47 protein-coding genes, 1 tRNA gene and 2 pseudogenes (1 of these 50 running past the window's edge) are annotated in these 57,671 nt (G+C 57.2%); 28 read left to right on the forward strand and 22 right to left on the reverse strand.

What is annotated here, in order from left to right; genetic code table 11:
* The 3 genes from NAC44_RS17690 to NAC44_RS17700 all read left to right on the forward strand — a co-directional run.
* On the forward strand, positions 1-460 hold a 460-nt coding region (locus tag NAC44_RS17690), incomplete at its 5' end, for a hypothetical protein (protein WP_250942887.1).
* Entirely contained in the window at positions 457-696 is a 240-nt protein-coding gene (locus NAC44_RS17695; RefSeq protein WP_250942888.1) for a hypothetical protein, read from the forward strand. The genes NAC44_RS17690 and NAC44_RS17695, both read left to right, overlap by 4 nt.
* Before the next feature lie 146 nt (positions 697-842).
* Positions 843-1,655, forward strand: a complete 813-nt coding sequence (locus NAC44_RS17700; protein WP_250942889.1) for a DNA adenine methylase — start codon at positions 843-845, stop codon at positions 1,653-1,655.
* A gap of 199 nt (positions 1,656-1,854) precedes the next feature.
* Here the strand turns inward: NAC44_RS17700 and NAC44_RS17705 are convergent, their stop codons facing one another.
* Together NAC44_RS17705 and NAC44_RS21270 are read right to left on the reverse strand one after the other, a co-directional pair.
* Positions 1,855-3,444: a hypothetical protein gene (locus NAC44_RS17705; protein WP_250943057.1), complete on the reverse strand. Its 1,590-nt coding sequence runs from the start codon at positions 3,442-3,444 to the stop codon at positions 1,855-1,857.
* Between the two features lie 33 nt (positions 3,445-3,477).
* Positions 3,478-3,543, reverse strand: a pseudogene (locus tag NAC44_RS21270) (SEC-C metal-binding domain-containing protein); the annotation flags it as partial.
* A gap of 497 nt (positions 3,544-4,040) precedes the next feature.
* Between NAC44_RS21270 and NAC44_RS17710 the strand changes: the two are divergent.
* The 3 genes from NAC44_RS17710 (at position 4,041) to NAC44_RS17720 (ending at position 5,950) form a co-directional block, all read left to right on the forward strand.
* On the forward strand, positions 4,041-4,262 hold the full coding sequence (locus NAC44_RS17710) for a hypothetical protein (RefSeq protein ID WP_250942890.1): 222 nt from the start codon (positions 4,041-4,043) through the stop codon (positions 4,260-4,262).
* Positions 4,263-4,519: 257 nt separating this feature from the next.
* The gene (locus tag NAC44_RS17715) at positions 4,520-5,479 is read left to right on the forward strand and encodes a hypothetical protein (RefSeq protein WP_250942891.1); all 960 of its coding nucleotides are present in this window, start codon (positions 4,520-4,522) and stop codon (positions 5,477-5,479) included.
* A gap of 204 nt (positions 5,480-5,683) precedes the next feature.
* Complete coding sequence (locus NAC44_RS17720) at positions 5,684-5,950, forward strand: hypothetical protein (protein ID WP_250942892.1); 267 nt, start codon at positions 5,684-5,686, stop codon at positions 5,948-5,950.
* A 241-nt stretch (positions 5,951-6,191) separates the two neighbouring features.
* Here the strand turns inward: NAC44_RS17720 and NAC44_RS17725 are convergent.
* Positions 6,192-6,267 (reverse strand) — tRNA-Ile (locus NAC44_RS17725).
* A gap of 167 nt (positions 6,268-6,434) precedes the next feature.
* On the opposite strand from NAC44_RS17725, the gene NAC44_RS17730 reads away from it, so the two are divergent.
* The gene (locus NAC44_RS17730; RefSeq protein WP_250942893.1) at positions 6,435-7,184 is read left to right on the forward strand and encodes an SIMPL domain-containing protein; all 750 of its coding nucleotides are present in this window, start codon (positions 6,435-6,437) and stop codon (positions 7,182-7,184) included.
* Between the two features lie 506 nt (positions 7,185-7,690).
* A complete protein-coding gene (locus NAC44_RS17735) occupies positions 7,691-8,449 on the forward strand; it encodes a thermonuclease family protein (RefSeq protein ID WP_250942894.1) in 759 nt (252 codons plus the stop codon).
* Positions 8,450-8,676: 227 nt separating this feature from the next.
* Here the strand turns inward: NAC44_RS17735 and NAC44_RS17740 are convergent, their stop codons facing one another.
* Positions 8,677-9,102: a hypothetical protein gene (locus NAC44_RS17740; protein WP_250942895.1), complete on the reverse strand. Its 426-nt coding sequence runs from the start codon at positions 9,100-9,102 to the stop codon at positions 8,677-8,679.
* Positions 9,103-9,817: 715 nt separating this feature from the next.
* Between NAC44_RS17740 and NAC44_RS17745 the strand changes: the two genes are divergently transcribed.
* Positions 9,818-10,300 (forward strand): hypothetical protein, encoded by a 483-nt coding sequence (locus NAC44_RS17745; protein WP_250942896.1) that lies wholly within the window; start codon positions 9,818-9,820, stop codon positions 10,298-10,300.
* Between the two features lie 58 nt (positions 10,301-10,358).
* Here the strand turns inward: NAC44_RS17745 and NAC44_RS17750 are convergent, their stop codons facing one another.
* Entirely contained in the window at positions 10,359-11,603 is a 1,245-nt protein-coding gene (locus NAC44_RS17750; protein ID WP_250942897.1) for an AGE family epimerase/isomerase, read from the reverse strand.
* Between the two features lie 156 nt (positions 11,604-11,759).
* On the opposite strand from NAC44_RS17750, the gene metH reads away from it, so the two are divergent.
* Positions 11,760-15,524: a methionine synthase gene (gene metH, locus NAC44_RS17755; RefSeq protein ID WP_250942898.1), complete on the forward strand. Its 3,765-nt coding sequence runs from the start codon at positions 11,760-11,762 to the stop codon at positions 15,522-15,524.
* Between the two features lie 177 nt (positions 15,525-15,701).
* Here metH and NAC44_RS17760 read toward each other — a convergent pair whose 3' ends face one another.
* The 5 genes from NAC44_RS17760 to NAC44_RS17780 all read right to left on the reverse strand — a co-directional run bounded on the left by NAC44_RS17760 (position 15,702) and on the right by NAC44_RS17780 (position 20,554).
* A complete protein-coding gene (locus NAC44_RS17760) occupies positions 15,702-16,568 on the reverse strand; it encodes a hypothetical protein (protein ID WP_250942899.1) in 867 nt (288 codons plus the stop codon).
* The gene (locus tag NAC44_RS17765) at positions 16,568-17,626 is read right to left on the reverse strand and encodes an ABC transporter ATP-binding protein (protein WP_250942900.1); all 1,059 of its coding nucleotides are present in this window, start codon (positions 17,624-17,626) and stop codon (positions 16,568-16,570) included. Before NAC44_RS17765 ends, NAC44_RS17760 begins: the two co-directional genes overlap by 1 nt.
* Complete coding sequence (locus tag NAC44_RS17770; RefSeq protein WP_250942901.1) at positions 17,623-18,450, reverse strand: ABC transporter permease; 828 nt, start codon at positions 18,448-18,450, stop codon at positions 17,623-17,625. Before NAC44_RS17770 ends, NAC44_RS17765 begins: the two co-directional genes overlap by 4 nt.
* Positions 18,447-19,316 (reverse strand): ABC transporter permease, encoded by an 870-nt coding sequence (locus NAC44_RS17775; protein ID WP_250943051.1) that lies wholly within the window; start codon positions 19,314-19,316, stop codon positions 18,447-18,449. The genes NAC44_RS17770 and NAC44_RS17775 overlap by 4 nt, the downstream gene beginning before the upstream one ends.
* A 176-nt stretch (positions 19,317-19,492) precedes the next feature.
* Positions 19,493-20,554, reverse strand: a complete 1,062-nt coding sequence (locus NAC44_RS17780; protein WP_274706951.1) for an ABC transporter substrate-binding protein — start codon at positions 20,552-20,554, stop codon at positions 19,493-19,495.
* An 817-nt stretch (positions 20,555-21,371) separates the two neighbouring features.
* Here NAC44_RS17780 and NAC44_RS17785 point away from each other — a divergent pair.
* The 4 genes from NAC44_RS17785 to NAC44_RS17800 all read left to right on the forward strand — a co-directional run bounded on the left by NAC44_RS17785 (position 21,372) and on the right by NAC44_RS17800 (position 27,115).
* Positions 21,372-22,943 (forward strand): amino acid permease, encoded by a 1,572-nt coding sequence (locus tag NAC44_RS17785; RefSeq protein WP_250942903.1) that lies wholly within the window; start codon positions 21,372-21,374, stop codon positions 22,941-22,943.
* Between the two features lie 274 nt (positions 22,944-23,217).
* On the forward strand, positions 23,218-24,363 hold the full coding sequence (locus NAC44_RS17790) for an iron-containing alcohol dehydrogenase (RefSeq protein WP_250942904.1): 1,146 nt from the start codon (positions 23,218-23,220) through the stop codon (positions 24,361-24,363).
* 162 nt (positions 24,364-24,525) lie between these two features.
* On the forward strand, positions 24,526-25,239 hold the full coding sequence (locus tag NAC44_RS17795) for a ParA family protein (RefSeq protein WP_250942905.1): 714 nt from the start codon (positions 24,526-24,528) through the stop codon (positions 25,237-25,239).
* Between the two features lie 595 nt (positions 25,240-25,834).
* Positions 25,835-27,115, forward strand: coding sequence for a glycosyltransferase (locus tag NAC44_RS17800; protein ID WP_250942906.1), 1,281 nt, complete (start codon positions 25,835-25,837; stop codon positions 27,113-27,115).
* 33 nt (positions 27,116-27,148) lie between these two features.
* Here NAC44_RS17800 and NAC44_RS17805 read toward each other — a convergent pair whose 3' ends face one another.
* Positions 27,149-28,468: a L,D-transpeptidase family protein gene (locus NAC44_RS17805; protein WP_250943052.1), complete on the reverse strand. Its 1,320-nt coding sequence runs from the start codon at positions 28,466-28,468 to the stop codon at positions 27,149-27,151.
* A gap of 230 nt (positions 28,469-28,698) precedes the next feature.
* On the opposite strand from NAC44_RS17805, the gene NAC44_RS17810 reads away from it, so the two are divergent.
* From NAC44_RS17810 to NAC44_RS17820, 3 genes are all read left to right on the forward strand, one after another.
* Positions 28,699-29,517, forward strand: coding sequence for a DUF4432 family protein (locus tag NAC44_RS17810; protein ID WP_250942907.1), 819 nt, complete (start codon positions 28,699-28,701; stop codon positions 29,515-29,517).
* A gap of 104 nt (positions 29,518-29,621) precedes the next feature.
* The gene (locus NAC44_RS17815) at positions 29,622-29,957 is read left to right on the forward strand and encodes a protein tyrosine phosphatase family protein (RefSeq protein ID WP_250942908.1); all 336 of its coding nucleotides are present in this window, start codon (positions 29,622-29,624) and stop codon (positions 29,955-29,957) included.
* 57 nt (positions 29,958-30,014) lie between these two features.
* Complete coding sequence (locus tag NAC44_RS17820; RefSeq protein ID WP_250942909.1) at positions 30,015-30,356, forward strand: RidA family protein; 342 nt, start codon at positions 30,015-30,017, stop codon at positions 30,354-30,356.
* Positions 30,357-30,424: 68 nt separating this feature from the next.
* Here the strand turns inward: NAC44_RS17820 and NAC44_RS17825 are convergent, their stop codons facing one another.
* Positions 30,425-30,889, reverse strand: a complete 465-nt coding sequence (locus tag NAC44_RS17825) for a MarR family winged helix-turn-helix transcriptional regulator (RefSeq protein ID WP_250942910.1) — start codon at positions 30,887-30,889, stop codon at positions 30,425-30,427.
* Between the two features lie 310 nt (positions 30,890-31,199).
* Here NAC44_RS17825 and NAC44_RS17830 point away from each other — a divergent pair, with 310 nt between their 5' ends.
* Positions 31,200-31,622, forward strand: a complete 423-nt coding sequence (locus tag NAC44_RS17830; protein WP_250942911.1) for an organic hydroperoxide resistance protein — start codon at positions 31,200-31,202, stop codon at positions 31,620-31,622.
* 71 nt (positions 31,623-31,693) lie between these two features.
* Here NAC44_RS17830 and NAC44_RS17835 read toward each other — a convergent pair whose 3' ends face one another.
* On the reverse strand, positions 31,694-32,566 hold the full coding sequence (locus NAC44_RS17835; protein WP_250942912.1) for an undecaprenyl-diphosphate phosphatase: 873 nt from the start codon (positions 32,564-32,566) through the stop codon (positions 31,694-31,696).
* Between the two features lie 122 nt (positions 32,567-32,688).
* Here NAC44_RS17835 and NAC44_RS17840 point away from each other — a divergent pair, with 122 nt between their 5' ends.
* The 5 genes from NAC44_RS17840 to NAC44_RS17860 all read left to right on the forward strand — a co-directional run bounded on the left by NAC44_RS17840 (position 32,689) and on the right by NAC44_RS17860 (position 39,074).
* Positions 32,689-32,880: a hypothetical protein gene (locus tag NAC44_RS17840; protein ID WP_250942913.1), complete on the forward strand. Its 192-nt coding sequence runs from the start codon at positions 32,689-32,691 to the stop codon at positions 32,878-32,880.
* A 280-nt stretch (positions 32,881-33,160) separates the two neighbouring features.
* On the forward strand, positions 33,161-34,981 hold the full coding sequence (locus tag NAC44_RS17845) for a HAMP domain-containing methyl-accepting chemotaxis protein (protein WP_250942914.1): 1,821 nt from the start codon (positions 33,161-33,163) through the stop codon (positions 34,979-34,981).
* 159 nt (positions 34,982-35,140) lie between these two features.
* Positions 35,141-35,527 (forward strand): hypothetical protein, encoded by a 387-nt coding sequence (locus NAC44_RS17850; protein ID WP_250942915.1) that lies wholly within the window; start codon positions 35,141-35,143, stop codon positions 35,525-35,527.
* A gap of 512 nt (positions 35,528-36,039) precedes the next feature.
* On the forward strand, positions 36,040-38,160 hold the full coding sequence (locus NAC44_RS17855) for a methyl-accepting chemotaxis protein (protein WP_250942916.1): 2,121 nt from the start codon (positions 36,040-36,042) through the stop codon (positions 38,158-38,160).
* A 176-nt stretch (positions 38,161-38,336) separates the two neighbouring features.
* A complete protein-coding gene (locus NAC44_RS17860) occupies positions 38,337-39,074 on the forward strand; it encodes a metallophosphoesterase (RefSeq protein WP_250942917.1) in 738 nt (245 codons plus the stop codon).
* 15 nt (positions 39,075-39,089) lie between these two features.
* On the opposite strand, the gene NAC44_RS17865 is transcribed toward NAC44_RS17860, so the two are convergent.
* The 3 genes from NAC44_RS17865 to NAC44_RS17875 all read right to left on the reverse strand — a co-directional run bounded on the left by NAC44_RS17865 (position 39,090) and on the right by NAC44_RS17875 (position 42,806).
* Positions 39,090-40,742 (reverse strand): thiamine pyrophosphate-binding protein, encoded by a 1,653-nt coding sequence (locus NAC44_RS17865; protein ID WP_250942918.1) that lies wholly within the window; start codon positions 40,740-40,742, stop codon positions 39,090-39,092.
* Between the two features lie 30 nt (positions 40,743-40,772).
* Entirely contained in the window at positions 40,773-41,738 is a 966-nt protein-coding gene (locus NAC44_RS17870) for a DMT family transporter (RefSeq protein ID WP_250942919.1), read from the reverse strand.
* Positions 41,739-41,852: 114 nt separating this feature from the next.
* Positions 41,853-42,806, reverse strand: a complete 954-nt coding sequence (locus tag NAC44_RS17875) for an alpha/beta hydrolase (RefSeq protein WP_250942920.1) — start codon at positions 42,804-42,806, stop codon at positions 41,853-41,855.
* 83 nt (positions 42,807-42,889) lie between these two features.
* On the opposite strand from NAC44_RS17875, the gene NAC44_RS17880 reads away from it, so the two are divergent.
* Together NAC44_RS17880 and ettA are read left to right on the forward strand one after the other, a co-directional pair.
* On the forward strand, positions 42,890-43,618 hold the full coding sequence (locus tag NAC44_RS17880; protein WP_250942921.1) for a ribonuclease T2 family protein: 729 nt from the start codon (positions 42,890-42,892) through the stop codon (positions 43,616-43,618).
* Positions 43,619-43,836: 218 nt separating this feature from the next.
* Positions 43,837-45,486 (forward strand): energy-dependent translational throttle protein EttA, encoded by a 1,650-nt coding sequence (gene ettA, locus NAC44_RS17885; RefSeq protein WP_250942922.1) that lies wholly within the window; start codon positions 43,837-43,839, stop codon positions 45,484-45,486.
* A 71-nt stretch (positions 45,487-45,557) separates the two neighbouring features.
* On the opposite strand, the gene NAC44_RS17890 is transcribed toward ettA, so the two are convergent.
* Positions 45,558-47,816 carry a methyl-accepting chemotaxis protein gene (locus NAC44_RS17890; RefSeq protein WP_250942923.1) on the reverse strand — a complete coding sequence of 753 codons (2,259 nt, stop codon included), beginning with the start codon at positions 47,814-47,816 and terminating at the stop codon, positions 45,558-45,560.
* A 568-nt stretch (positions 47,817-48,384) separates the two neighbouring features.
* On the opposite strand from NAC44_RS17890, the gene NAC44_RS17895 reads away from it, so the two are divergent.
* Together NAC44_RS17895 and metF are read left to right on the forward strand one after the other, a co-directional pair.
* Positions 48,385-49,386 carry an ArsR/SmtB family transcription factor gene (locus NAC44_RS17895; protein ID WP_250942924.1) on the forward strand — a complete coding sequence of 334 codons (1,002 nt, stop codon included), beginning with the start codon at positions 48,385-48,387 and terminating at the stop codon, positions 49,384-49,386.
* Positions 49,383-50,309, forward strand: coding sequence for a methylenetetrahydrofolate reductase [NAD(P)H] (metF, locus tag NAC44_RS17900; RefSeq protein WP_420839974.1), 927 nt, complete (start codon positions 49,383-49,385; stop codon positions 50,307-50,309). Before NAC44_RS17895 ends, metF begins: the two co-directional genes overlap by 4 nt.
* A gap of 672 nt (positions 50,310-50,981) precedes the next feature.
* Here the strand turns inward: metF and NAC44_RS17905 are convergent.
* The 4 genes and pseudogenes from NAC44_RS17905 to NAC44_RS17920 form a co-directional block, all read right to left on the reverse strand.
* Positions 50,982-52,175 carry a lytic murein transglycosylase gene (locus tag NAC44_RS17905; protein WP_250942926.1) on the reverse strand — a complete coding sequence of 398 codons (1,194 nt, stop codon included), beginning with the start codon at positions 52,173-52,175 and terminating at the stop codon, positions 50,982-50,984.
* 339 nt (positions 52,176-52,514) lie between these two features.
* Positions 52,515-53,297, reverse strand: a pseudogene (locus NAC44_RS17910) (glycoside hydrolase family 25 protein); the annotation flags it as partial.
* Between the two features lie 148 nt (positions 53,298-53,445).
* Positions 53,446-54,111 carry a class I SAM-dependent methyltransferase gene (locus NAC44_RS17915; protein WP_250942928.1) on the reverse strand — a complete coding sequence of 222 codons (666 nt, stop codon included), beginning with the start codon at positions 54,109-54,111 and terminating at the stop codon, positions 53,446-53,448.
* Positions 54,108-55,355: a BtaA family protein gene (locus NAC44_RS17920; protein ID WP_250942929.1), complete on the reverse strand. Its 1,248-nt coding sequence runs from the start codon at positions 55,353-55,355 to the stop codon at positions 54,108-54,110. The genes NAC44_RS17915 and NAC44_RS17920 overlap by 4 nt, the downstream gene beginning before the upstream one ends.
* Before the next feature lie 411 nt (positions 55,356-55,766).
* Between NAC44_RS17920 and NAC44_RS17925 the strand changes: the two genes are divergently transcribed.
* A complete protein-coding gene (locus NAC44_RS17925) occupies positions 55,767-57,143 on the forward strand; it encodes a serine hydrolase domain-containing protein (protein WP_250942930.1) in 1,377 nt (458 codons plus the stop codon).
* Positions 57,144-57,323: 180 nt separating this feature from the next.
* Here NAC44_RS17925 and NAC44_RS17930 read toward each other — a convergent pair whose 3' ends face one another.
* On the reverse strand, positions 57,324-57,671 hold the 3' portion of the coding sequence (locus NAC44_RS17930; RefSeq protein ID WP_250942931.1) for a transglycosylase SLT domain-containing protein. The gene runs 651 nt beyond the window's last position; only the last 348 of its 999 coding nucleotides appear in the window; the start codon falls outside the window, past its right edge — the gene reads right to left on this strand; it ends in the stop codon at positions 57,324-57,326.

Raw genomic sequence — 57,671 nt, forward strand, 5'->3', positions numbered from 1 at the left:
CGACACCCAGCTCTACAAGGCCGAGCTGGCGCTTCTTTCCACCGTTAGCGAATATCCGGCCCTGCCGGAGGCGCTGGCGGCGACCCTTGCCGGATACGCACCAGCCACGGAAACTGCCGACACCACCAGGCAGCGTTATGTCTCTGCCATCATGGCCGCCCTCAATGCCAAGGCGCGCGAACGCAATTATGACAGCATCGCCACGGCGGTGACCTATCTCAACGATGCCAATGCCACCTTTGCCGCCGAGGCCAAAGCGCTCTTCGACTGGCGCTCTGCCGTTTGGACCTATGCCACCGATGAGCTGGCCAAGGTCGAGGCCGGGGGCACTATCCCGACGCTCGATTCCTTTATCGCGGCAATGCCGGTGTTTGAGTGGCCGCAGGTGGCTTCGACGACGGAGGCAGCCGGGACCACGACGGAAACGACAACCACCGCCACAGAAGGAGCCTCGGCATGAGCACCACCGAGCGCATGCTGCGGGACCGGCTCTCGCTCGCAGAAAATCAGGCCGAGCAATATGCCGCCGCTATCGATCGCCTCGCTGCCCAACTGGCAGACGCGATGAACCGGCTGAAGGTCTACGAGCCGGAAGAAGGAGCGGAAACCGATGAGGCCGCCGACGGCCAAAGGCAGATCACGGCGGACAAGATTGAGGTTGGAGAGATAACGGTGACCACCCACAAAAAGGCCTGAAGCCGACGGGTGGCCGGGGTGCTGAAACACCCCTGACGACGGGCCTGAGATTGGCGTCCTGACCCGTCCGACAGCAACATACGATAACTGTCACACCCGTACCCTGCAGGGCGGGTCTTAAGTGACTGAGTCGTGAGATCTTGGAAATGGTAAATCTTCAAACATGGCGTGACGTCCCCAGCACGCAGCCACCGGCCGCATGGATGGGCGGCAAACGCACACTCGCACCGCGCCTGGTCAAGATGATCGAGGCCGTGCCCCATGACATGTATGCCGAGCCCTTTGTCGGCATGGGCGGCGTCTTCTTCCGCCGCAGACGGGTGCCGCGCGCCGAAGTCATCAACGACCGCTCCGGCGATGTCATCAACCTCTTCCGTATCCTTCAGCGGCATTATCCGCAGTTCATGGATACCCTCAAATTCCAGATCACCAGCCGCAAGGAGTTCGAGCGGCTGAAAGCCTGCGACCCGGCAACGCTCACCGATCTGGAACGCGCCGCCCGCTTCCTCTATCTCCAGAAGCTTGCCTTCGGCGGCAAGGTCGAGGGGCAAAACTTCGGCGTCAACCGCTCAGGCGGGGCAAGGTTCAATCTCACCCGGCTTGCGCCCCTGCTGGAAGACGTGCACGAGCGCCTCTCCGGCGTCGTCATCGAAAATCTCGACTGGCTGGCCTTCATCACCCGCTACGACCGGCCGGGCGTGCTCTTCTATCTCGACCCGCCCTATTACGGCAACGAGACCGACTACGGCAAAACCCTCTTCGGCCGCGACCAGTTCGAGGTTCTTGCAGACCGTTTGAAGGTCCTTCAAGGCCGCTTCATCCTGTCGATAAACGACCGGCCGCAGGTGCGTGAGATATTCGCGGGCTTTGATGTCGAGGGGGCCGAACTGACGTATTCTGTGGCTGGGGGCAAAGGGACTGACGCGCGAGAGTTGATTTATTATGGTAGGGGTGGGTGATGTTCGGAGGGCATGTTTGGGGGTGGCTTTGCGCCTCCAAGTCGGTCGTCCGCCGCCTTCATATCGCTGCTGAAAGCTGACATTCATCGAAGACGCAGTGAACTCAAAGGTTGGGCCGGAAGCGGAAATTTGCTGCCGTTTGAACGAATGGCTGATGTGTGTCTGCTGATCGCTATGCCGGTCTTGCCTGTCCCTTGAACTACGCCGTTTCATTTGCGGCTGCAGCCTGTGCCTTAGCGGCCTTATCCTGCTGGCTGCGTATCCATGTCCATTTCGTGTATTCGCGGGCGACGCGAACGCGTGCTTCTTTCAGCGGCAGTCCCTTGTAGTGGGCGAGCGTGGGATTTCGCGCGAAGAACTTGTCAACCTGTTCTTGGGTCATCTTGGCGTGCGATTTCAGCATCCATTCGTAGAGATCGAAGGGATCGTCATCGCGCAGCCTGCGCGAGGCGTTGTCTTTTCCGAATACCGCATCTGTGTACCGACTTGCTGCCTGGGCTTCGCCTGCTGTCAGTGGCATTGCTACGAACCAGTGGCGACCGTTCGCGCCGACAGCGAGCATAGCCTTGTCATCACCCCATGAACTGATTTCTTCTACTGTCGCGCGGACGGTTTGGCCGTCCATGTCTGGTACTTCGATCATGTCGCCGATCTTGACCGTGCGCTGCGGATTGCCGTCGCTGTCGAGCAACTCAGGCGGCGAACCGTCGAAGGTGATCGGCACGGTGCTGGCGGTTTTCCACGCTTCCATGAGCCAGAAAATGTCGCGGTGCTTATCGTAGCCTTCAAGCGCCGCTTCGATTTCCATCGGCCGCCCGAAGGGATAGTCGTCGATCTTGATGGTTTGCAGGAAACCGAAGCATGGCCGACCCGTGACGTCCTCGTCGGCGAGGAACGTATGGTTTGTGATGACGATATAGGCCGGCGCAATCGGCTGGCCATGCACCGTCATGCTGTTCTCCGAGTCGCGGATCACTGCTTCGGCTTTTTCGGCAACGGCGTGCCAGTCGGCCTCAGCCATCATGGTGGGGATGCTCAGCTCAAACCAATAGATTGGATTCGTGAGTTTTTTTTTCGACGCTTTGTGGATCTGGTTGCGTATGTAGACTTCCAACTCGCGCTGAAACTCCGCGTTTGTCACATCGCCCGTGAACGCTTTCCAGTCGTTCTTGCGCTTGGCTTCAACTTCATAGGTCTTTCCTGACAGCTTGGATTTCGCCCTGAACTCCGGAGTCGGCATCGATCCGGACTTCGTCTCTGCGCAAGAAATCTTCATGCCCGCGACGGCCAATGCCGCGCCTACGATTGCCTCGTGATAGGCGGGCATAAAGCTGGCGGGATTACGCAGCCGCTTGAGCAACGGCTCCGGTATTTCGTCGTGGTGGGCTATCAGATAGAGCGCATAGGCTAGGTGCAGCCAGCATGCCATAAAGCCCATCATCACAACAGTTTTCACCTTCGGCTCACCGACCTTGTGACCGCTGTACGCTTGCGTTTTCTGCTGCCAACGGAAGAGCGGATGCTGTCCCTTTTCGCGTTCGCACTCACCCCATTCATGGCCGAGCGTCTTCTTCATGAAATAGTCGAGAAAGTTGGGGAAGAGTACCCAGTTCTTTCCCCAGTGGACCGTCTGTTTCACCGCGACGAACCGAAAACCGTTCGTCTCGTCCATCCACGAGACGATGGGATTGCCGTGACCTTGCTGCTGCTGGCGCACGTTCTCCGCAGCGTGATGTTGTCTCAGCATAGCTTGCGCTTGCGCCAAGAAGGTGGGGGCACGTTCAGTCATTGGTGCGCGCCGCACGCCCGGTTTGGCAGCATTCAAACAGCATTTCTTGAACTTCTTGCCGCTCCCACAGGGGCAGGACTCATTCCTTCCAGTCTTCATTCTTTAAGTTATCGCAGAATCATGCCGCTGAGTCACGTCATTGTCAGACAGGCTATGATTTGCACAGATCTGCATTGGGATATTTGCGATTCCGTCAACAACGACGTTCCGCGGCACACCAAGTCAAAGCCTGTCCAGGACAAAGGAGTTGTCGTTCGACACATTGAACTCAAATGGCAAAATTGTGCGGAAAGTGTTCGCGGGTTTTGCCGTGGGCAATGCCCGCTTTCGTGGTCTCACATCTACGATCGGCCAGCCCCCTCCCGGCCCCCAACCGGCCCTCAAAGAGGCTTCAAAGCCCCTTCAAACCGGCTTCAAAAGATCGAAAAACCCTTCAAAACTGAACGATTTTGAAGCCAGCAATGATTTTGCTGCGATGATTCGATATGGCCGACATGCAGCCAAAGCAGTTCTGAACGGGCCAATCAAAGAAAACCGATTGCTGGGCTTCAGTCGATCTTGGAGCGATGGTGCTGTCATCAACACAGGAGATGACAATGAACGACGAAAACAAGAGAATGGCCTTCACCTCAATGATCAAGGTCATGCAGCACGAAGCACAAGAGTTGATAGACCGGATCAACATCGCCGCCGCCGATATGGAAGAACAGCGCTGCAACAGCGCGGTCGGTGCTTTGTGCACGGTGGATGAAAGCCTTGAGCGTATCGCGACCCTGCTTTCGAGCGTCAGGGCCATTCACCGCATGCCCGCATTCTGAGACGACCGTAACCGACAACAAAAAGCCCCGGCATGACCGGGGCTATTTTTATGAACAAATGTATTTTGATACTGCCGGTCAACGATCGTCGTCAGGGGCGTTCAATATTCGTCGGATTAGCCGACAAAAGGGCGGAGCTAATCTATTCCGTGTCGAGCGTCTAGGGCACCAAGACGCGGGAGTTGATTTATCTCAGTGAGATGAAAGTATTGAGTTCAGATCGATATCTGCTGCAATTGAGGTTGGGAAGGCGCGTGATGTTTAAGTTGAAATTTCGAAGGAGGTTTCGCCGTGGTTGGAAATTGCTGCTTATTTTCCTGATTACGAAAAGCATTCCTATGGGTGGTCTAATCCCTTACAAACAACGCAAGCGAATGGGTTGGGAGCTTGTGATTCTAATTATAATTGTCTTCTTTGTGATCGCAGCCGCCTTCGGCCTAGAGTTTACGCAATGGAGTAATACTTCTACAGGGCAGCAAACTTTGTCTCTATGGTTTGGAGACAAAAGCCTATTCGACCTCGTTTCGAGCGCGGTGACGATGATAGCTACGATCGTGGCTGGGTTTCTAGCTTTCCGAAGCTATGAGACAAACCGACGTGCTGCCATCGCTAATCGTTACCAGAAAGGCGTCGAACTTTTGGCTGCGCCCGCAGATAGTTCCAAGCTCGGTGGTGTCGAATTGTTATCCGTCGTCGCAACAGAGGCTCCTAAAGAGTATCAGGTGCCTGTTATCCGAACGCTTCGCCAGTTCCTACAAGAACGCTGCTCGTCTAGAATACAGGCTATTCTTGCGGGAGGAGAAGTTTCTGCAGCAGAAATTGCCGCTGATACGGACTTCGTGGTTATGACATCTCTGTCAGCTATAGCCCGTACTGACTTTAGAAAGCGATGGATAGCACGGGAAGATGATGAGGCCGGCTTGCCTCTATTCGGCATCTACCTGCAGAAGATGCACTTCTTCCACGTCAATTTTTCGAGGCTGTGGATTCTAGAATCGATTTTCGGAGATGTCACTTTTGAGTTTTGTACCTTCCGAGAAACGACATTGAATATCAAGTGTAGTGGTAGGATTATCTTTAAGGACTGCACCCTCGATAACTTCGAAATAGTCGCAGCGGATATAGCCGGGAAGCGGTTGGAAGACACGAAATCATTCATTAAAGTGTCCGGCTCCCAAAGGCCGATTTTTTGTAGGGTTAACGGCCAAAGGATTTAATCAGGAATAATGATTGGTAACGCGCCTAACTCAAATGCTACGGCCCAACATTATTCTCACCCTTCATACTCTTAGGCGGCAAGCCCGAAACCAGCTCAGAGGCCACGGAGTTTCAAGGGAATGGGAGCCACAACGATGATGCCGGCTGAGCAAAACGACTGAATCCTACAACCAAATAGCCCAGGCAAGACCGGGGCTATTTTTATGGAAATCATCGACTTTGACAGTCTGTCTGGAATTTCATTTTTCCGGTTTTGGGTGTCAAAATTCCGAAAGTCCGCGGCGAGCTACAGCCGGGCGATCAAAGCAACGGGCGTTCTGACGATCACTGCGGGTGCAACCGCAGTCACAAGCACAGCAGCGAACGGCGCTGGACTGCTCGAAGGTGGTGACTTGCCGGAGTTCATTTTTGCCGATGCACTCGAAGACGGCGCTTCGGGCAGCTTTGTCGAAGTTCTGCTTCGTCGGTAATGTTGTTTGCAAAAGCCCCTCAGTTGAGGGGCTTTGTCGCTGGCGATTGCGCCATGCCCTCTGATTCGCTTTGCAACTCAAAATTACGTCGCCAAACGTGGGTTTTTGCCCAAAAACCAAAAAATCATTTTTCCAGTTTCTCGTGTCAAAATTCCGAAAGTCCGCGGCGAGCTACAGCGAGCTACAAGCGAGCTACAGCGAGCTACAATAATGAAAGAAAAACAACACCCGAAATTAGGGATGGTGGGCCCGGAGGGACTCGAACCCCCAACCAAGCGGTTATGAGCCGCCGGCTCTAACCATTGAGCTACAGGCCCTTTTGACACAGAAGTGTCAATGTGCGGGTTGGCAATGGCTCCAACATCCTTGTGCCCCCTGTAACCGAAAAGCGTTTGCCGGACAAGTCTTTGCCGCACTGGTTTCACAATAGGTTGCGCATAATCGTTTACTTGACCTTTAGAAGTGAGCAAGGAGCGCACGCAGCATGAATTGGATGATAACGAGAACGATCCGCACGAGCGTACTGGCCGTTTTTCTGGCCAGCATGGGGCACACGATATCCTGGGCATCTGAGCCGTCTGCCCCTCGCGAGGCCATCATGAATGTTAGTGGCGAAGGTGAGGTCGCTATCGTACCGGATATGGCCATTCTACGGCTTGGTGTTGTGCGTGAAGCTAAACTGGCCGCCGATGCCCTTCGCAGCAACAGTGATGCCATGGCGAAAATCATGTCTGCTCTTGAAAAAGCCGGCATAGAGGCAAAGGACATGCAAACGGCGGATTTTTATATTTCCCCCCGTTACCGCCAGGCTTCCTCTGGTGAGCAGCAGCCATCTCCTCCTGTCATCGAGGGATATAGCGTCAACAACAGCCTTGTCGTGAAAATAAAGGATATCAGCAAGCTGGGGACAATCATGGATGCCGCGGTCAATCTAGGCGTCAACCAGGGCGGAAACATCACCTTCACCAATGCTGCGCCAGAGCAGGCCATCACCAAAGCCCGCAAAGCGGCGATGGCAGACGCCATCAGCAAAGCGAAAACATTGGCTGATGCCGCCGGGGTCAAGCTGGGACGAATCATCTCCATCTCGGAAGCCTCGCCGCGTCCCATGGAGCAGACGATGATGATGAAAACCGAAATGGTGCGTCATCTGCCTTCTGCGCCTGTGCCGATCTCTGCGGGGGAAAACACCTATAGCGTTACTGTAAATGTCAGTTTCGACCTGAAGCAGTAAGGTGGGTAATAAAGCCGATGGTATTGGTCCCCCTGCGCGGCCACTGCGCTGTGCGCACGCACTTCGCCATCGGTTCAACGCGCCTCTACGTGCGGTTCACCGCAGATGCAAACGAAAGAACAAAGCGGAGCATGGCAGATGTCAGGTGCTCTAAAGCATTATCCGTTTTATGAGAGCGTTATCCCAAGAAAAATGCGTATCGGTTTTTCCTCAGGAAATCTGTAAGAACAACGAGTTGGAGTTTTCAGTGCTGCCGTAAAATACTGAAAACCTCTCAATGGACGACGCTGCAGCCGGCTGCACTATCAAGCCAACCATTTAGCAACCATAATTGCCCATACTGTGCGGCATAAGAAAGCGTGGCTGGCAGCGTCAGAATAGCCCTGTTCCATTCTGCACTGCTGCATGTATCTGGTTCATGCGATGCTGCATGCGCTTTTTAGAGTTTGTCGGGGATAAGTGGAAACCGGTTTTCCGGAAATGACAGGCATGACAAGGAGTTCGTAATGGCGGCACGATCGACACGAGGAGCAAGAGGTCGCGGAAAAGGGCGCAGTTCCTCCCGCAAGGGTGCCGCTTCCAGCTCCAACTGGCCCTGGTTTGCTGCTTTGATCGTGGTTGCCGCAGGCATTTCCGCTTATGATCACCGCGGGCAGCTTCCGGCTTATGTCGCAGATCTGGTGGGGGGTGGTCATGGCATCAATCGTCACACCTCAGAGGTCGATACACTTCACGCCGCCTCTGTTGGCGAGGTTCCAAGGCCGTTGCCGCGTGCCGAGGGGCGCGCACCGCTGCCACCTGCGACAACAATGACAGCCTCGGCCGCCGATCCTGGCAGAACCGTGACCTACGCTCCCTTGCCGCCTGCCACAACCATGAATAATGTCAGCATGCCCACCACGGCACAGACGACCTATACAAGGCGCTTTTACTATTGCGGCCGCGGCGGCTTGCGCAATTGCGTGGTCGATGGCGATACGTTCTGGTTGGATAAGGTCAAGATCCGTGTTGCTGATATTGATGCCCCTGAAACGGAACAGGCCAAGTGCAAGTCGGAACGGGATAGGGGTTATGCAGCAAAAGTTCGCCTGCGCGAATTGCTGAATGCAGGCGCCTTCTCCCTTGCCGCCTATGGTCATGAGAACAAGGACATATATGGGCGAAGCGTACGTCTGGTGATGCGCAACGGCCAGTCCCTTGGCGCCATTCTGGTCAAGGAAGGGCTGGCGCGCCCCTGGACCGGGCATCGCAAGCCCTGGTGCTAGAGCATTTCCCGGAAAAGTGTATAGCGGTTTTCCGTCCAGAAATGTGTAAAAACAAAAAGTTATATTATTTTAGTGTTTCCGTGAAACAGTGAAATACTATAATGACCGCTGTTCTTTTCAGGAAAATAACGTCCTTCAAAAAATCATGCCGCGCAAAACAGCATATGTTTGCGCGGCAAGCGGGAGGCATAAAAACGATCAAGCGTCATTGTCAATGACACATGATGCTATCCGATATAGGGGCAACCCGGACGGTTGGCCAGAATGATCCGGTCATAGCCACCACGACGCCAACCACCGACAATGATACGACGCGGCGTTACCCTTTCAATGCGTGGATGGTGCAGGCCAGCCTCGAAGGCCCGGTCCATAGCACCCGGCGGGGGGCAAAAGCCCGGGCCGCGCGGCGGGGGCGGGCCGGGAGGTCCCCAATGATCCCGCGGCGGCGGACCCCATCCTCGCGGCGGAGGTGGCGGGGGCGGAGCATAACGGTCACCGCCATCTCCCCAATATTGAACCGGCAGAACCTCGGCACCGCCGATGGTGACACCAAACTGAACCTGTGGCTGGGCGTATGCCTGTGCGGAAACAAAACTTGCCGCCATTAGGGCCGCAACACCTGCCAGAACGGTTTTTGATAACAGACGATGCATTTTTTTCTCCTCGACCACAACAGGAACGACGTGACAGTCTTGCTCATGTTTTGGCACCGAATTGCACGAACGCAGATGAAGATATGGCACCCAGCCTGAACAATGCCAGACATGATCATTCATATTTCATTCAGTTTATATCATTGTCGCAGCAGAACATTTCTAATGTTGTTCTATTATATTGAATAATAATTTATTGCGACGACGGCGAGCTTCAAGACATGTTTCTCCGTGCCATCAACCCAAAGCAAGTCGCAAGGCAAAAGCTGGACATTGGCCTTCTCTTTCCACATACAGCACGATCTGGCGACGAAGCGGTGCGATCTTCAGAAAGGTCAATGCATTTTTCGGTCGATGCTCTCGCTGGATTAAACCCTGTGTCAGCCTTGTCTCAAGCATGTTGCGGCTTCGCAGCTTCAGTCAAGGTGCTTTAAGCCTTTGTTTTTTGTATCTACGCTATCGCTTCATTGTGGACAATGAAACGCGACATGCCTGAGGCCGTGTCCGCTTCTTGCGGAAACACTGATAAATTCCAAGGGCGCGTCAGCGGCGATCATCTCTCGTGCACCCATTCTGTCTTTCTGTTATTTCTGAGCGGGAAGCCAAATGGCAACGTATGCCGCGTTTGGAAAACCGATGGAACGAGAGTGTTGAGGTTGGGCCAGTTATGTCGTCTACCAATGTTTTTTTAAAAAGTTTTCAGACACTGCCATGTTTGGCGATAAAATGGCTTGTGTCTGCCGGGCTTGCCCTTGCCTGCGCTACCGGCTCTTTAACGATGGCCCATGCCGATGATGCGCCGCAATTTGCCAAGGTTAAGGGTCGCTGTCTGCGGTTGACGATTGGTGAGCAGGATATGACGGAAATCTGTAATCCCGATTTGGGCCGCAGCCTGCATGGCGATGGCCGTAGCGGTCTCTATTTCTTTCTCGGCAAGGATCACATCGTGACCTTCAGTGGCCGACCGGTCGCAAACGACGCCAATGATGCCTCTGAGATTGAAAAGCTCAAGTTGGACGAAATCATTCTCAATCCGGGGGCGAGCAATGGAAAAACCCAGCTGCAAACCATTGGCGCATCCGGCTATTGCAAAACCCACCAGACGGGCGACGAAACCTATCTGGTGATCTGCTCCGGCAAATTGCAGAAGGGTACGCCCTTCAAGGCCAATTTCGAGATCGACAAGACGATGCAGTAACTCTGATTGCGGCTGTCTCCCAAAACCGGTGCCGCTTTTGGGAGACATTCTCGACTCGTCAAAAAGCTTCGGGATTGTCCTGTATCATCCTGGTCAGACTGCCTTCTGCCGGATAAAGCGGGATGAGGCAGGCCTGAAGCGCGTGGTAGATATCGCCCTTGCCGGGGAAGAGGCTGTTTGACGGCGTCAGATCCTCGGTCATTTCTTCATGCCAGCCGCCATGGTCACGGTCGATGGTGGTGTTGGCGATGAAATTCCAGATCTTGCGATATTGCTCTTCGTTCAGTGCCGTTCCCTGATGGTAATTGAGGAAATGGCCGGCGGCTGCCCCTTCGCAGAGTGGCCACCATAATTTGCTGGTCTTGTCCGGCACATTGTTCCAGTCCAGCGTATAGAAGAAGCCGCCATGCTTGCGATCCCAGCCGAGCAGCATGGACTGGTAAAAGAGGCCACGCGCGGCTTCCGGCATCCAGTCATGTTTTTTCCCGCCCAGCACCCATAATTGCAGCACCAGCCGGGTCCATTCCAGCCAGTGACCGGGGGTGGTGCCGGCGGGACGGAACATTTCATTCGGGTGGTAATAGCTGCGATCGACGGCCCATTGCTCATCGAAATGTTCGGACACGCGGAAGGCTTCCTCGCGGGCGCGGCGGTTGATGATCAGGTCGGCAATCCGCTCGGCTTTGTCGAGATAATGACGCTCGCCGGTAACTTCGAAGGCGGCCATCAGCGCTTCGGTCAGATGCATGTTGGAATTCTGGCCGCGATAGCCGGGCGCTGGCTGCCAGTATTCGGAGAATTCCTCGGCAATCGCGCCATGGTCGGCGTCCCAGAATTTCGTGTCGATGATTTCGGTAATGTCTTCCAGCATCCGGTCGGCCAGAGGATGGTTGACCGTTTTTGCCGAGGCGGCGGCCAGCATGACAAAGGCATGGCCATAGCCCTGTTTGGAGCCGTCGGCGATGCCTTCGTCGTCGATCTGCCAGGCATAACCGCCATTCTTCTCATCACGATGCTTGCGCCACAGGGCGCGCATGCCATGATCGATCATGTCGGCTGAACCGGGGCGACCGAGCAACTCGCCCATGGCGTAGCAATGCACCATGCGGGCGCTGGCATGGATGCCACGGGGTACATTCTCAGTGGTTAGCGGCCTGCCTTCGCGGGAAAGATCGTAAAACCCGCCCTTGGGATTGATCGCGACCGGCTGGAAAAAATCGAACAGGGCATTGGCCTGATCCTTCAGCCATTGCCGATGGTAGGGTCGCTTCACCCATGCCTCGGGCCGCAATTTATTGGACATCCGTTCCTCCACTCGTTACTCGGAATCGATCTCTTATATAAAGCCTTGACTGCCACTTGTCATGGCCGGCGAGCAGCCAATTCACGAGACTGCATGTTGACATAAAGATATCTTTATGTGATTTGGTTACGCTGGTTGTGAAGGAAGGATAGCCTCATGCTCGATCAATTGTTCGGCGCCTCGGGCGCAACGCGGGATGGCGCGGAAATCCTCAAAGCCCTGCAAAAGGCGGCAAGCGAGCGCATTCTCATTCTCGACGGTGCCATGGGCACCGAAATCCAGCAGCTTGGATTGGACGAGGATGATTTTCGCGGACAGCGTTTCATCGGCTGCGCCTGCCATCAGAAGGGCAATAACGACCTTCTCATCCTCACCCAGCCGGAGGCGATCGAGGATATCCATTTCCGCTACGCCATGGCGGGTGCGGACATTATCGAGACCAACACCTTCTCCTCCACCCGCATCGCCCAGGCCGATTATGCGATGGAAGGCGCGGTTTATGACATGAACCGCCACGGAGCCGAGGTGGTGCGCCGCGCCATTCTGCGCGCTGAGCGGGAAGACGGCAAGCGCCGCTTTGTTGCGGGTGCGATCGGCCCGACCAACCGCACCGCCTCCATCTCGCCGGATGTCAACAATCCCGGTTTCCGCGCGGTCTCCTTCGACGATCTGCGTCTTGCCTATGGCGAACAGATCGACGGCTTGATCGATGGTGGCGCCGACATCATTCTCATCGAAACCATTTTCGACACGCTGAACGCCAAGGCGGCGATTTTTGCCTGCGAAGAGCGCTTTGCCGCCAAGGGCATTCATCTGCCGGTGATGATTTCCGGCACGATCACCGATCTGTCCGGTCGCACGCTCTCGGGCCAGACGCCGTCTGCCTTCTGGAATTCGGTGCGCCATGCGCGGCCCTTCACCATCGGCCTCAACTGTGCGCTCGGGGCTGATGCCATGCGTCCGCATTTGCAGGAACTGGCGGGCCTTGCCGATACGTTCATTTCCGCTTACCCCAATGCCGGTCTTCCGAACGAATTTGGTAAATACGACCAGACGCCGGAGATCATGGCGGACCTGGTGTCGAGCTTTGCCGATGAGGGGCTGGTCAATGTGGTCGGCGGCTGCTGCGGTTCGACGCCCGCCCATATTCAGGCCATAGCCGAGGCCGTGAAGGGCAAGACGCCGCGCAAGCCGCAGGAGCATCGCCCCTTCATGTCGCTGTCGGGGCTTGAGCCCTTCGTGCTGACCAAGGACATTCCCTTCGTCAATGTCGGCGAACGCACCAATGTCACCGGCTCGGCCAAATTCCGCAAGCTGATCACGGCGGGCGACTATACCTCCGCGCTTGTCGTGGCTCGCGATCAGGTGGAAAACGGCGCGCAGATCATCGACATCAACATGGATGAAGGCCTGATCGATTCAGAAAAGGCCATGGTCGAGTTTTTGAACCTCATTGCCGCCGAGCCGGATATTGCCCGCGTGCCGGTGATGATCGATTCATCGAAATTCCCGATCATCGAGGCCGGGTTGAAATGCGTGCAGGGCAAGGCGGTGGTCAACTCGATCTCGCTGAAGGAAGGCGAGGAGAATTTCATCGCCCAGGCCCGCCTCATCCGCAATTACGGTGCCGCCGTCGTCGTCATGGCCTTTGACGAAACGGGGCAGGCCGACACCTATGAGCGCAAGGTGGCCATCTGTGCGCGCGCCTATAAGCTTCTGACGGAAGAAGCGGGCTTTGCGCCGGAAGACATCATCTTCGACCCGAACATCTTCGCCGTGGCGACGGGCATCGAGGAGCACAACAATTACGGCGTGGATTTCATCGAGGCCACCCGTACCATCCGCCAGACAATGCCGCTGGTGCATATTTCCGGCGGCGTGTCCAATCTGTCCTTCTCCTTCCGCGGCAATGAGCCGGTGCGCGAGGCGATGCATGCCGTGTTCCTTTACCACGCCATTCAGGCGGGCATGGACATGGGCATTGTCAATGCCGGTCAGCTGGCGGTCTATGAAAGCATCGATCCGGAGCTGCGCGAAGCCTGCGAAGACGTGGTGCTGAACCGCCGCGCCGATGCCACCGAGCGGCTGCTGGAGATTGCCGAACGGTTCCGGGGCACGGGCGCGAAGGAAGCCAAGGGGCAGGATCTCGCCTGGCGCGAATGGCTGGTGGAAAAGCGGCTGGAACACGCGCTGGTCAACGGCATCACCGAATTCATCGAGGCCGATACGGAAGAGGCACGGCAAAAGGCCGAGCGTCCGCTGCATGTCATCGAAGGGCCGCTGATGGCGGGCATGAATGTGGTCGGTGATCTGTTCGGCGCGGGCAAGATGTTCCTGCCGCAGGTGGTGAAATCCGCCCGCGTGATGAAACAGGCCGTGGCCGTGCTGCTGCCCTATATGGAAGAGGAAAAGCGCCAGAATGGCGGCGACCAGCGCCAGAGTGCCGGCAAGGTGCTGATGGCGACGGTGAAGGGCGACGTCCACGATATCGGCAAGAACATTGTCGGCGTGGTTCTGGCCTGCAACAATTACGAGATCATCGATCTCGGCGTTATGGTGCCCGCCACGAAGATTCTCGAGGTGGCGAAGGAAGAGAAGGTCGATGTCATCGGCCTGTCCGGCCTGATCACGCCTTCGCTCGATGAAATGGTGCATGTCGCCGCCGAAATGCAGCGGCAAGGCTTTAACGTGCCGCTGCTGATCGGCGGGGCAACCACCAGCCGCGTGCATACGGCGGTGAAAATCCATCCGCAATATCAGGCGGGGCAAGCGGTTTACGTCACCGATGCCAGCCGCGCGGTAGGGGTCGTTTCCGCGCTGCTTTCGGAAGAGGGCAGGGACGGCTATGTCGATGGCATTCGCGCCGAATATGCCAGGGTGGCCGATGCTCATGCCCGTGCCGAAGCCGAAAAGCAGCGCCTGCCGCTGGCGCGTGCCCGCGACAATGCCGTGAAGATCGACTGGAGCGGCTATAAGCCGACGAAGCCAAGCTTTACCGGCATCAAGGTGTTCGAGGATTACGATCTCAAGGAACTGGCCGAATATATCGACTGGACGCCCTTCTTCCAGACCTGGGAGCTGAAGGGCCGCTATCCGGCCATTCTGGAGGATGAAAAACAGGGCGAAGCGGCGCGGCAGCTCTATGCGGATGCGCAGGCCATGCTGGAAAAGATCATTGCGGAAAACTGGTTCCGCCCGCGCGCCGTGATCGGCTTCTGGCCGGCCAATGCCGTGGGGGACGATATTCGCCTGTTTCAGGATGACAGCCGCACGGAAGACCTTGCGACCTTCTTCACGCTCCGCCAGCAGCTTTCCAAGCGCGATGGCCGGCCCAACGTGGCGCTGTCGGATTTCGTCGCGCCCAAGGAAAGCGGTGTGCAGGACTATGTCGGCGGTTTTGTCGTGACGGCAGGCATCGAGGAAGTGGCGATTGCCGAACGCTTCGAGCGTGCCAATGACGATTACTCCTCTATCATGGTCAAGGCGCTGGCAGACCGCTTTGCCGAAGCTTTCGCCGAGCGCATGCATCAGCGGGTGCGCAAGGAATTCTGGGGCTATGCCAAGGACGAAATGCTCTCCAATGACGAGCTGATCGGTGAGGGCTATGCGGGTATCCGCCCCGCGCCCGGCTACCCGGCCCAGCCCGACCATACGGAAAAGGTGACGCTGTTTAACCTGCTCAACGCCACCGAAACCACCGGCGTAACGCTGACGGAAAGCTACGCCATGTGGCCCGGCTCCTCCGTTTCCGGCCTCTATGTCGGCCATCCGGACAGCTATTATTTTGGCGTTGCCAAGGTGGAGCGTGACCAGGTGGAAGATTATGCCGCCCGCAAGGGCATGGATATCCGCGAGATCGAACGCTGGCTGGGGCCGGTGCTGAATTATGTACCGAAGGCGGCGGGGGATGAGGCGGCGTGAGCCGCTTTATTGAGAGCATTTCAATGTTTCCGTGAAACAGTGAAATGCTCTAACTCTTTGTTTTTCCGCATTTTCGGACGGAAAACCGTTTCACACTTTTCCTGAAAATGCTCTAGAGTGTTATCCTCATAAGTCATTGTATCTTTTTTGTTTTAATGACTTATACGGCAAGGTCTGTCACTGCTCCACCCGCAGCAAAAGCGCCGTCGTATCGTCCGACTGTTTGTAGCGGGGAAAGCGCAGACCGTCCGGGTCGATTTCGCGTTCAAAACGGCGCAGTTCCGAGACGAGGGCGCCAAGGCCTGCGGTTGCGGCACGGCGGATGAGCTCTGCCTCGCCATAGGCGTGATAGAGGCTGACGAGATCGGCCAGTCCGTCCGAGCAGATTATGGCGGTTGCGCCGCCGGTGATGGCGATCTCTTTGATGCAAAGGTGGTCGGCCACTTCGGGCACAAGGCCAAGCGTCCAGACGGAGCCGTCTTCCGTGTTCTGCCGTTCCCGGCTCCGGCGCAGATCGGTCAGCGTTTGCGCGTCGCTCGCGGCAATGCCGCTTTGGCCGATGCCGCCGACGCGCGTGATATGTTCACGGGCCGCAGCCTGTTCGCGTTCAAAAGCCCAGGGCAGGGCGATATGCGTCTCGGCGCGTCCATCGTCATGCAGCAGATAGGCGACGCTGTCGCCAAGCCCGATGAAGTCGAGGTTTTTGCCACGCATTCGCAGGCCTGCCAGCGCCGCCACCGGCCATGTATAACGCGGCTGTTCCCCGGCGATGGCGGTGAAAGCCGTTCTGGCATCTTCTGAAATCCGCCGGATGACGGTAGCGGCATCCGCCTCGGCGGTCATGTCTGCCGCCAGACGCTCGGCGGCAAAGGCGGCGATCCATTCGGCATCCGAACCATGGCCTGGCATGAACTGCCGCTCACCAAGCCCGGTTGCGCCATCCAGCACGAAGGCGCAACTGTCGTTCCAGACGGCCCGGTCCTCATTCGGGCGATTGTCCTTGCCGGGATCGGTGATGCTGCCGATAATCGTCAGACGCGGCATCAATCCGCCAGCACCAGCAATTCGTCGGAGGCGATTTTCACCGTCACCGTTTCACCGATTGTCGGCGGTGCATGGGACGAATCATTGAACATGTCGAAGCTGAGTGGTGTGCCGCCGACATCGAGCCGTGTTCGGATCACCGAGCCGAGGAACTGGCTGGACGAGACCGTGCCGGAGAGCTTCAGATCGCCCTTGGCCCCTTCGGCCAGCGAGCCTGCTTCCGGGCGCAGCGCCAGCGTGATCGGCTCACCTGCCTTTTTGTGGATCGGCTTGTTCAGGCTAAAGGTGGTGTCGCCGATCCGGACCGAATTGGAGGAGGGATCGACCACTTGCGCCTGCAACAGGCTGAGCGTACCGACAAAGGAGGCGACGAAGCGCGTCTGCGGACGGTTATAAATTTCGAAGGGTGTGCCGATCTGGTCGGCGCGGCCGCCATGCATGACGACGATGCGGTCGGAAATCGACAGTGCCTCTTCCTGGTCATGGGTGACGAAAACCGTGGTGATGCCAAGCTGGCGCTGGATCTCGCGGATTTCCTCGCGCAGCGATACGCGGATTTTGGCGTCCAGTGCCGACAGCGGCTCGTCGAGCAGCAAAACCTGCGGCTTGGGGGCGAGCGCACGCGCCAGCGCCACGCGCTGCTGCTGACCGCCGGACATCTGATAGGGATAGCGGTCGGCCAGATGGTCGAGATGGATCAGCTTCAGCATCTCCATCACCCGCTTTTCAATCTCGGCTTTTGAGAGCTTGGCGATTTTCAGGCCGAAGGCAACATTGTCGAACACATTCATGTTCGGAAACAGCGCATAGGCCTGAAACACCATGCCGATGCGGCGACGATTGGGGCGAAGCCCCGTCACATCATTGCCATCGATGATGATCGATCCGGCAGAGGGTGTCTCGAAGCCTGCCACCATGCGCAGCACCGTGGTCTTGCCGCAGCCCGACGGCCCGAGAAAGGAGACGAACTCGCCCTTGCCGATGGACAGGTTGAAGTCCTTGACCACCGTATTCGTGCCAAAGCTCTTGCTGACGGCGTCGATACGCAGGAAACTCATGGGGTGGCACTCCTTGAAGACGGTTGGGTAAAGCGCGGCAGCCAGCGCTGCCCCGGCTTTCTGCTGCCGAAGAGCTGCATCAGCGCCATGCAGACCCAGGTGAGGCCGAAGGACAGAATGGCAATGGCGGCTGGCTCATAGGCGCGGTCCTGGCCGAGCTGAACCATGAAGGGGCCGAAGGCCGGACGGTTCAACAGGCTGGCCAGCACGAATTCACCCAGCGAGATGGAAAAGGTCAGGAACGCGCCGGACATGATGGCCGAGCGCACATTGGGAAAGATCACCTGCGCCACGGTGCGCAGTCTTGACGCGCCAAGGCTTTCGGCGGCCTCGGTGAGTGTGGCGATATCGATCACGGCCATGCCGTTATCGACGGCGCGATACATATAGGGCAGCGACAGAACCACGTAACCGATCACCAGCAGTGTGTTGGTGCCCTGTTCGGAAATCGTCATCGGCAGCCAGGAATCGGAACCGAACAGCCGGATATAACCGAACACCAGCACCACGGGCGGAATGATCAGCGGCATCAGGCTGATGAATTCAACGATGGGGCGGATTTTCGGCAGTCTCAGCCGCACCCAATAGGCGGTCGGCACCACGACCAGCGCGCCGACGATGATCGCCATCAGTGACACGACAGCCGAATAGCTCAAGGTGGCGAGGAACTGGTCGTTGGAAAACACCGATTGATAGGCGGCAAAGCTCCACTTTCCACGGATCATCTGTAGCGAGAACTGGAAGGTGGCGTAAAGCGGCACCAGAAAATAGCTGGCGGCAATCAATGCAATCAGCGCGGAAACGAAGGGGAACTGTTTTTTCATTTCTGCCACCGTTCCGCCCGGCTGCGCAGGATGAGATAGAGCGTGTTGCTGGCACCCATGATCACCACCATGCCGACGGCCAGCGCATAGCCGAGATTGGGATTATAGAGCACATTGCCCTGGATCTGCTGGTAAAGCACGATCGGTACCACGCCATAGCTGGAGCCGGTCAGTGCATAAACCGTGACCAGCGTGCCGAAAGCATTGGCAAAGAGCAGCAGAAAACAGCCGAGAATGGAGGGTGTGAGCACAGGCAGCGCCACCTTGGTCCAGTATTGCAACCGGCTTGCGCCGAGAATTTCAGCGGCTTCACGCCATTCATGCTTCATCCCGTCCAGCGCCGGGGTGATGATCAGCACCATCAGCGGCAGCTGGAAATAAAGATAGGTGATCGCCAGACCCCAGAAGGAATAGAGGCTGAAGCCCGTCGCATAAAGATTGATGCCGAAGACATCGCGCAACAAGACCGTGACAAGACCGAGGCGCCCAATGGTGGCAATGAAGGCGAAGGCGAGTGGCACACCGGCAAAATTCGAGGCAACGCCGGAAAAGGTGGTAAAGGCATTGCGGACCCAGCGCGGCAGGCCGCCCAGCACCACGGCATAGCCGACCAGCAATCCGCTCACGGCCCCAAGGGCGGCAGCAACAAAGCTCAGCCGCAGCGACAACGAATAGGCCGCGAGAATGGTGGGTGAGGTTAGCGCGATGAAATTGGCAAAGGTGAAGGCGCCTTCACGGTTCTGAAAGGCCCCTTCGACAAGGTAGAGAACCGGCGCGATCAGGAAGAGGATGGCAAAGAGGAAAAAGGGCACGACGCCCAGCCAGTCCCAATTGATCCTGCTGCCCTGCCTTGAAACAGGTTTCATCGATGCGGATTGCGGCGGATCGGCGGACATGGTTTCGGTTGCGGTCATGCAAACATCCTGAATTTTGAGGCTCTGCGATCTGGCTATCGACACAGTGTCATGTGCGGCAGACCATTCGCATCACCAAAAAGCAAAAAGGATGCCGGTTTTCACCGGCATCCTGATTGTCAAAAGGCTTACTGGCCCATTTCCTTGGCCCAGTCGGCAGCCACGACGGCCTTGGCCTCAGACTGTTCGGCAAGGGTCGGGAACACGGCCTTTGCATAGCTTTCCGGCGACGGCATCTTGGCGAGCAGCGCCTGCGGCACGGCCTTGTGTGCAGCCAGATCGTTGAAGCGGATCGGGTGGCAATAGCCAGCCAGCCAGCCGAGCTGACCTTCGTCGGAATAGAGATATTCCATCCACAGCTTGGCGGCATTCGGATGCGGTGCGTAAGCGGAAATGGCCTGAACGTAAACACCGGCGATGACGGCGTCCGACGGTACCACGACATCCATCGGCGGGTTGCCATTCAGCTTGTCGCGCATGGCCAGAACATTATAGTCCCAGTCGAACAGGATCGGCGTGGTGCCCTGAGCCATGTTCTGAGCGTTGCCGTTGACCGGCACGAGATTGCCGCTGGCCTTCAATGCCTTCATATAGGCGATACCGGCCTTGGCGGCGTCTGCACCCTTCTTGCCGTCGGTCTTGGCGGCGCCTGCGGCGTAAACCGTCATCATCGAGCTGTTGCCCGTGCGCGGATCGCCCGGCATGGCGACGGAATTGGCATATTCCTTCTTGGTCAGGTCGGCGAAGCTCTTCGGCACATCCTTGATGATGTCCTTGTTCACGCCAATGGCGAGAACGCCGTAATAGTCGCCATACCAGTAACCGTCAGCGTCCTTGGCCGTTGCGGGAATGCTGTCCCAGGTGGAGACCTTGTAAGGCTGGATCAGGCCGTCTTTCTTGGCTGACGGGCCGAAGGAAAGACCAACATCGATCACGTCGGGAGCCTGCGGGCCCTTGTTGCCCTTGTTGGCCTTGATCGCTTCGATTTCATCGCCCGAACCGGCATTGGGGTTCAGTTCGTTGACCTTGATATCCGGATATTTTTTCTTGAAGCCGGCAATAACCTCACCGTAGCCGCACCAGTCGTGGGGAAGGGCGATGGTGGTCAGCATGCCTTCCTTCTTGGCGGCAGCGACCAGCTCGGCGCTCGGGCCTGCGGCGGCGGCAAGACTGGTGGAGGCGAAGACCATGGCGGTCGAAAGCGAAAGCAGGTGGCGCAAACGGATGTTCACTGGTTGTCTCCCTTATGGTGAGCGTAAAGCCGAGGCTTCAATAGGAGCCGCACATGATAGTTATGTGACGGTTAGGCAAAGATGGACACACAAAAATATTATCCAGCTGGATAGATGAAGATCGGCAGGAGACGTTCAGGTCTTCGATGCACAAAACCAGTGTCTGTTTGCTGATGGTGCGAATGCCAGCCCGCATCGTCTGATTGTTCCCCTGTCCGGTCTTCGCCGGTTTGTCATAAATAAGACGCCCGATGTGGAACAAGTCAACCATCCGTTTTCACATATCTTTGGATTGCCCGGTGAAGTACCTGCTGACGGGGGGATCGAACCTGACCGCCTTTCGGTCTTTGTCTGCTCGCCTCGCCATCGAAAGCATCTGGAGCCGGACGGCTGGGCATGCTGTGAATGCGCCATATCCTGTTGACAAGCGCGTCTAATGGTTGAAAATTTGCTCCGCTGCGCATGGCAAAATCCGTTGCAGCTTGCCATCAGCCAGTTTTGCGTCGTTTTATGGCGCTGGCGGGATAGTGTTGTTTTTTGAATTTTGCAAAACCAAGGCGTGCATTTCGTCCGGTCAAGGATCATGACCTGACGGCCCGAATGACGGGTCAGAGAAAAGATCCCCGGGAGTGTCGGAAGTCTGCAAGCTGTCAGGTTCAAACAGAACCGGGCGGCGTTCTGTTCTGTCGTCACGGCAACAGCCGATGTCGGCAGACAGGTATCTGATCAGACAAATATCTGACCGGCTGAGACACTCCGGCACAAGGGGAACTTCATGAGCGATTACACGGAGAGTGACAAGGCGCAGGATATCCATATCCTGCATTCCATGGGCTATGCGCAGGAACTGGAGCGGCGCATGAGCTCCTTTTCCAATTTTGCCATTTCCTTTTCGATCATCTGCATTCTGTCCGGGGGGATCAATTCGCTGGCTCAGGCGACCGCGGGGGCGGGCGGGGCTGCCATCGGCATTGGCTGGCCGCTCGGCTGCGTCATTTCCGGCGTCTTTGCCCTTGGCATGGCCCAGATCGCCTCGGCCTATCCCACGGCGGGCGGGCTTTATCATTGGGGGTCCATCCTCGGCAACCGCTTCACCGGCTGGTTGACCGCATGGTTCAACCTGATCGGGCTCGTCACAGTTCTGGGGGCCATCAATGTCGGCACCTGGGGCTTTTTCTCCGGTTCGCTTGCCGGCTGGTTCGGCATCAATGTCGATACGACCACGGCTCAGGGCTTTGCCAACCAGATCATCTTCGTTGCCGTCATCACCGGGCTGCAGGCGCTGATCAATCACCTCGGTATCAAGCTGACGGCAAAGCTGACCGATCTCTCCGGCTATCTGATTTTCATCACCGCCATCGCGCTGACGGTGGTTTGCCTGATCGGCGTCAAATCCTGGGACATCAGCCGTATCTGGACCTTCACCAATTATTCCGGCCTGCCGGCAGGCGATGCTGCGGTCTGGCCGAAAACCGGGGATATGTGGTATATTTTCGCGCTCAGCCTGTTGCTGCCCATCTATACCATCACCGGCTACGACGCCTCCGCTCACACATCGGAAGAAACGGTGAAAGCCTCCGAATCCGTGCCGAAAGGCATGGTCTCCTCGGTCTGGTGGGCCTCGCTCTTCGGTTATATCATGCTGCTCGCCTTTCTTCTGGCGATACCCGACATGCATGAGGCGGCCAATCAGGGCTGGAACGTGTTTTTCTGGACGCTGAACAGCATCACGAATCCCATCATCGCCAATCTTCTCTATCTGGCGATTTTCATCGCCCAGTTTATCTGCGGTCTGGCGACGGTGACCTCGGTGTCACGCATGATGTATGCTTTCGCGCGTGATGGCGGTCTGCCCTTTTCCAAAGCGCTGGCCAGCGTCAGCCCGCGGTATCGTACGCCCTCGATTGCCATCTGGATCGGGGCGATCCTGTCGGTGCTGTTCGTCTGGGGGGCTTCACTCGTGACCATCGGCGGATCGTCGGCCTATACGATTGTCGTCTCCTGCACGGTCATTTTCCTGTTCCTGTCCTTCATCATTCCGATTGCCCTGGGCATGAAGGCGATCGGCACGGCCAAATGGCCGACAATGGGACCGTGGAACATGGGCATCGGTTTGTACAAGCTGGTAGGGCTGCTGGCACTGGTCGCCATGGCGGCGATCTTCGTCATCGGCGTACAGCCGCCGAACCAGTGGGCGCTTTATATCACCGTCGGTTTTATCGTGCTGACGGCGGTGATCTGGTTGCTGTTCGAGCAGCGCCGCTTCAAGGGCCCGCCGATCGGCGAAGAAGTTGCCCGCCGTCAGGCCGAGATTGCCGCAGCAGAAAAGGCGCTTGGTGAGGTCTGACGACACAGGCATCCGAACGTAAAACCGGGGCAGGGCGGTTCGCCATCCTGCTCCTCTTTGCTGAAATCGAATATTGTTCCTGTTTTATTAGCAGTTGATTAGACTGCGACGGCTATACTCCATCCAGGGAGATGGAGGAGAAGGATGTTAACAGGTGTTGCTCTCAACGCCTTGGCTCACATGGCTTCCTCCGGGCTTCCTGGAATCCGCGAGAATCCGATGACGTGATGCGGTGGCAATGTTCCCCGCTCATGAAGGAGAAGGATGTACGGCCATGAAAACCAATGCAACATGGACCTATCCGACTGAAATCCGCATCGGTCGCGGACGGATTGAGGAACTGGGCGCGGTCTGCCGACAACTCGGCATGACCAGACCGCTCATGGTGACCAACAAGGGGCTGGCCTCGATGGCGATTACCCGCGGCGCCCGTCTCGCCTTGAAAGAGGCAGGTCTCGACCACGCGCTGTTCAGCGAGATCGATTCCAACCCGAGCGACCGCAATCTGGAGGCCGCCCTTCTCCTTTGCCGTCAGGGTGGCCACGATGGCGTGGTAGCCTTTGGTGGCGGCTCGGCCATGGATATCGGTAAATGCCTTGCGGTTATGGCCGGTCAGGCCCGCTCGCTGTGGTCTTATGTCGATAGTCCCGAAGGACTGAAAGCGGCGGATGAACGGGTTATCCTGCCGCTGGTGGCGGTGCCGACCACGGCCGGCACCGGAGCGGAGGTGGGCGCGGCCAGCGTCATCACCAATACGGCAACCGAGATGCGCACCTACGTTTCCCATCCGCGGATGATGCCGGATGTGGTAATCTGCGATCCGGAACTGACGGTCGGGATGCCGAAAACCATCACTGCCGGAACCGGCATGGACGCTTTTTCCCATTGTCTGGAGGCCTATTGCGCCCGGACCTATCATCCCATGGCGCAGGGCATTGCTGTCGAGGGAATGCGGTTGGTCAAGGATTTCCTGCCGAAGGCCTATACCGATCCGGTCGATCTCGAAGCGCGGCTGAACATGATGTCGGCCTCGATCATGGGGGCGATTGCCCGGCAGAAAGGGCTGGGCGCCATTCACGCCCTGTCCAATGCCATTGGCGTTTTTCACCCCATACATCACGGAACGGCCAATGCGGTGCTCATGCCCATGGTCGTTGCCTTCAACCGCAAGGCCATCGAGCACAAGATCGAGCGTCTGGCCGGATATCTGGAAATTCCCGGTGGTTTCGACGGGTTCTATCAGTTTCTGCTGGATTTTCGTACAAGCCTCGCCATCCCGCGTGATCTGAGTGAACTGGGCCTTGTCGGTGACGACATCGACCGGCTGACGCCAATCATCCTGCGTGATCAGAATGCAGCAAACAATCCGGTGCGGTTGACGGAGGAATCGGTGATCGAACTTCTGACGGGGTGTTATTGAGCCATGACGAGAAGGGGAATGTTTTTTGTTATTTTCTAAAATATGAATGGAATTACACGCTATTGGTGATTTATTAACCAATTTCAGTAACTCTTCATAAACCGGCACGATGATCCGGTGCCAGACAGAGCAATGAGTGGCTCATACGCGCAGAGGACTATCATGCCCGTCATCTCATTTGCCAATGCCAAGGGTGGCGCCGGAAAAACCACGGCTGCCCTCATTTTGTCCACCGAACTTGCCCATCAGGGCTATCGCGTCGTTATTATCGATGCCGATCCGCAGCGCTGGATCAGCCAATGGGCGGAGCTTTCCGGACCGCAGCCGAATATCGAGGTGATTTCCGAAGTGTCGGTGGGCTCGTTGCAGGGCCATATCCGCGAAGGCCGTCGTTCAAGCGATTATGTGATCATCGATCTGGCCGGTGCGCGCGATGCGCTGGTCACCATGGCCATCGGCCTGTCCGATCATGTGATGATCCCGGTGCAGGGCTGTGCCATGGATGCGAAGGGGGCTGCCCAGATCCTCGATCTGATCGAGCAGATGCGCATTGCCGGCAATCTCGTCATTCCTCATTCCGTGGTTTTGACCCGGGTTGTCTCCATGGTGACGACGCGGGCGCTTCTGGCGATCAAGGGGCTGTTGATGGCGCGCGGCGTCAATGTGATCACGACACCGATCGTTGAGCGCAGCGCCTTTCGTGATATTTTCGAGACCGGCGGCACGCTTTATTCCATGGACCCGCAACGGGTCAGCAATCTGGACAAGGCCCGCGACAATTCCCGCTTTTTCGCCGAGGAAATCATGCGGATTCTTCCGGTCAAAGTGGTGCGCTCCGCCAGCTCGAAATTCATGCGGCTGATTACGGCAGCCTGAGGCCTGACACTTCAGCTTTCTGATGTCGGCTTTGGCCTGTCGGGTGGGTCTGCCCCGGTTTGCGCCTGCTGGATAATGCTTAAATCGCAATCGATTTAGAGCATTGTCCCGAGAGAAGTGCATAGCGGTTTTCCGTCCGTAAATGCGTCAAAACAGAGAATTGGAGCAGTCTACAGGGCCGTGCGCCATATATGCGCACGGCCCTGTAGACTGCGTGAGGGGCAGACATTTTCCCGGCCAAAGGCAGTTTTTCCGATCTTGTATCAATCTGCACCGCTTCCGTGCCACATACTGGTGAAGTTTTGAGACTACTATCGAATTGGGCAGGTTGGCAGGTTTTAAACACGTATTTTATCGGACACGGGCTGCCATCTGTGTCATGCCAAGGACAGGCTGAACGCAGCTCTTTTGTTTCGTCGGTAACGCTGAGGCCATGCGTGCAATGGGCGTTCTGTCCAGCGTCACAAAGGACGTGTGTATGAGCGTTTCAGCTTTGCCGTGAGCCGGCAACATATGACTGAAACAGGCTTCCTGTTTATAAATATCTGTTTTTAAATGAGAATTTAAGTAATATGTTCTATGAGAGAGCCATTTCATGCAGATTGTCATTTTTACGATTGGCACGGAAGGGGATGTGCGTCCTCTTGTTTCTCTGGGCTGCGGTCTGAAACAGGCCGGTCATCAGGTCCGTATTGCGTCCGATCCCGGTTGTGCCGGTCTCATTGAACAGGCCGGTCTGGAGTTTGCCCCGCTTTCGGGGGATTTTATCGGTTGGATGCGGGCTGACCAAGCTCTGCAAAAGCAGGGTCTGGCGGTGTTTTCCATGGTCCGGGCCTTTCAGCAGCGGCTGCGAGATCTGGCGCAAACTTGGCCCGAGCAGGGGCGGCGCGCGGCGGAAGGTGCCGATCTTCTGATCGGCAATGGCATGGTGTTTCTGCTGGCAGAGGCGCTGGCGGAGACCCTGGGACTGCCGGTGGTTGAAACGCAGGTCGTGCCAACTCTTCCCTCACACAATCCGCCACTGATGCCCATGCCGACATGGATGTATGGTTTACCGCCTGCCGCCAATTATCTTCTCGGTCATATGGTGCGCCGCATGGTCTGGCATGTGTTTCGCCCGGCTTATAATGACGTCGTGCGGCCCACGCTCGGTCTTGCGCCTTATTCCCGGCGCGGGCCGAATTCTGCAACAAGCCCGCATCTGAAACTTTTCGGCTATAGTCCCACTCTGGTCGAGCCGGGTCGCAACTGGCCGAAGACGGTGCATGTGACAGGCCCATGGACATTGGAGGAGGCTGAAAGCTGGCAGCCGCCGGTAAGGTTGCAGCGGTTTCTCGAGGCCGGGCCGCCTCCGGTCTATGTCGGTTTCGGCAGCATGTTCAATCACGATGCTGAAGCCTTTACCGCCACGGTCATCAAAGCGGTGAGGCAGGCCGGAAAAAGGCTGGTTCTGGCCCGTGGCTGGGGCGGACTTGCCGCCGATTTTGCCGATGACGATCAGGTTATTGCCATCGAGCGCGCCCCGCATGACTGGCTGTTCCCCCGCATGGCGCTGGCCGTTCATCATGGCGGTGCCGGCACCACAATCGCCGCCTGCCGGGCGGCCATTCCCTCTGTGGTGCTGCCGGTCTTCGGCGATCAGCTGTTCTGGGCGCTGCGGCTGCAAAAGCTGGGGGTGGCGCCATCTCCAATTGCCCGCGAAACACTGACCTCCGACATGTTGTCTGCGGCAATCCGCATGGCCGACAGTTTGCCCATGCGCCAGCGGGCCGAGCAGTTGGGCAAAACCTTGAACGCGGAACGCGGTGTTGAAACGGCGATTGCGATCCTGGAGCGGGCCGGTCTGCTGAGCAGTGCCTATCGAAGGGCAGGGTGATCTCTGCCCTTCGATCTGAAGTGTGTCGCAGACTTACCCGACAAATTCCACCGTCACGCCCGGCGAAACCATTTTTGCCAGGGCGGTTGCATCCCAGTTGGTCAGGCGCACGCAGCCATGGCTCTGGGTTCTGCCGATCAGAGAGGGTTCCGGCGTACCATGAATGCCGTAGGTTGGCTTCGATAGGGCAATCCAGACGCTACCAACCGGCCCGTTCGGACCCGGCGGAATCAGCAGAACCTTGTCATTGCTGCCCTGTTTGAAGTTGATCTTCGGATTGTAGGTATAGGTCGGATTGAAGGCGACGCGCACCACCGACACCGTGCCGGAGGGCGAGGGCGTATCCTGCGAGCCGATGCTGGCCGGATAGGCGGCAATCAACTGACCATCCGCGCCATAGGCGAAAACCTGCTTGCGGCTCTTGTCGGCAATGATCTTCACGACCTTGCCGGAGGGGCTGGTACCCAGATTGACCACCTTGATCGTCGTGCCGGGCACGGAAAAATCGACGCCGGGATTGAGCGCCTTCAGATAGCCCTCATCCATGTGGAATTTTTCCGCCAGCATTTCCGCAACAGACGTATAGCCCAGATAGGGCATGGCGGCTTTCTTGCTGTAATCCTCCGGGATCGAAGCGACATAGGGGCCTGCGGCATCGGCTGCGGTGATGGTATAGGTGGTGAAGGCCAGACCGCCATCGCGTTGCAGATGGTCCATGATGGCATTGGTGTCTTTGGGATCAAGCGTCTCGCCGCTCTTCTGTTCCCAGGCTTGCAGGGCTTTTTCCAGATTCTGACCCATGCGCCCGTCGATGGCGCCCGGAGAAAATCCCTCGCGTGACAAAAACACCTGGAGCGCGGTGATGGCAGGCGTTGCCTTGCTGCTGACCGTGGCCGGATTGGCGACTTGCGGCGGCAGGCCGGTTCTGTCGCCCTGCATCGGTCCCTGATCGGGAATGGTGGAGGGGCTGTCCGGGGCATAGGACGGATCGGCGCTGTCGCCATCGGGCGGCATGTCGTCGGGTATGCCCGCCGTTTGCGTATCGCTGCGGTCCCAGCCGCCGCCAGAGGGGGCGGGCGGATAGTAATCCGGTCCGTAGTTGGGGCCGTTGTCATAGCCGCCTGAGCCATAGCCGCGACCGTAAACCTCGTTGGCCGGCATTTCGGTTGCCACGAGATTGCCATAGCGGTCGACCAGGATTTTATGGCCCATACGATCGCGCATCACGGTGACGGAGCCACGCTCGGGCACATAATTCAACACTTCACCCGAAGGGGTGATCAGCACGGTGGCCTGATCGGGCACATCTCTTTGCCGCTGGAACGGGTCCCAGGCCTTTGCGGGTGCGCCCATGAGGGAGGTGAGGGCGAGAATGACAAGTCCGGTTTTCCAAAAGGGCTGCACGGGCGGATTTTCCGATGAAATGACGGGCAAGAAAAGCGGGAAGAATCCTGGATGAACCGATCCCCGCAAAGCCGCACAAACACGCAAATTTTGTCGCCAATATGGAAGGTGCAGCCGATTTAATCTTCTGTTAATGCATTGCGCACACAGGGTGAGATCCGCAGGGGGAAGAGGTGACCATGGAACTGCAGAACGATCAGGGTTTGAGACTTGTGCTCGACCCGTCCTCGATGCTGGATCTGCGCGGTGTGTTCGTCGATGGTGTCGATCTTTCGCCGCATCGGGCTATTCCCGATGACGGTGACCGGCGTATCGATCATTCGCTGGAAGGCTTCCTCTTCACCTGCGGGCCGGATCACATCCGCCATCCCGCTCCCATCCCCGGAGGTCATGGCGCGCGCTATCCCTTGCATGGCTCTTTTTCCGGCCATGCGGCAAAGGTCATCTCCTCAAGCCCGGATGAATGCAGTGCCGTGATCGATGTGCGTCATGCCGATGGCGGTCTTTCCCGGCTGGAGCGCCGCTGGTCGCTGGATCGTCAGGGTGTCGTCAGGCTTTGCGACCGGCTGATCAATTGCGGCGAGGACGCCTTTCCAGCCTTTTACATGTATCACATGAATATTGCCGCCCGGCTGTTCGACGATCACGTCCAGCTTGAAGGAGCCATGCTGGATAAGGGCGGTTTTGGCTGGCGATTCGGTGCCGAACCGGGCGGGGTCTTCTGCGTGCCCGCCGGACCGGAGGAGGATGGCTTTGCCAGCATCCGGCTGGGTCCGATTGCGGCGATCGGCGGCAAGACGCTGCTGGTGCGGTTCGATACCGCGACCTTGCCCCATCTGCAGATCTGGCGCAATCAGAAGGCGCCAGCCGATGTGCTCGGCATCGAGCCGGTCTCGCATCGCTGGGTGGATCGCCCGGATCTTGAGGCTGCGGGCGAGTTTCTGCCGCTGCAACCGGGCGAAGCGCGCGAGTTTTCACTGTCCTTTGCGTTTTTATAAGCGTCAGCCTGCGATTGACGACCGGCCCCATGCGTCGTAAGTCTGCGGCCTGATTTTTGAGTGGCTGGCCTTGCGGGTCGGCCATGCTGTCGAGGAGGTTGCCGATGGATATCAGACAGATCAATGAGGACTATTCCGTCAGCGGTCAGATCGAACTGGCCGATCTCGATCAGATCAAGGCCATGGGATTCAGGTCCATCGTCTGCCACCGGCCGGATGGTGAAGAGCCCGGTCAGCCCGCTTTTGCCGAAATTGCCGCCCGCGCTGGCGAACTGGGCTTGAGCATCCGTCACATTCCCGTGGGCCGCATGGGTGTCACGCCCGATGCCGTGGCGGCGATGGTCGATGCGCTGGACGATCTCGAGCGTCCCATGCTCGGCTATTGCCGTTCGGGTGCGCGCTCCACCGCCACGTATGAGCACAGCCTGCGGCAGCGCTGAGCCGTTTTATTGTCTGGCCGGTTTTTGTCCGGCCTTTCTATCAAGCAGGAGAGTTGCATGACCATCAAGCGTATCGAACCCGGCAAGCGCATGAGCGGCGCCGTCATTCATGGCAATACGGTTTATCTGTCCGGTCAGGTCGGTGAAGGCACAAGCGTGACCGAGCAGTCGAAATCGGCGCTGGCCGAAGTGGATCGCCTGCTGGCGCTGGCCGGTTCTGACAAGTCGAAGATCCTGCAGACGATCATCTATCTGTCGGACATGTCCAGCTTTGGCGAAATGAATGCCGTCTGGGAAGCCTGGATCGATCCGGCCAACCCGCCGGCCCGCGCCACGAGCGAAGCCGCGCTGGCCACGCCGGATTACAAGGTCGAGTTCATCGTGACAGCGGCGATCTGATCTCTGCTCGAATTGTTGGATCGGCGCCGGTTTGAGCGATCAGACCGGCGCTTTGCTTTTGCGGGCCGTCAAAGCGCGTGTTTTTCATTCAGCCGGTCGCGCAGCGCGATCAGATCATCGCGCAGGGCCGCGATTTCGACCATGCTACAGCCGGTGGCGTTGCCGATGGCCATCAGCACATCCACCGCCTTTTCCTTGAGGGCCGCCCCCGTTTGCGTCAGTGAAACAGTCACCTGACGCTCATCCTTGCCGTCGCGCTGGCGCCGCACATAGCCGTTCTGTTCCAGCCGCTTGATCAGCGGTGACAGGGTGCCTGAATCAAGCCCCAGCCGCGCGCCGAGTGCCTTCACCGTCAGGTGGTCGGTTTCCCACAGCGTCATCAACGTCAGATATTGCGGATAGGTGAGGCCCAGTGGCTCCAGCAGCGGCTTGTAGGTGCGCGTCAGTGCCAGCGATGCGCCGTAAAGGGCAAAGCAGAGCTGTCTGTCGAGCAGCAATTCCTGTTTCAGTTCATCCCGGTCCTGCGCTGTCATCGGCCTGTCTCATTGGCTGTGCTTGATGGCTTGTGCCCTGGTCCAGAGAGACTGAAATGATCCCTGGATCGACGACAATGCATTATGGCGAAAACACTCAAAAATATAAAGGGCAAAATTCAGTTGCGCGCAATTTATTTATGTGATACCAAAAATCCAGTGCCGGTGCTTCATCACTCCTCTTGTCGAGCATTTCTGTTTTAGTGGCAGATGGGTGACTAGGGGCGGTCGCGCCGGCTGGAAAAGCTGCGGCCATATTGCCGTATCTGGCCCGATCCATGAGATAAAGCTCTAACAACAGGAGAGAACCATGCCTATTCTTTATACGACTGAAGCTTCCGCAACCGGTGGTCGCGCAGGCCGCGCTGTCAGCAGCAATGGCGTTCTCGATGTGACGCTGACCGTGCCGAAGGAATTGGGTGGCGATGGCGCAACCGGCACCAATCCCGAACAGCTTTTTGCTGCCGGCTATTCGGCCTGCTTTCTCGGTGCGCTGAAATATGTCGCCGGCCAGCAGAAGGTGAAGGTGCCGGAAGAGGCCAAGGTCACCGCGAAGGTTGGTATCGGCCCGCGCGAAGATGGTACGGGTTTTGGCATTGAGGTGTCGATCAGCGTCGATCTTCCGGGCGTCGAACGCGCTGTTGCTGAAAAGCTGGTGGCGGATGCGCATATCGTCTGCCCTTACAGCCACGCCATGCGCACGGCAACGGAAGTCTCGGCCAAGCTGGCTTGAACCGTCTCGAGATCAAAAGAACAGGCCGGTTTCACACCGGCCTTTTTTCATGGTCTGTTCGTGATGATGGCTCAGGTCACGGCGCCGCCCGCTGCCGCCAGGATCAGCACAATGCCGAGCAGAATGCGGTAGATGACGAAGGGCCAGGTGGAGAAGCGCTCGAGAAAACGCATCAGGCCCCAGATGGCAATGGTGGAGGAAATCGCACCGGCAATCAGGCCGGTTGCCAAAAGCGCCCAGCCATGGCCATCAAGCGACAATTTGTGCAGTTCCCAGATTTCCTTCATCCCGGCGAGGAAAATCGCGGGCAAGCCGAGAAGAAAGGAAATACGGGCTGCCTGTTCACGCTTGAAGCCCAAAGCCAGCGCCGCCGTGATGGTGGCGCCGGAGCGGGACACGCCGGGAACAAGTGCGCCAACCTGCGCAATGCCGATCAGAAGCAGATCCATCGGGCTGACGCTTGGCATATCGCGCTTGTGACGGGCCATGAGTTCCGTAGCCGCCAGAAGTCCGCCCATGACGATACAGGCAATCCCCACCGCCCAGATGCTGCGCAGCGGCGACCCGCAACTGTTCAGGCTATGGGCGAGCGCCAACCCTGCAATTCCGATCGGAATGGTCGCGACCATGATCCAGAACACCAGCTGAAAGCTGAAATTGTTGAAATCCCGCCTGACCAGTGCCGATATCGATCCCTTCGCCAGGCCGAAAATATCCTTGCGGAAATAGCTGACCACCCCGGCCAGCGCTGCCAACTGCATGGCGGCGGAAAAGGCCGCACCCGGATCTGGCCAGCCGAGAAAGGCCGGAACCACCCGCATATGTGCCGAGGAGGACACCGGCACCAGCTCGGTTATACCCTGGACAATGCCCAGAAAGGCTGTCTGAAAAAAAGTCAGATCGACAAACCCGGTTGCCGATCCCACCACACACGCATCCGCCATTCATCACCTCACGCGTTTTTCAGCTCTCTCACAAGCATGGTCTCATGTGTTTGTCTACGGCATAGGCGGTTGCAAATCATACAATCATGCCGGAACGAAGGCCAAGGCACGATCTCTCAGGCATGTCCCTGATCGCTGCGGCATGCGCTGCTGCATTATCCCCGGCGGTACCTGTTTTTGACCTTAAAGTTTGTCAGGGAAAAGTGGAATTCGATTTCCCCGAAAAGACAAACGAAATCAATAAAATCCTCTGTGTTCACGCAATTTTAGACGCAAAACCGTGTGCTATGACGGCGGCTTTAGCCGAGTTTTGATCGCTGCAAAAACAAAAGACGGTCGCTGGCAAGCAAGAATGAAGAGGAGGTGTCTGTGTACTCGCCAGGCCACATAAAGGATGGGCATAAGACACGCATGACGGCAGAGATTGCGGATATGCAAGGAGATAGCAAGAACTACGGTAGTTTTATCAGATGACTTAGGCGATGGCGTATGTGTAACATGCGGAAATGTTGATAATATAAATTATTAATCAATATCAATTTTAATAAGAACAAACTTATGTTGTTCGCCTAATTTTGCCTAAGGAGAGTTTTCATGACCCTGTCGCTCGGTCGCATGCTGACCGGATTGTTTCTTGCTGTCTTGCTGGTAATGGCCGCTCAGGGGGTTTATGCCATTGTCAGTCTGAACGGAATTTCCGAGGGCACGGAAACCTTTCTGAAAAAGCGTGTTCCAGCCCTTGTGGCACTTGGCCAGCTGAACAGCGATCTCGGTGATGTACGCGTTGCCCAGGGCGCCTATCTGAGCGCATCGGATGCCAGCCTGAAGGCAAAGCGGTTGCAGGATCTGGACAAGGCCGTCGCCAGTGTCGTCGATCAAACGCGTGCCTATGCCCCTTTCATCGTTGACAAGGAAGATCAGGATTACTTCGACAGTTTCAAAAAGGGCTGGGATAGCTATCTTGCTCATTGGCAGCAGATCAAGGCTGCCAGCGATGCAGGCGATGCATCGCAGGCAAGAGCCCTTTTCTATGGCGACACGCTGGATATCTATAACAAAACTGGCGATATCATTCAGGCGGCCATGGATGACCTGCAGACAAATGTCAATGAAGAGGGCAGCATCAATCTTCGCGGCGTGCACGATACCACCAGCACGACGCAGATTGCACTTGGGCTTGCCGTTGTTCTCGTTCTGGCATCAATTGTCATCAGTCGGCGGCGGATGATCGTGCCGATTGCTCAGATGACCTCCCAGATGAAAATTCTTTCCGGTGGCGATACGTCGCATGATGTGCCGTTCCGTGCGCGTCGTGATGAAATTGGCGCCATGGCCGCAGCGCTACAGATCTTCAAGGATGGCATTTTGCGCAACCGGGCACTGGAAGCCGAAGCGATTACGCAGAGGGAGCGGGCCGAGGCCGAAAAAATCCGACTGCAGAAAGAGGCAGATGAGGCTGCCCAGCGCAAGCTGCAGGAGGCGACCGCAGGTCTTGCAGCCGGTCTGCAGAGGCTTGCAGCAGGTGACCTGAGCTTCCAGCTTACGGAAGCCTTCGCCCCGGAATTCGAGGCTCTGCGCCGCGATCTGAATACCGCTATCGGCCAGCTTGGGGCAACCATTGCCACGGTATCGGAATCGGCGGTGGCCATTGGTGCCGGATCACGCGAGGTCAGCGACAGTGCCAATGATCTGTCGCGTCGTACGGAGCAACAGGCTGCCTCGCTGGAGCAGACGGCTGCGGCTCTTGACGAGATCACTGCCAATGTCTCCAATTCCACCAAGCGGGTGGCGGAAGCGCGCGATGTCGCCAAGCAGGCCAATGACGGCGCGGTGCAATCCGGCATCGTCGTGGCGGAAGCCATCAGCGCCATGCAGCGGATCGAACAATCCTCCAGCCAGATTTCCAACATCATCTCGGTCATTGACGAGATCGCCTTCCAGACCAATCTTCTGGCGTTGAATGCGGGTGTTGAGGCCGCCCGCGCCGGTGAAGCCGGACGAGGGTTTGCTGTTGTGGCCACAGAGGTGCGGGAACTGGCACAGCGGTCGGCGCGGGCTGCCCGTGAAATCAAGGAGTTGATCAACAATTCTGTTCAGGAAGTGGAAAGCGGTGTGCGCAAGGTTGAGCAGACCGGTTCGGTGTTGAAATCGATCGAACATCATGTGACAACCATCAACAATCTGATGGAGGCTATCACCACGGCGTCGCGTGAACAGTCTGTCGGGCTTTCCGAGGTCAATACTGCTGTCAATCAAATGGATCAGGTGACCCAGCAGAACGCTGCGATGGTCGAGGAAGCCAATGCCGCCAGTGCCAATCTTGCACAGGAAAGCCAGCGGCTGCAATCCTTGGTAGGTGGCTTCAAGGTTCAGGCCGGCGATAGACGCGGGCAAGCGCTGCAGAGGGCAGCGTGATTTTCTGGAACCGTTAGAGTATTTCCATGAAACAGTGAAATTCTCTAGGTGCCGCGCCTCTGCCCCGGTTATCTGGACAGAGGCTGCGGCACCTCTTGTTTTTGCCACGGGAGTCGATTACGTTGACGTGCACGTCAATATTGCTGCAAGGAGTTTTTCATGAGTGAACTTGTAACCCGCATTGCCGACAATGTCGGGATTACGCCGGATCAGGCGGAAAAGGCGCTTGGCATGATGCTGACCTTTCTTGAAAAGGAAGGCGATGAGGCTGCCGTCAGCCGCATGATCGCTGCCATGCCCGGCGCGCCTGAACTTTTGGCGCAAGGCAAGAGCGGCGCCAAGGGAGGTGGCCTTCTCGGAGGGCTGATGAGCGCCATGGGTGGCGGTATCATGGCACTTGGCCAACAATTGATGAGCCTTGGTCTCGGCATGGGCGAAATCAGTGCGCTTGCCAAGGAAACCATGGCGGTTGCCCGCGAGCATGCAGGAAATGACGTGGTCGATGAGGTGGTTGCATCTGTTCCAGGTCTGGGCCAGTTCGTCTGAACCTTTGCAGCGATTGGGGCAGCAGGCCCATTTGTAGTACCGGGCGGCTTGCCCGTCGTTCTGTCGCCCCCTTTCAGAATAGGTACCAGAGAGCAATTTCAGCAAAGTATCATACGGTTTTGCCTCTGGAATTGCGTAAAAACGAAGAGTTAGAGCGTTTCCGTGTTTCCGTAAAACACCGAAACGCTCTCATAATCCCTTTCATGCCTTGGATAAGAATGCGTCATCACAATCTGGTATTGAAAACCGGATTGAGGATGCCGTGAACCCGGAAGATTTCATCAGGCAGATGAAAACCAAGGCTCTCTCCGACACATGGCCAGGCGATATCTGATCGTTGTTTTATTCTACAACAATCAGAATGATTACGGTTGTAAGACTTCTTTAAAAAGCTGCTGTCACTCTCTGCTTAAAAGTGACAGGGCCTGTTACGTGGCCCAAAATCGGGGCGTGTCATGAGGGTGAAGTTGAAAACCGTTTCAGGGCGATTGATGCTGTCGGCAGGCATTGCGATGGCTACAGCCATTGTATGCTACACGGTTTATAGCGGATGGCGTTCAAGTGTCCGGGTCGATCATGATGTGATGACGCTGGCAACGCAAACTGCCGCCGTGGTTGCAAAGGATGTGGCCGTTGATTTGACCGACGCTGTTTCTGCCGGAAACAGCATGGCAGGGGCTATCTCCGGCCTTATGGGGGGTGGCGTTCTGGAGCGAAAGGATGTCGTCGCCCTTTTGAAGGGTGTTCCTGAGCACTATCCCGATATTTTTGGGTCCTGGATGTGCGAAGTGCCAGATGCACCGCAGGCGCTGAAACTCACAGGTTCAGAAGGGACCAACAAGGTCGGTCTCTTCACCGCCTACTGGACCAAAGGTGATAATGGTGGGCTCGATTTTTCCACCTGGGTTACCAACACCACCGATCAATGGTATGCCGGGCCGCTGTCCAGTGGTAAGAGCATGATCTCTGAACCCTATGTGACCAATATGGGTAAGCTTGTCACATCGGTCAGTGTACCGGTGAAGGTCGGCGACAAGATCGTCGGTCTTGCTGGTGTCGATGTGAAACTGGACGATCTCGCCAGCAAGTTTGAGAGGATACGGCCCTTCAAAACTGGTCGGGTTCTGCTGGTGGCCAGCAATTCCAAATGGCTGGTTGCGCCAGAAAAGGATCTTTTGAGCAAGGTCTATGCCGATCCGGGTGCCGATGCGTTGAAAGCGTCGCTGGCAGATGGTCAGATGCGGGTCGTAACCGGCTTTGCCGATGGCCGTGTCCGGCTCATCTATCCCTTCACCGCCCACGGCATGAACAAGACCTGGGCAGCCATCCTCGACGTTCCGGCAGAAACCTTCACCACCCCGGTTGTGGCTGAAATCCGCTCGACGGCGATTGGCGGTCTTATTCTGCTGCTGGTGTCGCTGGGCGTGATCTATGCCGTGTCGAAATTTCTGGTTCGCCGTCCGCTGGAAGCCTTCGAGGCCAGCGTGCAGCAGATGGCGTCGGGCCGCTATGATCAGCCGGTGTCCGGCACCGACCGTGCCGATGAATTCGGCACACTGGCAAAGGCGATGGAGAGATTTCGCCATGATCTGGCCGAGGGACGGAATGCTCAGGCCGAACAGGAAAAGTTGCGCACGAGCGTCGAAAGCGAACGCGAGCGGCAATCGGCGCTGGAACAGGCCAAGGCTGAAGACCTTCGCCATTTCGTCGTCGAGGTGAAATCCGGTTTCGATGCTTTGGCAACGGGCGATCTCAGCGTGCGGATGACGGCTCCGCTTGCGCCGGAATTCGAACCGATCCGGCAGAATTTCAACGCCTCTGTGGCAGCCCTTGAAGAGACGATCGGCTCTGTCGTTCATGCTGTCCATACGATTCGCTCAGGCCTTGGCGAGATTTCTGCCGCTTCCGACGATCTGGCGCGCCGCACCGAACAGCAGGCCGCCTCCCTGGAGGAGACAATTGCCGCCTTGAACGAAGTGTCCGGCGGCGTCAACGACACGGCGGAAGGCGCAAGCCATGCGCACCGCACCGTGCAAAAGGCCCGTGACGACGCCGAAAAGGGCGGAAGGATTGTCACCGAGGCGATCGAGGCGATGACGGCCATTCAGGGCTCGTCAGAGAAGATCGGCAATATCATCGGGGTCATTGACGAGATCGCCTTCCAGACGAATCTTCTGGCGCTGAATGCCGGTGTTGAAGCAGCCCGTGCAGGCGATGCGGGCAAGGGTTTTGCCGTCGTTGCCCAGGAAGTGCGTGAACTGGCACAACGTTCCGCCCAGGCGGCGCGGGAAATCAAGGCGCTGGTCTCCACCTCCAGCGATCAGGTCAAGACCGGGGTTGATCTGGTCAGCGCCTCGGGCAAATCCTTGAATGACATCGCCGCCTATGTCGTCGACATGAGCACGACCATCGACAATATTGCCAAATCCGCCCGTGAACAGGCCGCAAGCCTCAAGGAAGTCACGGTTGCCGGCAGCCAGATGGATCAGGTCACCCAGCAGAACGCCGCCATGGTCGAAGAAACCTCGGCAGCCGCACTCAGCCTGACGGAAGAAACTGAAATGCTGGCCAATCTCGTCGGCCGTTTCAAGGTGGGGCGTGCTGAAACGTCAATGCCGCGCCGCGCGGCGTGAGCAACGACTCATCAAGGGCAGTTAAAGCGCCGGTCTCTTGCAAAAGACCGGCGCTCTATGCCTCACAGCACTGTAGATAAGGGAGGCATTCCTGTCTTGTTAAAACGGCTGCATATCATGCAAGGATGCAGCCGTGTAAACGTCCTGCGTGAATTGAGTAGCCGGGAGAGCCTGTCTTGCTTGTTGCACAGTTGACCGACATTCACGCCAGCCCGGCCAGTGATAATATCGCACGGTTCGAGGCAGCCCTTGTCTGGCTGAAAAGCCTGCGCCCGGATATCCTTGTCGTCACCGGCGATCTTGTCGATGATGGCTGGGCAGAGGGCTATCGGACAGTGAAAGATCTGCTCGATGCACTCGATCATCCCGTCTTTGTGCTGCCGGGAAATGCCGATGACAAAGGTCTTTTGCAGACGATGATGCCGGAACGGATTAAGACGCGCCCGGATGGAGCCATGCATTTTGTCCATCGGTGTGAGACGGTGCAGATCATCGGTGTGGATGTCTGTGTTGAGGGTCAAGCGTATGGCGATATCACGCCCCATTTGCCATGGCTTGAGGCGACCCTTAACGGGCTTTGCGGTGATTCCGCCTTGATCTTCATGCATCATCCCGTTTTTGCAAGCGGTATCGATGTGCTGGATGAGGCGATGTGCAGGGGGGTGGACGGTTTGCGGGCCATTTTGTCGTCTGCCTCTGTGCCGCCTCTTGCCATCTGCTCCGGTCATGTTCACAGACCGATGGCCAGTGCATTTGCGGGCATTCCCGCCTTTATCTGCGGATCGATCTGCCCGGCAAATCCCTTGTGGCTGCATTCCTCTGTTGTACCTTCAGCACCCGATCCGGCAGCTTTGATGATCCATGATATCTGCAATGGCCGCCTTGTGAGCAGCCATGTGTCGCTTCCCTCCTGACAAGTGTTTTGCCGATCAGGCCGTTCCCCGGATCTCTGACAGGGTCCGTGTCGGCGTGATCGCCTCGGCGTCCAGCCTGATTTCGATGATCGACGGCTTGCCGGAGGCGCGGGCGCGCTCGAAGGCGGCGGCAAAGTCTTGCGTAGCCTCGACCCGTTCGCCGTGGCCGCCATAGGCTTCGGCAAAGGCCTTGAAATCGGGGTTAATGAGATCGGTGCCGCTGACCCGGCCCGGATATTCGCGCTCCTGATGCATGCGGATCGTGCCATAGGTGCCATTGTTGATGAGAAGCACGATGATCGGCCAGCCATAACGGACGGCGGTGATGAATTCCTGCCCGTGCATCATGAAACAGCCGTCACCGGCAAAGCAGATCACCTCGCGCTCCGGAAAAAGCGCCTTGGCGGCGACGGCGGCAGGCAGGCCATAACCCATGGAGCCGGAGGTGGGGGCGGCCTGGGTATTATAGCCCTGAAAGCGATGGAAGCGGTGCAGCCAGGTGGCATAATTGCCTGCACCATTGGTAAAGATCGTGTCCTTTGCAGTATTGGCCTCGATCCAGTTCATGATTGGCCCCATCTGCACCGCGCCCGGCCCGGTTTCCGGCGGCGTCGACCAGTTGAGATAGGCCGTATGCATGGCGGCGGTACGGTTTGTCCAGACCGGCTTGTCTGCCGGTTTCAGACCGCCAAGGGCTGCAACGAAATCCATCGGGCTGGCGGTAATAGCGAGATCGGGGCGATAGACCCGGCCGAGTTCGGAAGGGTCAGGATAGACATGCACCAATTGCTGCTTCGGATAGGGACTGTCGATCAGCGTATAGGAGGAGGACGGCATTTCGGAAAAGCGCCCGCCGATCAGCAGCACAAGGTCGGCCTCCCTGATCTCTTTCGCCAGCGCCGGATTGATGCCGATGCCGACATCCCCGGCATAAGAAGGATGGAGATGGTCAAACAGCATCTGGCGGCGGAAGGAGCAGCCGACGGGTAGTTTCCAGTCATCGGCAAAGCGCTGGAAGGCGCAAACGGCCTCTTCGTCCCAGCGGGTGCCGCCGAGAATGGCGATGGGTCGTTTGGCCGCCTTCAGCCGTTCGCCAAGCTCGGCAATCTGCGACGGGCCGGGATGGGCAGCAACCGGCATATAAGGTTTTGCGACCGGCGCATCGGCCTCTTCCACCAGTATGTCTTCCGGCAGTGTCAGCACGACCGGGCCGGGGCGACCGGAAGTGGCGACGGCAAAGGCGCGGGTGATGAATTCGGGAATGCGCGCCACATCGTCGATTTCGCCGACCCATTTGGCAAATTCAGTGAAGGCGCGGCGATATTCCACCTCCTGAAAGGCTTCGCGCTCGCGCATATTACGGGCAACCTGACCGATGAATAGGATCATCGGCACGGAATCCTGCCGGGCAATGTGCAGGCCGGCCGTGGCATTGGTGGCGCCCGGGCCGCGTGTTACCATGCAGATGCCCGGTTCGCCGGTCAGCCGGCCCCAGCAATCAGCCATCATCGCCGCCCCGCCTTCCTGACGGCAGACCACGGTGTCGATGCCGCTGTCGTAAAGAGCATCGAGAACGGCCAGATAGCTTTCGCCCGGCACGCAGGCCACACGGCTGACGCCATTGGCTTTCAGGGCTTCAACGATCAATTGTCCGCCGGTTCTTTGCATGGGGATGATCCTTGTCGATCGAGTTTAAGGTCAGGGCTGCGGCGTGTCAGGTGCGCTGGAGACGGGACCGGAGGCCCGTTTGCGTTCGCGCCAGATGATATAAAGCCCGGAGGCGATGATGATGGTGATGCCAAGCCATTTCAGCCCGTCCGGCAGGGCGTTGAACACCAGCCAGCTGAACAGCGTGCCGGTGACGATTTCCAGATATTGCAAAGGGGCAAGCAGCGAGGCCGGGGCAGAGCGATAGGCAAAGACGCCCAGCGTGCTGGCCATGGTGGCTGTGACGCCGACGCCGAACAGCCAGAGCATGGCGTTTGTGGTGGGTATGACCGGTGTGAAGCTGCCGGTATGGAAGGTGATGAGCATCAGCAGGCAGGAAAAAAACAGTCCCGCCAGTCCGGTGTTGACCTGCATTACAAAAGCATCCTGTTGCCGTGACAAAAGCCGTGTCAGGATGGCAAAGACGGCAATGGCAAAGGCGGAGACCACCGGCAGCAGCGCAATGACCCCGAACATCTGAAAACTGGGCTGGATGACGAGCAGCGTGCCGAAAAAGCCGACACCACAGGCGCTGTAGCGTCGCCAGCCGATGGTTTCGCCAAGGAAAATGCTGCTGAGAACGGTCAGGATGATCGGCTCGACGAAGAAGATCGCCAGAGCATCGGCCAGCGCCATGACGCGCAGTGCCGCAACGAAGCTGATCATCGATAAAAACACCATGGCCCCGCGCAGGACATGCAGGCCGGTATTGCGCCAGGATGAGCGTGTGGCGGAGTGCCGGATCATCACCACGGGAAGGGCAAAGAGGATCTGGAAGACAAAGCGCGCCGTGACGATTTCCAGTGTCGGCAGGGTTTCAGTGGCCAGTTTGGAAAAGACATCGATCAGCGGCGAGACCAGAACCGACAGCACCATCATCATCAGCCCGAAGCTGACACCGGAAAGAGGCGTCTTCAGCGGCATCTGTGCCGAAGGTGAAGAGGAGGGGGATGCCATGATCAGCCTTTTCAATGTCCTGTAATGTCCGGTTCCTGTCATGCCCGGGCCGCTTTTCAGGTTCAGCTTATACCGCCGCAGACGATGTGTGACACGTGAATTTCCGGCATGGAGTCATGCTGAAATGGAATGAATGAGGTCTGCTTCAACCGCGTGGAAAGTCCACCGGGCAAAATCTGCCATGGCGTCGTCGCGGCCAATCTCGTTCAGCGTTTCATGGCGCATGGAGGGGTAGATGGTCATTGTGATATCGTTGAGCCCGGCTTTTTTCAGGGTCTGACCCAGCCAACGGGTTGCATCGGCCTTGTTGGTCGCCGGATCTTCGCCACCACCGACAAGATGTATCGGAAGGTCGCGTGGCAGGCGGGCAAGCCGGTCCGGAATGGCGGTGCGGGTCGCCATCTCCATGACGTCGAGCCAGAGGGAGATGCTGGCGGAAAAGCCGCAGAGCGGATCGGCAATATAGCGGTCGACTTCGGCGGCATCGCAGCTCAGCCAGTCGAACAGGGTGCGGTGGTTTGGAATGGCCTTGCCCCAGGCCTCGAAGGTGGCGCGCGGCAGAATGGCGCTCGGCACATCGGAGCCCTTGAGTGCCCTTTCAATGCTCAGGACAATACGGGCAAAACGGCCGGAAAGGCCAAGATTGAAATTGGAATTCCAGATGGCCAGCCCCTGAAACCGGTCCGGATAGGTCGTTGCGGTTCTCAGCGCAATCAGTCCGCCCATGGAATGGCCGAAGAGAATGACCGGCAGGTCTGGATGATTGGCCAGCGCGAAATCGCGCATGGTCTTGACATCGTCCACCACCTTTTCAACCCCGCTCCTCAGGGCAAAACGCCCCTGTGGCGTATCTTTGGTCCGGGTCTGGCCATGGCCGCGATGGTCATGGGCATAGACGTGAAACCCAAGGGCGGCCATGAATTCGGCAAAGGCCTGATAGCGGCCCGCATGTTCGGCAAGGCCATGGCAGAGGATGAGGATGCCCTGCGCTTTTGTCTGTGCATCCTGACGGTGATAGGCAAGGCGCGCGCCATCGGCTGTCGCCAGATAAGATGTTTGTTGAAACACGGCTTTTCTCCCCCAACGTGCAATAAAAGATGCTATTTCATCTTTGCTGGCAATGTTTGATTTTTATTGGGAAGGTTTCAGCCATGTTCAAGCCGGTTTTGAAGGCATTATTAGGCGTCACTCTTGTTTGTTTTGGTCCGTCCGCTTCCTTTGCCGGACCGCAGGGCAAAACCACCAGCCTTTTGGCGGCCAGCTGGGAACCGGCCTTTTGCGAGGGCAAATCCGGCAAGCCGGAATGCAAAAGCCAGACGGCGGACCGTTTCGATGCCAGTCATTTCTCCCTGCACGGTCTCTGGCCGATGCGCAAGGACTATTGCAACGTGTCCAAGGCCGATATCGAGGCCGACAAGACCGGACGCTGGGATGATCTGCCAGCCGTGACGCTGAGCGCGGAGACCGAAAAGGCACTGGAAAAAGTGATGCCGGGCACCCAATCGGGTCTGCAAAAGCATGAATGGTTGCGCCACGGCACCTGCACCGGTCTATCGCAGGAGGATTATTTCAAAAGCGCGATTTCCTTGATGGATGATCTGAACACCTCTGCGGTTCAGGCGCTGTTTGCCTCCCATATCGGCAAGGAGGTCACCCAGAGCGACGTGCAGGCCGCGTTTGACAAGAGCTTTGGCGATGGCGCCGCAGAGCGGGTGAAAATGCATTGCGAGCAGGATGGCGATCGCCGTCTGGTGACGGAATTGACCATCGGCCTTGGCGATGGCACTGCCGATGCAAGCCTGAAAGACCGGATCGCCTCTGCCGGGCGCACCCGTTTTGATTGTGATCGCGGCATCGTCGATCCTGTCGGCCAGCAATAAGCCTTGCCCCGATCCGGAAGATAGCATCGTAAAACATGGCGGCGGACATTGCCCGTTCGCCTTGTTTGGCCTAGATAGCAGCTGGATTCCCTGAGAGTTTGATCTGAGGAAACGAGGAAGCCGGTTTTCCCGAAAAGACAAACGACTATAAAACAATTCAGAGTCTGTCCGGTTCAAGCTGAACGGACAGTCTCCAAGACGCGCGGAGCAATTTTAGAATGGCACGTCAGTTCATCTATCACATGGCCGGCCTGAACAAGGCCTATGGCAACAAGAAGATTCTTGAAAACATTCACCTGTCCTTCTACCCGGATGCCAAGATTGGTATTCTCGGTCCGAACGGTGCCGGTAAGTCGACCGTCCTGAAAATCATGGCCGGTCTCGACAAGGAATGGACCGGTGAAGCGTGGCTGGCCGAGGGCGCGACCCTGGGTTATCTGCCGCAGGAACCGCAGCTCGATGCCTCGAAGACGGTGATGGAAAACGTCATGGAAGGCGTGGCCGACAAGAAGGCCATTCTTGACCGTTACAACGAGCTGATGATGAACTATTCCGACGAGACAGCGGAAGAGGGCGCCAAGCTTCAAGATGTCATCGACAGCCAGAATCTCTGGGATCTGGAAAGCCAGGTTGAAATGGCCATGGATGCGCTGCGCTGCCCGCCCGGCGATGCTTCGGTTGACAACCTCTCCGGTGGTGAAAAGCGCCGCGTGGCACTTTGCCAGCTTTTGCTGCGCCAGCCCGATCTGTTGCTGCTCGACGAACCGACCAACCATCTGGACGCCGAAACCATCGCCTGGCTGGAAAAACATCTGCGCGAATATCCGGGCGCCATCCTGATGGTCACCCACGACCGCTACTTCCTCGACAATGTGACCGGCTGGATCCTTGAACTCGACCGTGGCCGCGGCATTCCCTACGAAGGAAATTATTCGGCTTACCTGAACGCCAAGGCCAAGCGCATGGCGCAGGAAGAGCGGGAAGAGGGCGCACGTCAGAAGGCGCTGACCCGTGAGCAGGAATGGATTGCCTCCAGCCCCAAGGCCCGTCAGGCCAAGTCCAAGGCCCGTATCCGCGCCTATGACGAGCTGGTCAAGGCTGCGGAAGACCGTCGTCCCGGCGAGGCGCAGATTATCATTCCCGTCGGCGAACGTCTGGGGCAGGTGGTTATCGAGGCGGAAAATATTTCCAAGTCCTATGGCGACCGGGTACTGTTTGAAAATCTTACGTTCAAACTGCCGCCGGGCGGCATTGTCGGTGTCATCGGCCCGAACGGTGCCGGTAAATCGACGCTGTTCAAGCTGATCACCGGTCAGGAAAAGCCGGATGCCGGAGACATCCGCATCGGTGATACGGTCGATCTCGGCTATGTCGACCAGAGCCGCGATTCGCTTGACGGCAACAAGAGCGTCTGGGAGGAAATCTCCGGCGGCAACGACGTCATCAAGCTCGGCAAGCACGAGATGAACAGCCGCGCCTATTGCGGTGCCTTCAACTTCAAGGGCGGCGATCAGCAGCAGAAAGTCGGCACACTTTCCGGCGGTCAGCGCAATCGGGTGCATCTGGCTAAGATGCTGAAATCCGGCGGCAATGTCATCCTGCTCGACGAACCGACGAACGATCTCGACACCGAAACGCTCGGTGCGCTGGAAGATGCGCTGGAAAATTTCGCCGGTTGCGCCGTGATCATCAGCCACGATCGCATGTTCCTCGACCGTCTGGCGACCCATATCCTCGCTTTTGAGGGCGACAGCCATGTGGAATGGTTCGAGGGCAATTTCGAGGATTACGAGAAGGACAAGATCCGTCGTCTTGGCGCCGATGCCGTCAATCCGAAGCGCGTGACCTACAAGCGTCTGACGCGATAACGCAATGTAAAAAAGGCGCTCCTGACTCTGGAGCGCCTTTTTTGATGACCTGTTCAATAGTCAGTTGGGCTTTAAAACTCGCTCCAGCCTTCCGTCTTGAGGGCGGTGTTGCCGGAAACGCGCGGAGCAGGGCGTGTGGCTCTTGCGGTTGCGACGGCAGGACGCTGCCTTGGCGCTTCGGCCTCTGCCGCGCCAGTCTTGAAGCGGCTGAGAAGGTCGCTGAGCTTTGCTGCTTCCTGTGCCAGACCTGTGCCTGCCGCATTCATTTCCTCGACCATGGCGGCATTCTGCTGGGTGGCCTGATCCATATGGTTGACGGCCGTATTGACCTCGCCAAGGCCGGAGGACTGTTCCTGAGCGGCGGTGGCGATGGCTTCCATATGCTGGTTGATCGATTGCACGAGATCCGCAATCATCGTCAGACCTTCGCCGGTATCGTTGACCAGCTTGACGCCTTCGGAAACGGCGGCCTCGGAATTGTTGATCAGGCCCTTGATGTCCTTGGCTGCCGAGGCGGAACGCTGTGCCAGTTCACGCACTTCCTGAGCGACGACGGCAAAGCCTTTGCCCGCCTCACCAGCGCGTGCGGCCTCGACGCCGGCATTAAGCGCCAGAAGATTGGTCTGGAAGGCGATCTCGTCGATCACCCCGATGATCTGGCTGATCTGGTTGGAGGCCTGTTCGATGCGACCCATGGCATCGACGGCTTTGTTGACGACGGCGGCGGATTGTTCGGCCCGGTTACGGGTGTTGCGCACCTGATCACGGGCTTCCGATGTGCGTTTCGTCGTGGCGTGAACGTTGGAGGTAATTTCTTCCAGTGCTGCTGCGGTCTGCTCAAGCGATGCGGCCTGCTGTTCAGTGCGCTTGGCGAGACTGTCGGAGGCATTGGAAATTTCCCCGCTGCCGCCACGGACATTGGAAGAGGCCGCCGCCACCATCACCAGAACCGAGCGCAGCTGGGTGACCGACTGATTGAAGTCGTGACGCAGAGCCTCGAATTGCGGGGCGAACTGATCATGGATTTCGCAGAGCATATCGCCGGCGGCTAGACGTTGCAGGCCCTCGGCCAGACGGCCCGTTGCCCGTTGCAGCCGCTCATCTGCTTCTGCTTCGGCCAGACGCTGCACCTCGGCGCGTTCCAGATCGGCTTTACGGCGGTTCTGTTCTGCTTCGATTTCCAGTTCCTGATTGCGGATGGCTGCCTTGCGAAACACTTCCACAGACCGCGCCATCCCGCCAATTTCATCATGACGTTCGATATCGGGCACGATCATGTCGTTCTGACCGCCTGCCAGTGAATTCATGCAGCTTGTGAGGCGACCCAGCGGCCGCGCCACCCGAAACACGATGACCACCATGCCTGCAACGGCAATGCCAGCCGCGAAGACGAATGCGAGAGCATAAAGCAGGAAGGTGTTGAGGGCATGGGCCTTGGCGCTCATGGAGAACTTGACCAGTTCCTCCATGGCTGCGGCAGCAACGAGCGCAACGCTGCCCTGAGCGGCGGTGTTTTTCGGACGGAATTCAGCAAAAGGCACAGGAGACGGTTTGCCTGAGGACAGGGCATCGATCACAGACTGTCGATACTGCTGAAAGGCATCGGCATAGAAACCATCCTGACCCTTCTGATAGGCTACGCGAACCGACGGAGGGGTCGAGGGATGCTTGATCGTCGAGCCGACAATGTCCCAGAAAGCGTCTGCACGGGAATCAAAACTGTCGAGCTGGGCAATTTCCTGCCGGGTGAACGGCTTGCCGCTGGCAAGGGCTGCATTGAGGATGAGGGAGGTTTCGCCAATGCCGACCCGGGCGTTCCAGGCGCTTCTGCGGATCTGGATCAGGGAAACAGTGGTCGGATCAAGGGTGCGGATTTTGTCTTCAAGTGTGATTTCTCCCTGATCGAGCGAATTGACCAGGTTGCCGCTCAGGGTCATCCACCGCGTTTTCAAGGCTTGATCGCGTTGTGATACGGGTGTCGACAGTGCTGTTATAATGTCTTTGCGCAGATTGATGATGTCGTCATTGGTGCTTTTGATATTGCCAATCATCGATTTAAGATCCGGATCGGCAATGCCCGCATAGAGAGGTTCAGCGCTGTTCATGGCCTTGACCACATCGCTCTGCATGGATTTTGCGGTTTCAAGCACTTTGCCAAGCTTTTCGGGTTCAACCAGGAGAAGTTGATCCCAGGCGCCGCGCTCCTGGCGCAGAGCCAGCAATGCCTCGAAATAGAATTTATCGAGCGATGCCAGTCGGGCAATATCCGTATACCGGCCATAATCATTCCAGGATTGTACCAGCGATATGCCCGCGACGGTGCTGATCATAACGCTTAGGGCTGCAAAGAACCCAATCAGAAGTGTTCGTAGGGAAAGGTGCACGGTCGTCACTCCAGTGTTATCGTGCGAGCGTTATAAATTTTGTTTCACGAATTTTGAGTTAAGAAAAAATGCTATAAAAACAATTTTTAATATACCCTGTTTTTTTAGGGATGCAAAATTAAAGGAGGCGTGCATTGACGCAAAATAGATCGATCGACATGAATACAGGAAAATGTTAACAGTAAACAATGTATTTATCGCTAATTCATTGAATGAGTTTATTGTTATACTTTGTAATATTTTGGAGCGGCGCATTATGAAATATACTGCTTAATAGGGTTCGTTGAAGGTGATTTTTTTAATAAAAATACAACTAAAATTATATATAATGAATCTCTTTATGAAATGATTTTCATATGAAGGGACCCCATCCGTAACGCCCGCAGTGTTGATGGATGTATCGGGAGAAGGGGGAGGTTGAATATCCTGGCACGGGATGAGGGCTGGGACTTGCGCAGAAGAGGCTTACGATATAAAGATATCTTTATGTCTTGATTGACGGAAGCGCTCTGAGATGACATTTGCTCTTGATACATTGGTGGAGTTGTTGAAGGCGGCGGGTGAGCCAACTCGCCTGCGCCTGCTCGCGCTTCTCGCCGGTGGCGATCTGACCGTGTCCGATCTGACCGAGATCTTGGGTCAGTCGCAGCCGCGCATCTCCCGACATTTGAAGCTTCTGGCAGAAGCCGAGCTTATCGATCGGTATCAGGAAGGGGCCTGGGCCTATTTTCGTTTGAAGCAGGACGGGGAGGCGACCGGTTTTGCCCGTCATGTGCTTGGTTCTGTCTCCAGCTATGATCCGGTTTTCATGCGCGATGCTGACAGGCTTGCCGCCGTCAAGCGCAATCGCGCCGAAAAGGCACAGGCCTATTTCAGCCGCAATGCCACGGAATGGGATGAATTGCGGCGCCTGCATGTCAATGACCGCGAAGTGGAAGCGGTGTTGTTAAGCCAGCTTGGTGCCCACCCTATTGAGGCGCTTCTGGATCTCGGCACGGGGACAGGGCGGATTTTACAGTTGCTGGCCGGATCTTATCAACGAGCGCTGGGCATTGATGCCAGCCGCGATATGCTGGCGGTGGCGCGGTCCAACCTCGACAAGGCCGGTGTGGGCAAAGCTTCGGTTCGCCAGGGTGATATTCTCAATCTGCCGCTGGACGGAGGCGAATTTGATGTCGTCATCATCCATCAGGTTCTGCATTTCCTGGTCGAGCCGGAACTGGCGCTGAAAGAGGCGGCCCGTATGCTGAAGCCCGGTGGCAGGCTGGCGATTGTCGATCTGGCACCACACCGGCTGGAACATCTGCGCGACGACCATGCGCATATCCGTCTTGGTTTTTCCCATGCCACCATGCAGGACTGGCTGATGAAGGCCGGATTCACCCTTGAACAGGCAATCGACGTCGCGCCGCGACAAATGGACGATACCGCGCTCACCGTCACCATCTGGCTGGCGTGCTACGCCCAGACGGCCGTGGACGAAATGCCGGAACTGAAAGCAGCAGGAGGTTTATGATGGCTGTCAAGACAGCGCAGGGCTCGGCTGAGAGGTCCTTCAAACTCTCCTTCGAATTTTTCCCGCCCAAATCCGAGGATATGGAAGGCCAATTGTGGCAGACGGTTGACGATCTGGCCGCCTGGCAGCCGGATTTCGTTTCCGTCACCTATGGGGCTGGCGGCACCACCAAGGCGCCGACCCTGTCGACCGTGAAGCGGCTGATTGCCGAGACGCCGCTTGCCACCGCCTCGCATCTGACTTGCGTGGGGGCAAGCCGGGCCGAGGTGGCGGAGGTGGTCGAGCAGTTTCGCGCTGCCGGTGTACGTCATTTCGTGGCTCTTCGCGGTGATCCGCCCACCGGTGTCGGCTCGCTCTATACGCCGCACCCTGACGGGTATGAAAACGCGGCGGCTCTGGTGAAGGGTCTTAAAGAGATCGATGACTTCGAGATTTCCGTTTCGGCTTATCCGGAAAAACATCCGGAAAGCCCCGATCTTTCCATGGATATCGACATGCTCAAGCGCAAGGTCGATCATGGTGCCACGCGGGCGCTGACCCAGTTTTTCTTCGATAACGATATTTTCGAGCGCTATCTTGATAAGGTGCGGGCGGCAGGTATCACCATTCCGATCGTACCTGGCATCATGCCGATCCTCAATCTTACCCAGCTCAAGCGTTTTGCCGGCATGTGCGGCGCAAGCGTTCCCATCTGGCTTGATGCCCGTTTTGAAGGTCTAGACGGCGATGCGGGCGAACGGGCCAAGGTTGCAGCTGCCGTTGCCAGCGAACAGATCGCCGATCTGAGAGCGCGCGGGATTGAAGAGTTTCACCTTTATACGATGAACCGGGCGCCGCTGGTCAACGCCACACTTGAAGCGCTGGGCTGCCGCAAGGCAGCGTCTGCGAATGACACCTCGACCGGTACACTGGCGCTGGTCTAGGCTTCATTGCGACAGGCTTTAGCACCGTAAAAACCTGCCGTGAAGCGTCGCTCTTTTTAGCGATCGGCTCACGGCAGGAAAATAATGTCTATGTCGATTGAGGTTCGCGAAATGTCAGCTCTGAGAAGCGCATTGTTCATGTTAAATGCGCTCTGCACCAGTCTCGGCTCTAAACAAAGAGCATCGCGGCGATAAACAGAAAAGCCGCGCTCACTGCCAGGATATTGATCGAACGTGTCAGTCCCATCGTGTCCTCCTTGCGTTTGCCTTTAAATATTATGTCTAAACTGTGACATTTGCAAAGCAGATTCGATGCTGCAATGCGATAAGGCTGCTGCTGCATGCAGCTTCACGTAAGATAACACACTGAAAGATTCCTGCAAAATTCCCTGGGTCGAGATTGGCGCAGAAAGAGAATTAACTATTTATATTGAATGATTTACGGTTTCATCCTTGTGTATGTCACAAGGTGGAATAATCGGGCGAAACAGCTGCTCTTCACGAATTATGTCGTTGAGCTGTGATTTGGATGACTTTGTGGTTTCGGACGCGCACCGGTCTCCGCTTTTCCATGCCCCATCCCATTCAAACAGAGGGAAGAGAGATGTACCAAATCGACGGTCATCGATGATAAAGGCCCGCCCGGTTTTCAGGACCGGGCGGGAATACTGCTTATTTCAGGTCGGCGAGAAGTGCGGGCGTTGGCCAGCCATCGGCGGGCAAATTGTGCTTCAGTTGTTCTTTCTGAACGGCATCGCGGGTGCCACCGCCAAGAATGCCGTCGATATCACCGACATTATAGCCCATGGCTTTCAGCTTGGTCTGCAACTGCTTCATCTGATCGACAGAGAGGCCGGGTTCGGGATTACCCTTCAGATAAGGCGGCGCCCCCGAAAGACGGGTGGCGAAATAGGCCGCCGATGTGGTGTAGATGAAGGATTTGTTCCATTCGAGATAGATCTGGAAATTCGGATAGGCCATGAAAGCCGGTCCCTTGCGCCCCTGCGGCAGGAGCAACTCGCCTTCGAGATCGGCAAATTTCGTGTTGCCGTCACGTGGCTTGACACCGAGCTTGAACCAGTCGCCCGCCTTCATGCCACTGTCAAAGCCGGTCTTTTCCCAAGGCAGGGTATCGGGCACAGTGACTTCCTGCAGCCAGGGTTCGCCACGCTTGAAGCCGAGATGCTGGATGAATTTCGCCGCCGTCATGATGGCATCGGGCGCGCTGGTTTTCAGTTGCACATGGCCATCACCATCACCATCGACACCATAGGCAACGATATCCTTGGGCAGCATCTGAACCTGGCCGATTTCGCCGGCCCAAGCCCCGGTGTTGGTGGCCGGATCGAGGTCGCCATGCTGCACCATGGTGATCAGAGCCAGCAATTGCGGGCGGAAAAGATCGGGTCGGCGGCAGTCATGCGCCAGCGTTACCAGCGCATTGCGGGTGTTGAAATTGCCCTGGAAGGCGCCGAAATCGGTCTCCATGCCCCAGAAGGCGGTAATCACGCCGGGGGGCACACCGTACTCCTGTTCTGCGCGGGAAAAGACATTGGCGTATTCCTGCATTTTCTTCAGGCCGATATCGTAGCGGCCCTTTGAGACGGTGCGAGAGGAAAACTCGATAAAGGTCTGCTTGAACACACCCTGCGTCCGGTCCATGGCCAGAACCTTCTGGTCGATTTGCGCACCGGCCAGCGCCTCGTCGGCGGCTTGCGGTGATGCGCCATTGGCCACGGCTTCGGCCTTGACACCGGCAAGGAAGCTTTGAAGATCGCCACCGCAAGGCACTTGCTGGGCCATTGCGGTGCCCGCCATCAGGCAGGTCAGGAGTGCGGCGGCGGACAGGCGGCGAAAACGAGGCATAGGTTTTCCTTCATGCAAAGCCGGGCGGCCGATGCCGCCATGGGCTGGATCAAAAATATTGTCCTGACAGTCCCGATGACCGTCACGATGGATGGGTCGTGGAACCGCGTGGCGCGTAACCGAGTGCCCATCGTCTGCACAGATTTTGTGACAGAAGCATGGTGCCGCGTCCAGTGTTCGTCTCCTGTCGTGCCATGATGCGATATGGGGTGAACCGGATTAATTGGCTGCAACCAGTTCCGGTGGCAGGAGTTGAGGCGGCAGGGGTGGCTCATTCATCGGTGGCAGCATCTGTTGCGGCGGCGCGCTTGGCACTGGCACCGGCCCGACCGGCTGCTGACGTACGGTTTGCAGCGAGGCGATCCAGTTTTTCCAGTTCTGACGGTTTCCGGCAAAGACATTGATGTCGGCTTCGCCCTTGATGCCGGGAATGACGCCGGTGGAGGTATATTGCCAGAATGCCCAGCGACGGTCGGCATAGATCTGCGACGGGTGTTTGGCGACCGAACGAACCCAGAAATAATGATCGGGGAAAGCACCGACCAGATTGTCGCGATGGAAATCCACCGAGGTATAGATGATCGGTCGCATGCCGTAATAGGCTTCGAGCCTGTCCATGAAGCGCTTCAGTTCGACCCGCACCTCTTGTGGCGAGGGTTTGCGGAAACAGGTTTTCGAGCCGTGGTTCCATTCGGCGTCAAGCACCGGTGGCATGTCCATGGACGCCTTCGGCACATTGGCAATAAACCAGTCCGCCTGCTGATCCGGGGTCGAGCAGAAATAATAGAAATGATAGGGCGCATGCGCGATACCGGCTGCACGGGCGCCGCGCCAGTAGTCCTGGAATTTCGGATCGATGACGTCCTTGCCTTCGGTCGCCTTGATGAAGACGAAGCTGATGCCGGACTGCTTGACCTTTTGCCAGTTGATGTCGCCGTTCCATTTGGACACGTCGATGCCGTGAACATCATGGCGGCTGGGGGAATCGCGTCCGAAATCCTGCGGATCATTGTCCTTGAATTTCGGTGCAATCGACGCCGTCTGCATGAAGTCGTAATTCGTCGATGTGCAGGAACTGACAAAAAGGCAAAAGGGAAGGACCGCCAGAAGCAGGGAACGCATAGCAAACCCATAAAAAAGAGATGATTTGCCCCTGATGCCAAGCGCGCACACGCAAGAACAAAAGAGGCGCCCAGCCTGTTTTGCTCCATCATCGTTAAATTTCGGTTAGTTTTAAAGAGAAAATTTCTCTCAACCCTAACCTGCACTATCAGGCAAGACGGATCACGGCGTGCCAGGCATAATCGCGATAAAGGCTGGTGAAACGCAGGCGCGCACCCGCCTTGTCAGCTTGTTCCTGCAATATGTCCTGCAGCGTTTCACGCGGCGTGACGTGAAAACGGGCGAGCCAGACATGCAGAAGACGGCGAAATGTCTCGGGCAGACGGGCCTGATGGCCGAAATCGACAATGTGCAATTCGCCGCCGGATTTCAGCGCGGCAAGGCTGGCCTCAATGGCTTTTTCCCAGTCCGGGATCATCGACAGGGCATAGGAGATCAGCACCCGGTCGAAACCGTCCAGGCCGAAATCCTCGGCACGAAAGGTGGTTGCGTCGGCGACACGCAGGCTTGGCGGGTGGCTCAGCACCCGGAAATTGCGCCTTGCCTGCGTGAGCATTTCGCTGGAAATATCGAAGCCGTGCAGCTCTGACGCAGGATAATGCCGGGCAGCCGCCACCAGATTGCGGCCTGTGCCGCAGGCGACTTCCAGCAAGCTGCCGCCTTCCGGTACGTTGAGCCCGGCAATGGCTCGGTCACGGCCCAGCAGGTAATATTTGCGGGTCAGATCATAGATATGGCGCTGATAGCGATAGACCTGATCCATCTTGCTGGCATGATGGCGGTCCAGCCCGTCTCCGGCAGGAAGTGCGCTCATGCTCTTTTCTCATAGATATGGAAGCCACCATAGATCGCCGAGCGATCCCGCTGGTTATAATGGTCCGACAGCTCCGACAGATAGGTCCACTGGTTGGCAACTGTGTCGGAGAGGCGGCCTTCGATCACGCTCTTTTCCGCAGCGGTTCGAAAAATCACGCGCGCACCCTTGTCGGCAGTGCGGGTGATTTCCGTCCACAAATCGTTGAGCTGCTGATCGGTCATCCAGTCCTGTGCGTCGAGCAGGATGAAGCGGTCGACGCTGCCTGCGGATTTGCTGGACAGAAGTTCGGTGTAGCTGGCATGATGCACGGCAACGCGGTCGACATTGGCACGAATGGTATCGTAATAATCGGCCCGCAGATAATCGGGCAGGGCGCCTTCGTCCTTGCGCGGATAGCGGCGGACAAAGGCCTGCCAGGCGAAATAATTGTCTTTCAGCGGGAAGTGACAGGCAAGCTTTTCCACCCGGTGTTTCAGAACAGGGGCGATGGTGCCGGTGTCGGAAACGCTGGCCAGCTCGTCATATTGCTGCGGCGGAATGCCAAGCCCGAAGAGTGAGCTTTTGCGGCTGGTGAGCCAGCGGATCAGCGGCTTGTCGAACAGCGGTGCGATGCGATTTTCGAAAAACTGGCGCTGTTCGCGCAACGACCGGCATTCGGTGATCTCGGCCAGACGCACACCATGCAGGCGTGCCAGAATATGGGCCACGGCAATGAAACGGCCAAGCAGGCCGGTGCGATAGAAATTACCGTTGAAAACGCCAATGCGGCGGCGGCCGGTCAGGCTGCGGCTCGTCCAGTAGCGCCTTGTACCCTCATCGAGCTTTGGCGCGATATAACGGTCGAACAGGGCCTGATTGTTGCTCTCGTCTTCGCGGGCGAGCAGTGTTACCACGGCGTCATGATCGGGCAGATGACCGAAGGCGGCGAGCTTCATCCGGTTGAGTGCGATATGATGCGGATTGAGATCGACCACGTCGATGCGGGCTGGTTCGCGTGACAGATAGGCCAGCATGTTGCAGCCGCCCGAACCTATGGTGACGACGCGATGACCAGCGGCAAGTGCCATGGCCTGCATATCGACATCCGGATCCTCCCAGATCTGCGGATAGACCAGACCGGAAAACAGAAGGCCGAAAAACCGTTCCGAAAGCCCCTTGCGGGATAAAGGCTTGTGTTGCAGCAATGCGCTTTTGAGTTTCCGGTTCTTGCCAAAGCCGGCTTCGGGAACGAGTTCAGTCATGGTCTAAAGGCCCTCTCTCGCGGTTTCGCCGTGGATAGAGCTTCTGCACAACAGTTTGATGACGGTGTCGCTTTCTGTAACCTGAAGGAGGCATTCTGAAAAGAATAGTTGTGTATAAACGATTGCCTTCCTCTCCATCCTCTTCAATCCGCATAAACGCAAGGGTAGCGCAAACGCGGAATAGGACGGCAATCAGCTGAATGATGAATATGAACGCCTGAAATTCAGGCATGATGTGCACAAAATCTGCTGAGTTCTGCCATAAGACTGTGCGATTTCGTCAGCGGTTTCCGTAAAGCCTGTTACAACACCATTTCGCAGGGGCATGGTGTGTGACCGGCTTCAAAGGAGCTTTGTTTTGCTTTGATTGGGTCCCGCTGCCGGTTGGGGACGTTTTGCAGGATTGAGACCATGGGTCAGATGATTCTTTATGTGCGCAGGCTGTTTTTCCCGATTGCGGTTGTGCTGGCGGGCTTTGCCTGCTGGCTGGTGATTGCGCCGCCGCAGCTTCTGCGGGTCGGGACGGGCTATGCCGCCAAAATGGTCTGCTCCAATGTCTTCATCGCAGGCCGTGATCCCGATATCGTCGTCTCTCGTGATGTGCAGGCGCCGGGCAATCCGTTGCTGCGCCTCCTGCGGGTGACGGTGGACAGACAGGAAAAACAGGTGACGGCCTATATGTTCGGAGCTTTCGCGCCGGGCATTGCCATTTACCGTCCGGGCCTCGGCTGCGCCAGCGTGCCGGATGGCCGGATGTCGCGTGCGCGTGAGGTGAAGCTTGCGGGCCAGCCTGAGCCGGTTGCAGCAAAGCCCGATATGGCCTGGCCGGATGGCGATGCTCCGGTCACGACCGCTGCGGCCCTCAAGCCGGTGCTGGAGGACAAGGCGCTGACCGGGCCGGGAATGCGGGCGGTTCTGGTGGTCAAGGATGGTGCGCTTGTCGGCGAAAGCTACGGTCAGGGTTTTGGGCCTGAACGCCCGCTGATCGGCTGGTCGATGACGAAAACCGTCACGGCCATGCTGGTTGGCGCGCGTATCGGCGAGGGCAAGCTGTCTCTGGATCAGGACCATCTTTTCACCAACTGGAACAAGGATGGCCGAGCCGCCATCAAGCTTGGTGACCTGATGGCAATGCAGAGCGGGCTGGCCTTCAACGAAGACTATGGCGATGTCAGCGATGTCACCCGGATGCTGTTTCTCAAGGCGGATGAGGCGGGCTTTGTCGCGCGCATGCCGCTCGAAGTTTCGCCGGGAAGCCGCTTCCGTTATTCCACCGGCACCGCCGTTCTCGTTGCGCGCGTGCTGATGAACAGTTTTGCTTCACGGGAAGAGGCGCTCGCTTATCCGCAGACAGCGCTTTTTGGTCCCCTCGGATTGCGACATGCCGTGTTTGAAGCGGATGAGGCCGGAACCCTTGCCGGCGGTTCCTATCTTTATGCAACCGCAAGGGATTGGGCCAGACTGGCCCAATTGCAGGTGCAGGATGGGATCTGGCAGGGAAAACGCCTGCTGCCGGAGGGCTATGTTGAAAACACGCTCTGGCGGCCAACCGCATCCTCCAAGGGCTCCTATACCCACGGCATGATGTGGCGGTCGGGGCCTGGGGGCGAGAAAGGCAAGGCTTACAGCCTGCCGGATGACACCGTATGGTTTGAAGGCCATGATGGGCAATCCATTGCCATCGTGCCCTCGCATAAGCTCATTGTGCTGCGCATGGGGCTGACGCCATCTTCCAGAGGCTATCTGCCTCAACCGCTGCTGAAAGCCGTTCTGGCGGCCGGTTACTGAAGCGGGTTACGCCAAAAAAATCAGCCCCCTTTGCCTCAATCTATATGACGATTGAGGCAAAGGGGGCTGTTCCATATCGTTATATCGGTCGCATAAACCGGCCGTAAGCCCGTTCAACCATCATGCAGAGAAATTTACAGCGTCGTTCGTTTGATAAAACATATGCACGCTGCTGGAAGATTACTGCATGAAACGGTCCATGCCCTTGCTTTTGGCTTCGGTGTAATAGCCTTTGGCATAGAGCCTGACGGCATTGTCATTGTTGTTTTCCGCCACCATCCATGCGCCGCGCAGATATTTGATCGCATATTTCAGGTTGGTTTCCGGATCGAAGAGGCCCTTGGGCGGGCCATCATAACCCATGGCTTTGGCCGTGTTGTAGCGAATCTGCATCAGGCCATAATTGCCGTGCCGGTAGGCACCGGGATTGTAGCGGCTCTCGCGGTAGATCACCCGATGAATGAGCTTGGGCGGCATATTGTAAAGGGCGGCATATTTGTCGACGAGGCTGTTGATGATCGTCGGTCC

Source organism: Allorhizobium sonneratiae (assembly GCF_023700755.1).
Taxonomy (GTDB): domain Bacteria; phylum Pseudomonadota; class Alphaproteobacteria; order Rhizobiales; family Rhizobiaceae; genus Allorhizobium; species Allorhizobium sonneratiae.

Coding starts and splice junctions, on each gene's coding strand:
- NAC44_RS17695 (WP_250942888.1), top strand. CDS start 457: ATGAGCACCACCGAGCGCATGCTGCGGGACCGGCTCTCGCTCGCAGAA.
- NAC44_RS17700 (WP_250942889.1), top strand. CDS start 843: ATGGTAAATCTTCAAACATGGCGTGACGTCCCCAGCACGCAGCCACCG.
- NAC44_RS17705 (WP_250943057.1), bottom strand. CDS start 3,444: ATGACTGAACGTGCCCCCACCTTCTTGGCGCAAGCGCAAGCTATGCTG.
- NAC44_RS17710 (WP_250942890.1), top strand. CDS start 4,041: ATGAACGACGAAAACAAGAGAATGGCCTTCACCTCAATGATCAAGGTC.
- NAC44_RS17715 (WP_250942891.1), top strand. CDS start 4,520: ATGTTTAAGTTGAAATTTCGAAGGAGGTTTCGCCGTGGTTGGAAATTG.
- NAC44_RS17720 (WP_250942892.1), top strand. CDS start 5,684: ATGGAAATCATCGACTTTGACAGTCTGTCTGGAATTTCATTTTTCCGG.
- NAC44_RS17730 (WP_250942893.1), top strand. CDS start 6,435: ATGAATTGGATGATAACGAGAACGATCCGCACGAGCGTACTGGCCGTT.
- NAC44_RS17735 (WP_250942894.1), top strand. CDS start 7,691: ATGGCGGCACGATCGACACGAGGAGCAAGAGGTCGCGGAAAAGGGCGC.
- NAC44_RS17740 (WP_250942895.1), bottom strand. CDS start 9,102: ATGCATCGTCTGTTATCAAAAACCGTTCTGGCAGGTGTTGCGGCCCTA.
- NAC44_RS17750 (WP_250942897.1), bottom strand. CDS start 11,603: ATGTCCAATAAATTGCGGCCCGAGGCATGGGTGAAGCGACCCTACCAT.
- metH (WP_250942898.1), top strand. CDS start 11,760: ATGCTCGATCAATTGTTCGGCGCCTCGGGCGCAACGCGGGATGGCGCG.
- NAC44_RS17760 (WP_250942899.1), bottom strand. CDS start 16,568: ATGCCGCGTCTGACGATTATCGGCAGCATCACCGATCCCGGCAAGGAC.
- NAC44_RS17765 (WP_250942900.1), bottom strand. CDS start 17,626: ATGAGTTTCCTGCGTATCGACGCCGTCAGCAAGAGCTTTGGCACGAAT.
- NAC44_RS17770 (WP_250942901.1), bottom strand. CDS start 18,450: ATGAAAAAACAGTTCCCCTTCGTTTCCGCGCTGATTGCATTGATTGCC.
- NAC44_RS17775 (WP_250943051.1), bottom strand. CDS start 19,316: ATGAAACCTGTTTCAAGGCAGGGCAGCAGGATCAATTGGGACTGGCTG.
- NAC44_RS17780 (WP_274706951.1), bottom strand. CDS start 20,554: ATGGTCTTCGCCTCCACCAGTCTTGCCGCCGCCGCAGGCCCGAGCGCC.
- NAC44_RS17785 (WP_250942903.1), top strand. CDS start 21,372: ATGAGCGATTACACGGAGAGTGACAAGGCGCAGGATATCCATATCCTG.
- NAC44_RS17790 (WP_250942904.1), top strand. CDS start 23,218: ATGAAAACCAATGCAACATGGACCTATCCGACTGAAATCCGCATCGGT.
- NAC44_RS17795 (WP_250942905.1), top strand. CDS start 24,526: ATGCCCGTCATCTCATTTGCCAATGCCAAGGGTGGCGCCGGAAAAACC.
- NAC44_RS17800 (WP_250942906.1), top strand. CDS start 25,835: ATGCAGATTGTCATTTTTACGATTGGCACGGAAGGGGATGTGCGTCCT.
- NAC44_RS17805 (WP_250943052.1), bottom strand. CDS start 28,468: ATGGGCGCACCCGCAAAGGCCTGGGACCCGTTCCAGCGGCAAAGAGAT.
- NAC44_RS17810 (WP_250942907.1), top strand. CDS start 28,699: ATGGAACTGCAGAACGATCAGGGTTTGAGACTTGTGCTCGACCCGTCC.
- NAC44_RS17815 (WP_250942908.1), top strand. CDS start 29,622: ATGGATATCAGACAGATCAATGAGGACTATTCCGTCAGCGGTCAGATC.
- NAC44_RS17820 (WP_250942909.1), top strand. CDS start 30,015: ATGACCATCAAGCGTATCGAACCCGGCAAGCGCATGAGCGGCGCCGTC.
- NAC44_RS17825 (WP_250942910.1), bottom strand. CDS start 30,889: ATGACAGCGCAGGACCGGGATGAACTGAAACAGGAATTGCTGCTCGAC.
- NAC44_RS17830 (WP_250942911.1), top strand. CDS start 31,200: ATGCCTATTCTTTATACGACTGAAGCTTCCGCAACCGGTGGTCGCGCA.
- NAC44_RS17835 (WP_250942912.1), bottom strand. CDS start 32,566: ATGGCGGATGCGTGTGTGGTGGGATCGGCAACCGGGTTTGTCGATCTG.
- NAC44_RS17840 (WP_250942913.1), top strand. CDS start 32,689: ATGTCCCTGATCGCTGCGGCATGCGCTGCTGCATTATCCCCGGCGGTA.
- NAC44_RS17845 (WP_250942914.1), top strand. CDS start 33,161: ATGACCCTGTCGCTCGGTCGCATGCTGACCGGATTGTTTCTTGCTGTC.
- NAC44_RS17850 (WP_250942915.1), top strand. CDS start 35,141: ATGAGTGAACTTGTAACCCGCATTGCCGACAATGTCGGGATTACGCCG.
- NAC44_RS17855 (WP_250942916.1), top strand. CDS start 36,040: ATGGCTACAGCCATTGTATGCTACACGGTTTATAGCGGATGGCGTTCA.
- NAC44_RS17865 (WP_250942918.1), bottom strand. CDS start 40,742: ATGCAAAGAACCGGCGGACAATTGATCGTTGAAGCCCTGAAAGCCAAT.
- NAC44_RS17870 (WP_250942919.1), bottom strand. CDS start 41,738: ATGGCATCCCCCTCCTCTTCACCTTCGGCACAGATGCCGCTGAAGACG.
- NAC44_RS17880 (WP_250942921.1), top strand. CDS start 42,890: ATGTTCAAGCCGGTTTTGAAGGCATTATTAGGCGTCACTCTTGTTTGT.
- ettA (WP_250942922.1), top strand. CDS start 43,837: ATGGCACGTCAGTTCATCTATCACATGGCCGGCCTGAACAAGGCCTAT.
- NAC44_RS17890 (WP_250942923.1), bottom strand. CDS start 47,816: ATGATCAGCACCGTCGCGGGCATATCGCTGGTACAATCCTGGAATGAT.
- NAC44_RS17895 (WP_250942924.1), top strand. CDS start 48,385: ATGACATTTGCTCTTGATACATTGGTGGAGTTGTTGAAGGCGGCGGGT.
- metF (WP_420839974.1), top strand. CDS start 49,383: ATGATGGCTGTCAAGACAGCGCAGGGCTCGGCTGAGAGGTCCTTCAAA.
- NAC44_RS17905 (WP_250942926.1), bottom strand. CDS start 52,175: ATGCCTCGTTTTCGCCGCCTGTCCGCCGCCGCACTCCTGACCTGCCTG.
- NAC44_RS17915 (WP_250942928.1), bottom strand. CDS start 54,111: ATGAGCGCACTTCCTGCCGGAGACGGGCTGGACCGCCATCATGCCAGC.
- NAC44_RS17920 (WP_250942929.1), bottom strand. CDS start 55,355: ATGACTGAACTCGTTCCCGAAGCCGGCTTTGGCAAGAACCGGAAACTC.
- NAC44_RS17925 (WP_250942930.1), top strand. CDS start 55,767: ATGGGTCAGATGATTCTTTATGTGCGCAGGCTGTTTTTCCCGATTGCG.